This is a genomic window from Streptomyces plumbidurans (assembly GCF_019857225.1).
GTDB lineage: Bacteria > Actinomycetota > Actinomycetes > Streptomycetales > Streptomycetaceae > Streptomyces > Streptomyces plumbidurans.
This window is the reverse complement of record NZ_JAFJSY010000031.1, coordinates 55866-111379: the sequence shown is the minus strand read 5'-3', so window position 1 is coordinate 111379 and position 55514 is coordinate 55866. Positions and strand designations below refer to the sequence as shown.

Here is a 55514-nt window from a genome sequence, read left to right as displayed (position 1 = left end):
ATCGTCTGCGGCTGGCTCGCAATGGGCCGCACATGGTCCCGCTCGGGACCCGTACCGGCCCTGATCGCGCTCGCACTGGGCGCCATCGACACGCTCCTCGCGATCATCTGGCTCGCGGGAGCGGCAGCCCCGGGCAGCGGGATGTTCTGACCCGGGTGCGTGAGGGAAGGGCCTCCGGCCGGGCTGGCCGGGGGTCCGCTCTCGTGTGGGGGGTGTTCGACGGGGTGTGGCGTGCTGGAAGCACCATTTGGCCTGCGGGAGCGGCGACCCGGGCAACGGCATGTTCTGACCCGGGTGCGTGAGGGAAGGGCCTCCGGCCGGGACGACCGGGGGTCCGCCCTCATGTCGGGGGTGTTCGACGGGGTGTGGCGTGCTGCTTGCTCGCGCGGGCTCGCGCAGGGCCCGTTCCGCCTCTGGGCACCATCGACACGCCGCCGGGGGCCCGCTCTCATGTTTCGGCCCGCTCGGCGGGCGTCCCGCGCAGTTCGGCCACCTCGGCCCGGAGTGCTCGTACCTCCTCGGTGAGTGCCTCGATGGCCTCCGTCTGGCGGCGCTCCTCGACGTCGTCCTTCTCGAAGCGGGCGAGGAACCAGGCGGCGATGTTCGCGGTCACCACACCGAGCAGGGCGATCCCGGAGAGCATCAGCCCCACGGCGATCATCCGGCCGAGCCCGGTCGTCGGCGCGTGATCGCCGTAGCCGACGGTCGTCATCGTGGTGAACGACCACCACAGCGCGTCACCCAGCGTCCGGATGTTCCCCTCGGGCGCGTCCCGCTCCACCGACAGCACGGCCAGCGAGCCGAACATCAGCAGCCCGACGACTGCCCCGGCGACATACGTCGTCAGCCGGATCTGCTCGGCCATCCGCGCCCGCCGCCCCACCAGCAGCAGCGTCGCGACCAGCCGCAGCAGCCGCAGCGGCTGAAGGATCGGCACCACCACCGCGAGCAGGTCCAGCCAGTGCCTGCGCACGAACTCCTTGCGCCGCCCGGACAGCGCCAACCGGGCCAGATAGTCCGCGGCGAAGGCGCCCCACACCACCCACTCGACCACCGTGCACACCGCGGTCAGCGAGTGCCCCGCCGAACCGTCCACGATCGGCACGGCATACGCGACGGCGAACAGCAGGGCGAGCGCCAGCAGAGGCCGCTGGGTCAGGTGTTCCCAGCGTGCTTGCGCCGTTTGTTGCTCCATGCCCGCATCGTAAGGAAAACGTGAAGGGCGACGGACCCACGAGTCCGTCGCCCTTCGAGCGGTCAGCGCCTACGCGTCGCCCCCGGCGGCCCCGGGATCGGCCGCCGACACGTCGAGCAGCTGGTAGCGGTCGATCGCCTGCTTGAGCACCGAGCGGTCGACCTTGCCCTCCCGGGCCAGCTCGGTCAGCACCGCCACCACGATCGACTGCGCGTCGATGTGGAAGAAGCGCCGGGCCGCGCCACGGGTGTCGGCGAAGCCGAACCCGTCGGCGCCCAGCGACTGGTACGTCCCCGGCACCCACCGCGCGATCTGGTCCGGCACCGAGCGCATCCAGTCGGAGACGGCCACCACCGGGCCCTCGGCGCCGCTCAGCTTCCGCGTCACGTACGGCACCCGCTGCTCCTCCTCCGGGTGCAGCAGATTGTGCCGCTCGACCTCCACGGCCTCGCGCCGCAGCTCGTTCCAGGAGGTCGCCGACCAGACGTCCGCCTTGACGTTCCAGTCCTCGGCGAGGATCTTCTGCGCCTCGACCGCCCACGGCACGGCCACGCCCGAGGCGATGACCTGCGCCGGGATCGTGCCCGAGGTGCCCTCCCCGATCCGGTGCAGGCCCCTGACGATGCCCTCGACGTCCACGTTCGCCGGCTCGGCCGGGTGCCGGATGGGCTCGTTGTAGACGGTGAGGTAGAAGAAGACGTCCTCGCCGTGCGGGTGCTCCTCGGAGGCGCCGTACATCCGGCGCAGCCCGTCCTGGACGATGTACGCGATCTCGTACGAGTACGCCGGGTCGTAGGCGACGCAGGCCGGGTTGGTCGAGGCGAGCAGCTGGGACTGGCCGTCCGCGTGCTGCAGACCCTCACCGGTCAGGGTCGTACGGCCGGCGGTCGCACCCAGCACGAATCCGCGCGCGAGCTGGTCGGCCATCTGCCAGAACTGGTCGCCGGTGCGCTGGAATCCGAACATCGAGTAGAAGACGTAGACCGGGATCAGCGGCTCGCCGTGCGTGGCGTAGGCCGAGCCCGCCGCGATCAGCGAGGCCGTGCAGCCCGCCTCCGAGATGCCGTCGTGCAGCATCTGCCCGGTCGGCGACTCCTTGTAGGCGAGCAGGAGTTCACGGTCCACCGACTCGTACTGCTGGCCGAGCGGGTTGTAGATCTTCGCACTCGGGAAGAACGAGTCCATGCCGAAGGTGCGGTACTCGTCCGGCGCGATCAGCACGAACCGCTTGCCGAACTCCTTGTCCCGCATGAGGTCCTTGAGCAGCCGCACGAACGCCATGGTCGTGGCGATCGACTGCTGACCGGAACCCTTCTTCACGGTCGCGTACGCCTTGTCGTCCGGCAGGTCGAGCGGCTTGGAGCGCACCACGCGCGTGGGGACGTAACCGCCGCAGCCCTTGCGGCGGTCGTGCATGTACTGGATCTCCTCGGAGTCGCGCCCCGGGTGGTAGTACGGCGGCGCCCCGTCCTCCAGCTCCTTGTCGGTGATCGGCAGGTGCAGCCGGTCGCGGAAGCCCTTGAGGTCGTCGACCGTCAGCTTCTTCATCTGGTGCGTGGCGTTGCGGCCCTCGAAGTTCGGGCCCAGCGTCCAGCCCTTGATCGTCTTGGCCAGGATCACCGTCGGCTGGCCCTTGTGCTCCAGGGCCGCCTTGTACGCCGCGTAGATCTTGCGGTGGTCGTGACCGCCGCGGCCCAGCATCAGGATCTGGTGGTCGGTCATGCCCTCGACCATGGCGCGCAGCCGCTGGTCGTCACCGAAGAAGTGCTCGCGGATGTACGCGCCGGACTCGGTGGCGTACGTCTGGAACTGGCCGTCCGGCGTGGTGTTCATCCGGTTGACCAGCAGCCCGTCGCGGTCCTGGGCGAGCAGCGGGTCCCAGGAGCGGTCCCAGATCAGCTTGATGACGTTCCAGCCGGCACCGCGGAAGACCGACTCCAGCTCCTGGATGATCTTGCCGTTGCCGCGCACCGGCCCGTCCAGGCGCTGCAGGTTGCAGTTGACGACGAAGGTCAGGTTGTCCAAACCCTCGCGGGCGGCGATGGACAGCTGGCCGAGCGACTCGGGCTCGTCCATCTCGCCGTCGCCGAGGAAGGCCCACACATGCGATTTCGAGGTGTCGGCGATCCCGCGCGCGTGCATGTAGCGGTTCATCCGCGCCTGGTAGATCGCACCGATCGGGCCGAGGCCCATGGAGACCGTCGGGAACTCCCAGAAGTCCGGCATGGAGCGCGGGTGCGGGTAGCTGGACAGGCCGTTGGGGCTCTTGGACTTCTCCTGGCGGAAGCCGTCGAGCTGCTCGGCGCTGAGCCGGTCGAGCAGGTAGGCGCGTGCGTAGATACCGGGGGAGGCATGCCCCTGGAAGAAGACCTGGTCGCCGCCGTCGCCCTCGTCCTTGCCGCGGAAGAAGTGGTTGAAGCCCACGTCGTACAGCGACGCGGAGGAGGCGAAGGTGGCGATGTGCCCGCCGACACCGATGCCGGGGCGCTGGGCGCGCGAGACCATCACCGCCGCGTTCCAGCGGGTCGCGTTCAGGACCTTGCGCTCGATCTCCTCGTTGCCCGGGAAGAACGGCTCGTCCTTGGTCGCGATCGTGTTCACGTAGTCCGTGCTGCGCATCTCCGGCACGGCCACGCGCTTCTCGCGGGCCCGCTCGATGAGCCGCAGCATCAGATAACGGGCTCGCTCACGGCCGCGCTGATCGACGGCGGCATCCAGGGAGTCGAGCCACTCCTGGGTCTCCTCGGGGTCGAAGTCAGGAACCTGACTCGGAAGGCCGCCAATGATGATCGGGCTGCGATCTGATCCGGAAGCCACGCTGTTCCTTACCTGTCAGAGGGCTGCATTCAGCTGTATTTCGGTGTGCCTGCACCGTTCCCCATCGTGTACCTCGGTGAAGCAAACGTCATCTCTACTGTGAGGTAACCGGGTCCTGCTTCGGCCTCATCGGGTTCCCAAAGCCACAAAGGGGGCAGAAGGGTGTGGTGCACATCACGTACGGCACGATGGGCGTGCCTGGAGTTGCGGTGACACGGCCCGGATCGTCACCGTTTCGGCGGTCTGAACGGCCGGGTACTTGCGCGATCCGTCCCGCCCGTGTGGACTACGGCCAACGCTTCGCGCACGCGCGTGGCTGAAGTCCCCCGAGGGGGGACCCCCATTCCAAGACATGATCAGGAGGCAACCCGTGAGCGCGACCGCGGACCACGCGGAGACGAGCCCTGCCGTGAGGCTGGGGTTCCAGCCCGAGCAGGTGGTCCAGGAGATCGGCTACGACGACGACGTAGACCAGGAACTCCGCGAGTCCATCGAGGAAGTCATCGGCAGCGACCTCGTGGACGAGGACTACGACGACGTAGCCGATGCCGTGGTGCTCTGGTTCCGCGACGACGACGGCGACCTGACGGATGCGCTGGTGGACGCCACCACGTACATCGAAGAAGGTGGCTCCATCCTGCTCCTCACGCCGAAGACCGGCCGTGACGGCTACGTGGAGCCGAGCGACATCTCCGAAGCCGCGACGACGGCGGGACTGTCCGCCTCCAAGAGCGTCAGCGTGGGCAAGGACTGGAGCGGCAGCCGGCTCGTGACGCCGAAGGCGGCCAAGTCCAAGAGGTGACCTCGCCGGACGGGTCGGGACGTCGTGCCCGGCCCGTCCGCAGCTCCCCGGTGATCGCTGCGTAGGGTGGTCGTACCACCCCGACAGCCCCACCGAAAGGGACATACTGCGATGGCGATCCAGGTCGGCGACAAGGCCCCCGACTTCGAGCTCAAGGACAACCACGGCGCCACCGTGAAGCTCTCCGAGTTCCGTGGCGAGAAGAACGTGGTCCTGCTCTTCTACCCGTTCGCCTTCACCGGCGTGTGCACCGGCGAGCTGTGCGAGGTGCGCGACAACCTGCCGCAGTTCGCCGACCGCGACACCCAGGTGCTCGCCGTCTCCAACGACTCCATCCACACCCTGCGCGTCTTCGCCGACCAGGAGGGCCTGGAGTACCCGCTGCTGAGCGACTTCTGGCCGCACGGCGAGGTCTCGCGCGCCTACGGCGTCTTCGCCGAGGACAAGGGCTGCGCGGTGCGCGGCACCTTCGTCATCGACAAGGAGGGCGTGGTCCGCTGGACCGTCGTCAACGCCCTGCCCGACGCCCGCGACCTCAACGAGTACGTCAAGGCGCTCGACACCCTGTGATTCTTCGGTGCCAAGCCCTGCGTGGTGCGGGAACCCGTCACTAGGATCGACTCGTTGATCCGATGTCAAACGCACGCCGGGGCACCCCGCCCCTGGACACCAATGGAGGACTCGTGGGAGTCAGCCTCAGCAAGGGCGGCAACGTATCGCTGACCAAGGAGGCCCCGGGCCTGACCGCGGTCATCGTCGGTCTGGGGTGGGACGTCCGCACCACGACCGGCACCGACTTCGACCTGGACGCCAGCGCACTGCTGCTGAACTCCTCGGGCAAGGTCGCCAGCGACGCCAACTTCGTCTTCTTCAACAACCTCAAGAGCCCCGACGGCTCGGTCGAGCACACCGGTGACAACATCACCGGTGAGGGCGAGGGCGACGACGAGCAGATCAAGATCAACCTCGCGGCCGTCCCGGCCGACGTCGAGAAGATCGTGTTCCCGGTCTCGATCTACGACGCGGAGAACCGCCAGCAGTCGTTCGGCCAGGTCCGCAACGCGTTCATCCGCGTCGTGAACCAGGCGGGCGAGGCGGAGATCGCCCGCTACGACCTCTCCGAGGACGCCTCGACGGAGACCGCCATGGTCTTCGGCGAGCTGTACCGCAACGGCGCGGAGTGGAAGTTCCGCGCCATCGGCCAGGGCTACGCCTCGGGCCTGCGCGGCATCGCGCAGGACTTCGGTGTGAACGTCTGAGCCCGGACGCTCACGTCACAGGCTCGTACCGTCCGGCGCCGCACGGTTTGCGTGCGGCGCCGGACGCGCAGGACAACCAAACAAGCACCATCTCGGGGAGGACCAGCATCATGGGCGTCACGCTCGCCAAGGGGGGCAATGTCTCCCTCTCCAAGGCCGCACCCAACCTCACGCAGGTGATGGTCGGGCTCGGCTGGGACGCGCGCTCCACCACCGGAGCCCCCTTCGACCTCGACGCCAGCGCCCTGCTGTGCACCGGGGGACGGGTGATGGGTGACGAGTGGTTCGTCTTCTACAACCAGCTCAAGAGCCCGGACGGCTCGGTCGAGCACACCGGCGACAACCTCACCGGTGAGGGCGAGGGCGACGACGAGTCGATCCTGGTGGACCTCGTCAAGGTGCCCGCCCAGTGCGACAAGATCGTCTTCCCCGTCTCCATCCACATGGCCGACGAGCGCGGCCAGACCTTCGGCCAGGTCAGCAACGCCTTCATCCGCGTCGTCAACCAGGCCGACGGCCAGGAGCTCGCGCGCTACGACCTCAGCGAGGACGCCTCCACCGAGACGGCGATGATCTTCGGCGAGCTCTATCGCTACCAGGGCGAATGGAAGTTCCGAGCAGTAGGTCAGGGGTACGCGTCCGGACTGCGGGGCATCGCTCTAGACTTCGGAGTCAATGTTTCGTAAAGCCGAGTACGGCGCGGGGGAGACCCGTACCTACAGGATTGGGTAGCCAGTGCTTCTGAAAACCTTCGGCTGGTCGTTCGCGATTACCGCGGTCGGCCTGGTCGCGGCGGTCTTCTACGGGGGGTGGGAGGCCTTCGGCATCGTGGCGATCCTCGCCGTCCTGGAGATCTCCCTCTCGTTCGACAACGCGGTGGTCAACGCCGGGATCCTGAAGAAGATGAGTGCCTTCTGGCAGAAGATCTTCCTCACGGTCGGCGTCCTCATCGCCGTCTTCGGCATGCGACTGGTGTTCCCCGTCGTCATCGTCGCCGTCACCGCCAAGATGGGCCCCATCCAGGCCGTCGACCTCGCCCTGAACAACAAGGACCGCTACCAGCAACTGGTCACCGACGCCCACCCGGCGATCGCGGCCTTCGGTGGCATGTTCCTGCTGATGATCTTCCTCGACTTCATCTTCGAGGACCGGGACATCCAGTGGCTGCGCTGGATCGAGCGGCCCCTGGCCAAGCTCGGCAAGGTCGACATGCTGTCGGTCTGCATCGCCCTGATCGTCCTGCTGATCACCTCCTTCACCTTCGCCACCTCTGCCCACCAGCACGGCGGCGCCCACGCGGACAAGGCGCAGACGGTGCTGATCGCCGGCATCGCGGGCCTGATCACGTACATGGTGGTCGGCGGCCTGTCGGGCTACTTCGAGGACCGCCTCGAAGCCGAGGAGGAACGCGAGCACGAGGAGGAGGAAGAGGCCGAACGCACCGGCAAGAAGAAATCGCCCGTCATGCTGGCGGGCCAGGCGGCGTTCTTCATGTTCCTCTACCTCGAGGTCCTGGACGCGTCCTTCTCCTTCGACGGCGTGATCGGCGCGTTCGCCATCACCAACGACATCGTTCTGATGGCGCTGGGCCTGGGCATCGGCGCGATGTACGTCCGCTCGCTCACCGTCTACCTGGTCCGCCAGGGCACCCTGGACGACTACGTCTACCTGGAACACGGCGCGCACTACGCGATCGGCGCACTGGCCGTGATCCTCATGGTCACCATCCAGTACGAGATCAACGAGGTCATCACCGGCCTCGTGGGCGTCATCCTGATCGCCTGGTCCTTCTGGTCCTCCGTGCGCCGCAACCGCGCCATCGCGGAGGCCGGGGGAAGCGAGGGCTCCGACGAGAAGACCGAGGTCTCGTCCGGGGTGTGACGCACCCGCGGACACGGGAACGCTCTGAGCGGGGCGGCCGGGCCTCCGGCCGCCCCGCCGGTTGTGCGAGGGCAGGCCGGGTTCAGCGGAACCCGGATGATTCTGGGGGCGGAAATGGGCTTCTTGGACGGACTGTGGGGCGGGCGCGAGGCCGACTTCGACTCGGGCAACGCGGCCACGAACGCCATCGAGCTGACCAAACGGCACCACCAGGTCTCACTCACCAAGCAGGGCGCCGCCACGGGCCACCTGCGGGTCAACCTGAGCTGGCGGATGCGCACGTCCGACATCGGCGGCTCCTCGCGGGAGTCCCTGTTCCGCCACCCCTTCAAGGCGCTCAAGCCCGCCGAGATCATGGGGCACGGCCAGAGCATGGTCAACGTCGACCTCGACCTGGGCTGCCTCTACGAACTCATGGACGGCACCAAGGGCGTCGTGCAGCCGCTCGGCGGCTACTTCGGCGACGTGAACGCCGCGCCGTACGTCAAGCTCAGCGGTGACGACCGGTTCGGATCGGCGTCCGGCGAGACGATGTACGTCAACCTCGACCACCGCGAGGAGATAAAGCGGCTGCTGGTCTTCGTGTACATCTACGACCAGACGCCCGCCTTCGACCGTACGCACGCGATCGTCACGCTCTACCCGAGCAACGGCCCGCGCATCGAGATCCACCTCGACGAACGCCACCCGCAGGCCCGGTCCTGCGCCGTCGTGATGATCGAGAACGTCAAGGGCGAGCTGGTCGTGCGCCGCGAGGTGAAGTTCGTCTACGGCTTCCAGGCCGAGCTGGACCGGCTGTACGGCTGGGGGCTGCAGTGGGGCCGGGGATACAAGTCCAAGGTGGACCGCTGAGCGCGCGGGGTGCGCGTCAGCGGCCGATGAACTGCGGGCCCTGGGGCGGCATCCTGAAGTCCGGGTCCGGCACGGCCGTCACCGGCGGCGGGTAGCCGTAGCCGGACTGGGCGGCGGGCGCGGCCGCCGCGGGCTGCGGATAGCCGTAGGCGGGCTGGGTGGCGGGCGGCTGCTGGGGATAGCCGTACGCCGGCTGGACCGGGACCGCGGTGGGCTGCTCGGGCGGAAGCGGCTGGGAGAACTCCGGCGCGGACGCCGTGGCCGCCTGCGGGGCCGGCTCGGCGGGCATCTCCGACTCGTCCACCGAGATGCCGAACTCGGTGGCCAGACCCTTCAGACCGTTCGAGTAGCCCTCGCCCAGGGCGCGGAACTTCCACATCCCGTCCCGGCGGTAGAGCTCACCGCAGATCAGGGCGGTCTCCTGGCCCGTCTCGGGCTTGATGTCGAAGTGCAGCAGCGGCTCGTCGCCGCCCGCCGCGTCGTACAGCAGGATGCGCAGAGCCTGTACGCGGTCGAAGGTGACGTCGTCGGCCGAAGCGACCAGAAGAATCCGGCTGACATCGGCCTCGACTCCGGCAAGATCTGTCTGGATCGTGTCGGTGAGACCGTCGGTGACCCGCTTCTTGCCGAGCCACCGCGCCTTCCCTGACGGATGCCGGGGCTGGTTGTAGAAGACGAAGTCCTCGTCGGAGCGCACACGACCGTCGGGGCCGAGGAGCAGCGCCGAGGCGTCGACGTCCGGGACCCCCTGCCCGGGGGTCCAGCGCAGCACGGCACGTACCGTGGTGGCCTCCAGCGGGACGTTCGACCCCTTCAGCATCGCGTGCGTCATGCGGTCATCCTGCCCTCTCGGTCCTGGTCACGACAACGCGGGGTGGGAGAACCGCGGCCGTGCGGACGGTGTGCCCAATCGCCGTCGACATGGCCGAGTTACCAGAAATTCACGCCTGTCGGGAACCCCTGACATGGGTCCCTACGTACTATTACCGGCCACCTGTTTACCGAATCCACAGCCTTACCTTGCACCACGGGGGAGTTCCATGCGTCATTTCGGGCATCTTGCCCCTGAGGTGCGACGGCGCCTCTTCCATCAGGAGCCGTGCGAGTTCACCGCCGACTCCCCGGCCCGGCTGCTCGCCGCGGCCCTGGGCGCCACGCTCTACAGCCCCGCCACCCGCCCGCAGCTCGCCGACGACATCGTCAAGCAGTCCGAGCGCGGTGTGGTCTCCATGGTCCTGTGCCTGGAGGACTCCATCGACGACGCGGACGTCGCGGCGGGGGAGGAGAACCTCGTCCGCCAGTTCACCGCGCTCGACACGCGACGCGGGGCCGACCTCCCGCTGCTGTTCGTCCGCGTCCGTACGCCCGAGCAGATCCCCGACCTCGTCGAGCGGCTCGGCCCGTCCGTCCGGCTGCTCTCCGGATTCGTCCTGCCCAAGTTCACCGCGGAGCGCGGCATCCCCTTCCTGGAGGCCCTCGCAGGCGCCGAGGCCGCGAGCGGACAGCGGCTGTTCGCCATGCCGGTGCTGGAGTCGCCCGAGCTGCTCTACCGCGAGTCGCGGGTGGAGAGCCTGGAGGGCATCGCCCGCGTCGTCGACAAGTACCGCGACCGCGTGCTCGCGCTGCGCCTCGGCGTGACCGACTTCTGCTCCACCTACGGCCTGCGCCGCGCCCCCGACATGACGGCCTACGACGTCCACGTCGTCGCCTCCGTGATCTCCGACGTGGTGAACCTGCTGGGCCGCGTCGACGGCACCGGGTTCACCGTGACCGGACCGGTGTGGGAGTACTTCCGGGTGCCGGAGCGCATGTTCAAGCCGATGCTGCGCACCAGCCCCTTCCTCGAGGGGCAGGCCGTCGAACTGCGCGAGAAACTGATTGAGCACGCCATGGACGGGCTGCTGCGGGAGATCTCCCTGGACCAGGCCAACGGCCTGCTGGGCAAGACCTGCATCCACCCCTCCCACGTACTGCCCGTGCACGCGCTGTCCGTGGTCAGCCACGAAGAGTTCCGGGACGCCTCGGACATCCTGCGGCCGGAAAGCGGCGGCGGGGGTGTGCTCAGATCGGCGTACACGAACAAGATGAACGAGGTGAAGCCGCACCGCGCCTGGGCGGAGCGGACCATGCTGCGGGCCGAGGCCTTCGGCGTCGCACGCGAGGACGTCAGCTTCGTCGACCTGCTCGCCGCCGGCGTCACCGGCTGAGCCGCACTATCTAGGGACGCATCATCAACGCAGTGAACAACGGGGTCTGGTCCGGCAGCTGGGTCGCACAGCGGCTCGGCGTCGAACTCGTGGGCGACGACAAGCTGACCGACCTGCTCGGGCTGGCGCTCCGGCGCAACCCCAAGCGGGCGCACCTGCTGGTCTCCAACGTGCTCGGCAAGCACGTACCGCAGTCACCGGCCGTCGTCTACGGCTACGGCCTTGCGCTGGGCCGCCGGGTGCGGGACCTGCTCGGCGAGGAGGCCGCGGACGCGGTCGTGCTCGGGTACGCCGAGACGGCGACGGGCCTCGGCCACTCGGTCGCCGACGGGATCGGACTCGCGCCCTACCTGCACTCCACACGCCGCCCGGTCCCAGGAGTGACGCCTGCCGGCGGCTTCGAGGAGTCCCACTCCCACGCGACGTCCCACCTGCTGCTGCCGGAGGATGCTGCGCTGCTGGCCGGGGACGGGCCACTGGTGCTGGTCGACGACGAGTTCTCCACGGGCAACACGGTCCTGAACACCGTCCGCGACCTGCACGCTCGCTATCCGCGGCGGCGGTACGTCGTGGTCGCTCTGGTCGACATGCGGTCACCCGCCGACGCGGGGCGGCTCGCGGAGTTCGCCGCGGAGATCGGGGCGCGCGTCGACCTCGTGACCGCCGCCTCGGGGACGGTACGGCTGCCCGAAGGGGTGCTGGAAAAAGGGCGGGAGTTGGTGGCGCGGTACGAGGCGGAGAGGGCGCAGTTCCCCGCGCCCCTGGAGGACGCTGCCGGCACCCCCGGCTTTTCAGGGGCGCGGGGAACTGCGCGAGCAACCACAGACAACCCGCACCCGGCCGTAAAGCGCATAGACCTCCTGTGGCCCCGCAACCTCCCCGACGGCGGACGTCACGGCTTCACCCCGGCCCACAGAACCCTCCTGGAATCAGCCCTCCCCGCCATGGCAGCCCGCCTAGCGGAAGCGCTGCCCCCTGCTGCAAGCCGCGTGCTGACGCTCGGCTTCGAGGAGCTGATGTACACCCCCCTCAGACTCGCCCGCGAACTGGAGCAGGTGATCGACGCCGAGGTGCGCTACTCGACGACCACCCGCTCCCCGGTGCTCGCCGTCGACGACCCCGGCTACGCGATACGCAGCCGCATAACCTTCCCCGCCCACGACAACCCCGCGGACGGCCCCGGCGAGCGGTACGCGTACAACGTCGCCGGCGCCGGCTTCGACGCTGTGATAGCCGTGGTCGACTCGACCGCCGACACCCCTGAACTGCACGCGCCCGACGGCCTGTTGGCCAAGCTGGCGGAGCACACCCCGCACGTCGTCCTCGCGGTCGTGCCCTCGTACGTCCCCGAAAGGCCCGCCATGCTGCCCGACCCCCTCCGCGGCCCCGCCTTCTCCTCGTACCCGCCCGAGGACGTCGGCTGGCTGCTCCAGGACCTCTCGGACGTCACGCTGGAGGCGCCGACGGAGGAGCGCGAGGAGGCCATTCAGAGCGGGGGCGCGCACTACGCCGAGTCGCTGCCCGTCGAGTACCAGCCGAGCGAGCACTACCAGGAGCTGTACCACGCGGCCCTGGAGACGACCGCCACCCGGATCGCGCGGGCCGTCGGCGCCGTCACCGAGATCGTCCTCGCCGAGCGCTCGCCCCGGCCCGTCCTGGTGTCGCTGGCCCGCGCGGGCACCCCCATCGGCGTGCTGATGCGCCGCTGGGCGCAGTTCCGGCACGGCCTGGACCTGCCGCACTACGCCGTCTCCATCGTGCGCGGCCGCGGCATCGACGCCAACGCCCTGCGCTGGCTGGCCGCCCACCACGACCCGGCCGACGTCGTCTTCGTCGACGGCTGGACCGGCAAGGGCGCCATCACCCGCGAACTGGCCGCCGCCATCGAGGAGTTCGAGGCATCCGACGGCATCACCGGCTTCGACCCGGAGATCGCGGTGCTGGCGGACCCGGGCTCCTGCGTGCGGACGTACGGCACCCGGGAGGACTTCCTCATCCCCTCCGCCTGCCTCAACTCCACGGTCTCGGGCCTGATATCGCGCACCGTGCTGCGCGCGGACCTGGTCGGCCCGTACGACTTCCACGGCGCCAAGTTCTACCGCGAACTCGCCGGCGCCGACGTCTCGGTGGACTTCCTCGACGCCGTCGCCGCCCGTTTCCCGGACGTCGCCGAGGCCGTGGACGCGCAGGCCAAGGAACTGCTGTCCGGCGACCGCGAGCCGACATGGGAAGGGTGGGCGGCCGTCGAGCGCATCAGCGAGGAGTACGGCATCCACGACGTGAACCTCGTCAAGCCCGGCGTCGGCGAGACCACCCGGGTGCTGCTGCGCCGGGTGCCCTGGAAGATCCTGGCGCGAGCCGGGGCGGGTGCCGACCTGGACCATGTCCGCCTGCTGGCCGGGCAGCGCGGCGTGCCCGTCGAGGAGGTCGGCGAACTGCCGTACACCTGCGTGGGGTTGATCCACCCGCACTACACCCGCGGCGCGACCGGCGCCGACGGCCGGGCGGTGAACGTCTGATGCCGGTGCTGGTGGCGAGCGATCTCGACCGTACGCTCATCTACTCCGCGGCCGCCCTCGCGCTGACCATGCCCGACGCCCGGGCGCCGCGGCTGCTCTGTGTCGAGGTGCACGAGAGCAGACCGCTGTCGTTCATGACCGAGACGGCGGCCGGGCTGCTGACCGAACTCGGCGACGCGGCCGTGTTCGTACCGACGACGACCCGGACCCGCAGGCAGTACCAGCGCATCAACCTGCCGGGCCCGCCCCCGAAGTACGCGATCTGCGCCAACGGCGGCCACCTGATGGTGGACGGCGACTCCGACCCGGACTGGCACACGCAGGTGACGGCCCGCCTCGCCGAGCAGTGCGCGCCGCTGGACGAGGTGCGGGAGCATCTGCTCGCGACGGCGGACCCGGCGTGGGTGCGCAAGCACCGCGTCGCCGAGGACCTCTTCGCCTATCTCGTCGTCGAACGCGAACTGCTCCCCGAGGACTGGGTGAAGGAACTCGCGGTGTGGGCGGAGAACCGCGGCTGGACGGTCTCGCTCCAGGGCCGCAAGATCTACGCCGTCCCCAAGCCGCTCACCAAGAGCGCCGCGATGCGAGAGGTCGCCCGCCGCACCGGCGCCGACCTGACCCTGGCCGCAGGCGACTCCCTCCTGGACGCCGACCTGCTGCTCGCCGCCGACAAGGGCTGGCGCCCCGGCCACGGCGAGCTGGCGGACGACAACTGGACCGCCCCAGCCATCACGGCCCTACCCGAACGAGGAGTCCTGGCAGGAGAACAAATCCTCCGAGAACTCCTGAAGGAGACCTCAGCGTCTTGGGGGCGCGGGGAACTGCGCGACCAGCCACTACCCACCCGCACCCGACAACGCACCCAGCCCTAGCCGCAGCACCCCCCACCACAACAACCGCCCCCGCCCCCACTCCCTCCCTGCGGAGCCGCAGAGGCAGACGTCGTCCCCCCAACAGCAACCGTTGACAGCAGCTTCACCGTGTCCGCATGCCCCGCAGGGCACTCGGCCGGATCGGAGGACTGAGCCATGGGCCGGCTGACTTCAAACGTGTCGCCGCAACTCCGGCAGCGGTACTCATATCGAGGCATGCGCTCAGATTAACGGGACCCCCGGCGCGGCGACCGGCACCGGCGGCACAGGGCGGTCTACACAAAGGCCGATGAACACCGTCGCCGTAAGGAGAGCCCTCAGTGAGACGCACCGCCCTGGCCGCCCTGTCCCTCTCCACCGCACTGCTCCCCTTGTCCGCCGCGAACGCCACCGCAGATGCCCCCGCCAAGGGAACCCCCACCCCCGAAGCGACCGCGACCACCGTCGACGCCTTCGCCCGCGCCGCGGACACCCTGTTCACCGACCGCACGACAGCCCTGGTCGAAAAGCCGTCCCCGTCCGGTCGTACGGCATCGAGGACGACCGGCGCGGTGCGGCTGGCGGCCGCCGCGGCCAAGTCCGAGGCCACCGCCCTGACGACCCTGCACGCCACCCGCTCCCGCCTGGCGGACGCCGGCGAGGCCTACACCGGCTCCGACACCGAGGTCACCGTCGACAGCGTCCAGGTCCGGGGACGTACCGCCACGGCCCAGGTCACCGAGAACTCCACACTGACGTATGCGAGGATCCGCGGCGACGAGCCCGCCACCACCGCCTTCGTGGCCCACCACGAACTCACCTTCGCCGCCGCCCCGGACGGCACCTGGCAGCTCACCGGCGAACGCCTCACCGACCAGGGCCCCCGCCCGCTCAACGAACCCGTCCGGACGACCGCCCCGGCCGCCCCGGACGCGGCCCGCCCGAGCGACGTCATCGACGCGCCCAGGGCGGCCATCACCTATCCGGCTCCCGCGCGCGCCAAGAACCTGGGCGCGGGGGCGAAGTACAAGTACGCGGCGATGGCGGCGTACGCCGAGAAGTACTGGAAGTACTACAACTCCGCCTACCGCCAGTACGGCGGCGACGGCGGGGACTGCACCAACTTCCTCAGCCAGGCTCTCTACGCCGGCGGCTGGAAGCAGGTGACCAGGTCGGGCTCGGACTACGGGACGTGGTACTCCAAGGCGTCCGGCGAGTCCCTCACCTGGATCGGCGTGAACGAGTGGTCCTGGTTCACCCAGACCGCCCGGCGCACGACGCCGCTGGCCAACGCCTACCAGATGGACATCGGCGACGTACTGCAACTGGACTTCGACGCCAACGGGTCCAAGGAGCACTCGATGCTGACCACCTACCGCAGCGCGAGCGGCGTCCCCTATCTGACCTACCACAGCGCGGACACCTACCGGCGGTCGCTGACGAGCCTGATCGCCGCCAATCCGGACGCGGCCTACTACGCCTACCGCAGCTGACCCCGCCCGCGGGGGCGCAGGCTCAGTGCCCGCCCCCGCGCTCCTCCCGGATCTGCGCGACCACCCGCGCCACCGTCTGCCGAACCGCGTCGGTCTCCGTCAGGAAGTGCCAGTAGTCCGGATGACGGCCCTCCAGCGCGCCGACCGCCCGCTCCAGCCGGGCCACCGACTCGTCCAGCGGTCGCGCGTGCCGCGGGTCGGGTGTGGTCCGGCCCGTCATGGCCAGCCGCTGCCCGTCCCGGATCGCGAAGCGCGTGCGGTCGATCTCCTGCTGCGGATCCTTCTGCACGGCGTTCAACCGCTGCAGCCGGTCACGGGCCGCCGACACGGACTCGTCGGTGGTGTTCAGCAGCGCCCGGACCGTCGTCAGCAGCGAGGTCGCGTCCGGCCAGCGCTGCTCGTCCCGCGCGACCTGGGCCTCCTTCAGCTTCTGCTCGGCCTGCCGTACGTTCTCCCCGGCCTGGTCCGGCACATGCTGCAGGTCCTGCCAGCACGCGGCCACGAACCGCCGCCGCAGCTCGCTCAGCACCGGCTCCACCTGCCCGGCGCGCGTGGTCAGCGCCTGCGCGCGGGTGCGCAGCGAGACGAGCCGGTGGTCGATCTCGGCGGCCTTCTCCGGCAGCCGCTCCGCCTCCGCACGGACCGCCGCGGCCTCCCGCGCCACGCGCTCGGCCCGCTCCACGGTCTGCGGCACCCCGTGCCGGCCCGCGCCCTCGTTGAGCTTCGTCAGCTCGGGGGCGAGGACGGCGAGACGAGCGGCGAGATCGTCCGCCCTGAGCCCCGTCTCCCGTACGGCGTCCAGGGCGTTCGACGCGGCGAGCAGCCCCTGCCGGGCCCGCTCGACGGCCGGAGCCAGCCGGGCCAGCTGGGTCTCCGCCTTGCCCAGGAGCGGCGCGAGTCCCTCGCCGAAACGATCCAGCTCCCGCTTGACGTCGGTCAGTTCGTCCTTGGCCCTGGCGAGTTCGGTGCGCGCCTGGGCAGCGACCGAGGACTCCAGGTCGTCGCGGTCGAGATCATGGGCGTCGACTGCGTCGATGTAGTGATGGCTGGCCTCGTCGATACGACGGCCCAACGCCTCGAAGTCGGACACCGCGCGCCGGGCGGCCGGGGTGTCGTCGACCGCCATGATCGTCTCGATCGAGATCCGCAGATCGCGCTGCGCGGTGTCCAGCTCGTAGAACGCGGCCGCCGCGGCGTCCTTCGCCGCCTGCGCCTGCGCCCGCTGGTTCTCGGACCGGCCGCCGAACCAGCGCCGGGTGCCGCCGCCGGCGAACGCGACGGCCAGCGCCGGCGCGGCGAGCAGCGGCAGGGCGAGCAGGGCGAGGGTGTCCCCGATCGCCCGGCGGTGTGCGTACGGCACCGACGGCCGGTACGGCTGCGAAGGTGTCGCCGTCACATCCCTCTCCCGTGCTGTCATCCGTCCTGGCCGGTGCCTCGTTTCATTCTCCCACCGGTTAGGGACGAACACACGGGCCGGTCAGTTCGCCGTCTTGACGGTGACTTTGCCGTCGCCGGACCGGGCGGACACCACATGCTTGCTGGAGTCGTCACGAGGCACGGACACATCCACCGAACCGTCGCCGGTCTTCGTGGTCACGCGGTACGTGGCCTTCGGCAGCGCGATGGTGACGGAGCCGTCGTCGCTGCTGGAGTCCACCAGGTCGGGCACGGCGCCGAGTTGGAGGCGCACGGAGCCGTCGCCGGTGTCGGCACGGACCTGCCGGGAGGAGACCTCGGCGCGCACGGAGCCGTCACCGGTGTGCAGGGTGAGCGGCCCGTTGGAGTCGGTGACATGCACGGACCCGTCGCCGGTACGGATGTTCAGCGCGTCCTCGAACCCCCGCGCCTGCACGCTCCCGTCCCCGTCCTCGACCTTCACGGTGACCCCGCGCGGCACCTCGACCCGGTGCTTGGCCGAGCAGTTCGCGATCACGCCGGAGCACTTCACGTGCAGGGTGAGCCGGTCGTCCTTCATGGACCAGGAGATCTTGGGGTCCTTGCCCAGCGCGACGGTCCCCTGGAACCAGCGGGTGACCTCCACCTTCCCCCGCGCGTTCCCGTCCGCGGCGACGACCTCCAGCGCCGAGTCGTTCGAGTCGACGGTGAGGGTATGCCCCTGCAGCGCGAACGACCGGTGATCGGGATCCTTGTCGTCCCCCGCGGACGCCCCGCACGCGGTGGCCGCCCCGACAAGAACCACCACGACCCCGGCAGCAAGAGCGGTACGGGCGGTGACGGTACGGACCATGGTGATCTCCCCCTGGGATGCGGATGTGTCGGCACGTCGCGACGTGCCGACGGTGAAGGCCTCTTGGAAGTGCCGAGGCTCTTCGAAGGTACGGAGCGGACGGCCGTGGCGGGATCCGGGCCGCTCCCGGATTCGGGGTGGGGTAAACCCCCGACCGGACCCTGATACGTGTTTGCGGGACACCGTCCCTGGCAAGGTAGGCTGTCGGCTTGTTCCCGGGTGCGTAGCTCAGCGGTAGAGCGCCTGCCTTACAAGCAGGATGTCGGCGGTTCGAAACCGTCCGCGCCCACGTCATGAAGAGGACCCCGGCCGATCGCGGCCGGGGTCCTCGCAATTGTTCAGGGGCGCGTGCGGTCAGTACGCGTTGCCGAGGACCTCGCCGGCTGCTGCGCGGAAGTCCTTCACGGTCTGGTAGAGAGCACGTTCTCGCTCGGCGGCGAGAGCAGTGTCCGCCGCCTTGCGGGAGGAGTCCCGTGCATGGGCGTCTTTCACCATCCGACGCATCACGCTGGAGAGGTCACCGGATGCGCGCCCCACACGGTCGACTGCTTCCGCCATGGAATGCGGACCTTCAAGGATGACGACTTCCGCAGCACGGTGGACCTCTCGGGCCAGCTCGACGAAACGGCGGACTTTCTCGTCCACATCCCGCAGATCAAGAGACTCCGGCTCGACCGCGTCCAACACCGCGTCCATGGCGACGTCCCGGTCGTGAAGAGCGCCGAGGTAGGTCGCGTAGGCGTCCCTGCGGTGCTGCCTGCGCCACTGGTCGGACTGCGAGCGGGCCGTCGCATGCCCGTTCACCCAGGCCGCGCCGACGGTGGCGAGGGAGCCCACGGCGGCGCCGAGCAGTGCAGCGAGTCCGGCATCCATGATCCCATTCTGTCCCCGCCCGATGCGGTGCCAGGCCGTGTCCGGCAATGCCAAGGGCCGTATCGGCGGCATCTATGAGGGCGGTGTGGGACGCCGGTCTAGGACGCGCCGTCGCCGGCAGCCTCGCTGCGGTGCGGCTCCAGGCGAGCGACTGCTTGCTCGCTCCATGCCCGGATGACTGATGCCTGCTCGGGGGTCAGTGAGTCGAGGAAGTGGCGGTGGATGTTGCCGCCGTGCACGCGGATGGCACTCTGGGCGGCGCGGCGTCCCTCGGCGGTCAGCCCGACCCCCGCGCGGCGACCGTCGGCTCCGTACTGGGTGCGCTTGACGAAGCCGCGTTTTTCCATGCGCGTCAGCTGATGTGAGACGCGGCTCTTGTCCCAGTCGAGCGATTCGGAGAGCTCGCCGACACGCATCTCGCGGCCGGCGGCCTGCCACAGCGTCACCAGCAGGCTGAACTCGGCCTTCGAGATGTCGCAGTCATGCTGTAGACCACGCTCCAGCTCTCTGGTGAGCAGGCGCTGCGCGCGCATCCAGGTATCCCAGAACTCCCACTCCTCGGGTTCCAGCGATCGAGTCTCCGTCATGGCGCCGAGGATACCGCGACCAGCAGAGTTGTCACTTCAACTCCTGCCGCCTTAGAGTTGATACGTCAACTCTCCCGGAAGGAAGCCATGTCACTTCGCATCGCACTCATCCTCGGAAGCACCCGCCCCGGACGCCGCGGCGACCAGATCGCCGCCTGGGTGCTGCAGGCCGCCCGTGCCCACGGTGGCGCCGACTACGAACTCATCGACCTCGCCGACCACGACCTCGGCAACCTCGACGAGCCCGGCAACCCGAACTTCCAGCAGTACCAGCACGATCACACCCGCGCCTGGGGCGCACTCATCGACAGCTTCGACGGCTACGTCTTCCTCGTCCCCGAGTACAACCACTCCTACCCCGGCGCCCTGAAGAACGCCCTGGACTACGTCTACCGGGAGTGGAACGACAAGGCCGCCGGGATCATCAGCTACGGGGGCTGGGTCGCCGGGGCCCGGGCCGCCGAGGCGCTGCGACTCGTCCTCGCCGAACTCCAGGTGGCCACGGTCCGAGCCCAGCCCACCATCTCGACACACCCCTCGTTCCACACCGGCACCTTCCTCCCCCAGGAGGGCCTCGACACCGCCGTGGACAACATGCTCGACCAGGTGATCGCCTGGTCCGGCGCCCTGCGCGGGGTGCGCCAGGCCAAGACACAGACACCCACGGCCGCATGAGGCCACCGGCAGGTGATCAACGGCGTGTCATGGCGGATGCGAACAGGCGCCGGGCCGCTCCCGCGGCGGTCTGACCACCCCCGGTGCTGGAATCTGTGCGAGTGCCTCGGGTGGACGCCCAGCGGCCGCGGCAAAGGCCGGCACGGTCATCGCGGACAAGGCGCACTCATCGCCAGAGGGTCAATCGCCGGCGCCAGGCATGGCCTAGGAAGGGGCCTGTGCGTGCTTCAGGCGTGTGCGGGCCTCGACGCGGTCGGTGGCTGTTACCTCTGCCCAGAAGCGGTGGGTGGTGATGAAGACGGCGAGTTCGTGTTCGCGGCGGCGGAGCTTTTCCACCTCGGCCTGTTCGTCTTCCGTCCAGCCCGGGGAGGCGGGGCGTTCCACCTTGCGCCAGCCGTTGTCGTCGCTGAAGCCGTCCAGCGGTTCCACCGACCAGGGGAGCCGCTTGAGCAGGGCCGACAGCTCGGCCCGGACCTGATGCAGCTCCTCCTGACCGGCCAGGAGGTCACTCGGAAAGTCATAGGTCGCTGCCACGCGGCAATGCTACGCCTGTTCGAATTTGGGATGCGAGTAACTTCCCGGGGTTCACCCGTCCGGTTCGGCGGCCGCCCCGCGAAGGACCCTCGCAGGCGCACCGCAGTTGGGCGAGACTGGTCTCATGTGCCGGAGCATCAAGACACTTCGCCCGCCCGCGTTGCCCGAAGAGGCGACGGAGGACGAGATCAGGGCCGCGGCCCTGCAGTACGTGCGGAAGGTGTCCGGCTTTCGGGCTCCCGCCGCGCACAACCGGGAGGTGTTCGACCAGGCCGTCGCCGCGGTCGCCCAGGCCACCGCTCAGCTGCTGGACGGTCTGGAGATACGGGGCCAGAAGGTGCGCGCCTGACTGCAGGTCTCGGGCGTCAGGCCTTGGCCGGGCGGCGCATGACGTAGGCCGCTCCCGCGCCCGCTCCGAAGAGGGCGAGTACGGACACCGCCGTGGCGAGCCAGGTCGTGCCCAGCCACTGGCCGCCGTAGTAGCCGAGCGCCACGCTGTAGGTCGCCCAGGCCAGCCCCGCCAGGGCGGACCAGGGGAGGAACTCGCGGGCGCGGCGGTGGGCGGCGCCCGCGCCGAGGGAAACCACGGAGCGGCCGGCCGGGGCGAACCGGGCGATGATGACCAGGGCCCCGCCGCCGCGGGCGAGCGCCGCGCCGAGACGTTCCTGCGCGCTGGTCAGCCGGCGCGAGCGGGCGATGGCGCGGTCCAGGCGTTCGCCGCCGCGCCAGGCCAGCCGGTAGGCGACCAGGTCGCCGAGGACGGAGGCGGTGGCTGCGCAGAGGGTCAGTTCGAGGATGTCGGGCACGGCGTGCGGCACCCGCCCGGTCGCCGAGCCGGCGGCCGCCGCCGTGGCCGCCGTGATCACCAGTACGCCGCTCGGCAGGACCGGTAGGAACACGTCCAGCAGCACCGACAGCGCCACCATCGCGTAGATCCATGGGCTGCCGGTCAGCGACCCAAGACTCTCCTGCACCGCATACTCCCCGTGACTCCCCCGTCGACCCAGCCGTGCCGCGACGTCGCGAGGGAGCGGCAGGGGCGGCCATGACAGCCATACAGCGTACGCCCGGCGTGTGGCAGGAGTTTCAGGGGGTGCGCGTGTGATCGGCACAGTTCGTTCACCCGCCGCGCGTCCGGCCTCAGGTGCGGCTGAGGGTGGACTCCGTCACCGTCTCCAGCTCGTTGTCCGGCCGGGCCTGCTCCAGCCGCAGCCGCGCCGAACGGCCGCGCAGCGTCAGCGTCATGAGCTGGTTGCCGAACCAGGGGCCGCCCGTCCTGCGCCATGTCACCGGCGGCTTGGCGCACCGTCCGTGCCGCGCGAGGCGCCGGCCGAGGCCCCGGGCCACCGCGCTCCAGCCGAAGCGGAAGCCGAAGCGCATGTACGGGGGCACGGAGTTGTGGACGGGGGAGCAGGTCAGCTGCAGCACGCGGGCGTCCGGGGCGCCGTCCGGCCAGGCCGGCTCGGCCACGTACGCGTGGTGGACGTCTCCCGACATGACCAGCACGGTGGCCGGCGCCCCGGGTCCCGAACCGGCCGTCGCGATCAGGTCGGCCAGTGCCGTGAAGGAGGTGGGGAAGGCCGCCCAGTGCTCCAGGTCGGCCCGCCTCCGCAGCTTCTCCCCGAACCGTGCCCAGCGCGCCCCGCGCTCCCCGCGGCACAGGGCCGCGTCCCACGCCTCGGCGTCGTGCACCAGGTGCGGCAGCAGCCACGGCAGGGAGGTGCCGAGCAGCAGGTGGTCGTAGGAGCCGGGCGCGTCCAGCACCTGCTCGCGCAGCCAGTCGGCCTCCCCGGGGTCGAGCATGGAGCGGTTCTGTTCGTCGAGGACGCGGGCGGCGCGCGAGTCCACCATCAGCAGGCGTACGCGGCCGAAGTCGCGCCGGTAGCTCCAGCGCACGGCGGCGGCGTCGGCGTCCGCGGTCGAGGCGAAGGCGCGCAGTTCGTCGGTGGCGTCGGGGGCCTCGCGCACCGCCGCGTACAGCGGGTCCTCGGCGAGTTCGGACGGTGAGAGATTGCCGAGGTGCTGGTAGACCCAGTACGACATCAGGCCGCTGAGCAGCCGCTCGCGCCACCAGGAGGTGGCCCGCATGTCCTCCAGCCAGGCGGCGGAGGTGTTCCAGTCGTCGATGACGTCGTGGTCGTCGAAGATCATGCAGCTCGGCACGGTGGACAGCAGCCAGCGGATCTCGGGGTCGAGCCAGGATTCGTAGTAGAGGCGGGTGTACTCCTCGTAGTCCGCCACCCCGCTGCCCGGCGCTTCGTTCAGGTCGCGGCGGGCGGCCAGCCAGTGGCGGGTCGCCTCCGAGGTCTCGTCGGCGTACACCTGGTCGCCCAACAGCAGCAGCACGTCCGGCCGTTCGCCGTCCGGTTCGGCCGCGACGCGTGCGGCGAGGGTGTCCAGGGCGTCGGGGCCGACGGGGTCGTGCGCGTCGGCGGCCGGGGCGGCCCAGCGGCAGGAGCCGAAGGTGACGCGCAGGTCGTCCTCCTCCAGCGAGGTCCTGATGACCGAGGGCGGGAAGGGGGATTCGGGCAGGGGCCACACCTGGGCGCCGTCGAGGTACACCTCGTACGGCGTGCTCGTCCCCGGGGGCAGTCCGGTGACCGCGACCAGCGCGTAGTGGTGGCCCGCCACCTGGAAGGTGCGGGACTCGCCGCGGCTCCCGTCGGCGCAGCGCACCTCGGCGGTGCACGGGCGGCTCGCCTCGACCCATACGGTCGCGGACGAGCCGTCGGCGTACCTCAGCAGCGGTCCCAGGCGCAGTTCGGCCACGTGATCACTCTCCTCCGTCGACCCGTACGGTACGGAACGACGGGGGAGAGCGGGGAGGTCCCGTGCGTAACGATCAGCAGGAGATCAGCAGGAGGCCAGGTAGTTCGTCAGTGCCGACTTCTCGGCGGAGTCGACCGAGAGGTTGTAGTAGTGCTTGACCTGGACCCAGGCGCGGACGTAGGTGCAGACGTACGCGGTCCGGGACGGGACCCAGGTGGCGGGGTCCTGGTCGCCCTTGGACTGGTTGACGTTGTCGGTGACGGCGAGCAGCTGCGGGCGGGTGACGTCGTTGGCCAGGGCCTCGCGCTGGGCGGTCGTCCACTTGCTCGCGCCGGAGTCCCAGGCCTCGGCGAGCGGGACCAGGTGGTCGATGTCGACGTCGGAGGCGGCGCTCCAGGTCGCACCGTCGTAGGGGGAGTACCAGCTGCCGCTGGTGGCGGTGCACGAGGAGTTGGTGGTCACGTTCGTGCCGTCGCGCTTGAGGATGTACTCGCGGGTGTTGCAGGTGCCCTCGATGGTGTCCCAGGTGGGGAAGAGGTCGCGGTCGTAGCCGGTGCGGTTCTCGGTGGCCACGGTGAGGGAGGCGAGGTAGCTGCGGGCGGTGGCGGCGCTCACCGGGGTGGGGAGGGCGGCGGAGGCGGTCGGACCGTTGAAAAGTCCGGCCGAGGCCACGACGGCGGTGAGCGCGGCGACTATGCTGAGGCGTCGACGCGCGTAGAGCTTCGACATGCGAACTCCCTTGAGGGTGTGGGGGCTTGTCGGGCGGGCGAGGGAATGCTCGCGTCGCCGCGTTGCGGGAGAGTGTGCGTTCGGTGAGAAGTTAATGGCGCGTACATGACACGACAAGGTTTATGGCCGAACTTCCTTCCCGTACGATGGACGGCGCAGAAGGGGAGTAGCTCTTCGCCGGACCGTCGACACACTGCTCAGCTCGTCTGAGCCGGCGCCCGGAGGCAGGCCCGGATCACGGGGCCGGCCAGCGAGACCTTCGGCAGAGCAGTGCACATCCGTGTGTGCTGCCGTGCCGAGGTGTCGTGTCGCAGTAACACTCTCGGTGGGGCAGCCCCGACCGATTGAGGGATCTTGATCAGCATCACCGTCACGGCGCTCGTGTTCGGCGTCGTCTTCCTGGCCGAGCTGCCGGACAAGACCGCGCTCGCCGGGCTCGTCCTCGGCACCCGCTACCGCGCCTCGTACGTCTTCGCCGGTGTCGCCGCGGCCTTCGCGCTCCATGTCGTGCTGGCCGTCGCTGCGGGCAGCGTGCTCACCCTGCTGCCGCAGCGGATCGTGCACGCGGTGACGGGTGTGCTCTTCCTCGGCGGTGCCGCGGTGCTGCTGATGAAGAAGGACGAGGACGACGAGGAGATCCGCAAGCCCGAGAACCAGACGTTCTGGAAGGTGGCGAGCACCGGGTTCATGCTCATCCTGGTCGCCGAGTTCGGGGATCTGACGCAGATCATGACGGCGAACCTCGCGGCCCGCTACGACGACCCGCTCTCCGTCGGCCTCGGCGCGGTGCTGGCCCTGTGGGCGGTGGCCGGGCTCGGCATCGTCGGCGGAAAGGCGCTGATGAAGCGGGTGCCGCTGGCGCTGATCACCAAGGTCGCGGCGCTGCTGATGATCGCGCTCGGCGTGTGGAGCCTGTACGAGGCCGTGGCCGGCTGAGCTGAACGGCGCGTGAACTGTTCCCGGAGTCGGTGGCGGATCCCGGCCCGGTTTTGTACCGTGGAGAAACAAAGTGGCTCCCGCCCGTTTTCCCTGACCGGCGGGCGGGGCCGTTTTGTCCTACGGCGCCCACCCGTGGCCCGTAGAGGCCCTGGTACGGCGCCCACCCGCGGCCCGTGTCCGCCCCACTTCTCGCGCTTGGAGCTGCCGATGACGGTCACCACCGTGCCCACCGTCCTCACCGCCCGCGCCCTCCTGCTCGACATGGACGGCACCCTCGTGAACTCCGACGCGGTCGTGGAGCGCGTCTGGCGGCGCTGGGCCGAGCGGCACGGCCTCGACGCGGGCGAGGTCATGAATGTGGTGCACGGGCGGCAGGGCTACGCGTCCATGGCGCTGCTGCTGCCCGACCGCCCCGTGGAGCACAACCTGGCCGACAACGCGCGCATGCTCGCCGAGGAGACCGCCGACACCGAAGGCGTCGTGGCGATCCCCGGCGCCCCCGAGTTCCTCGCCTCCCTGCGCGGCCTGCCGCACGCCCTGGTGACCTCGGCCGACGAGGCCCTCGCCACGGCCCGGATGACGGCGGCCGGTCTGGAGCTGCCCGATGTGCGCGTGACCGCCGAGTCGGTAGGCGCCAGCAAGCCCGACCCCGAGGGCTTCCTCAAGGGCGCCGCCGAACTGGGCGTCGAGCCGGCCGACTGCATCGTCTTCGAGGACTCGGCGGCCGGTATCCAGGCGGGGCGCTCCGCTGGGATGCGGGTTGTGGGGGTTGGGGGGCGGGCGGATCTGCATGAGCCCGATGTGGTGGTGGGGGATTTGACTCGGGTGCGGGTTGATTGTGTTGGCGGGGTTGTTCGGGTTTCCGTGAGGTAGGGGTTGCTGTGGTGCTGGGGGCTGCCGCCCCCAGACCCCCGCTTCGGCCCTGAAGGGGCCTCGTCCTCAAACGCCGGACGGGCTGAAAAGCTACGGCTCCCGTGTCTCCGACTCCAGCCTCTCTCTGGTCTCCGTCCCGTACACCCCGCGTTCGTCACCGTTGATTCCGCGCGCCCACTGGTAGCGGCTGACCGCGTCCTCGACCCAACTGTCGTAGTAGCCGTGGGGCTTGCGGGTGTAGAGGCCGAGTTGGGTGAGGCGGAGTTCGAGTTCCGTCACCTCCGGGCCCTGGGAGTTGAGGCGCAGGACGGGGGGTCGGGTGGTGCTTCCGTTGGAGGTGGCCGGGCTGTGGGTCGCGGTGGCCGTCGGGGAGGGGTGGGTGGCCGTCGCGGACGGGGGCGGGGTGGGGCTCCCCGAGGTGGTGGTGGAGGGGGAGGCCGGGGGCGAGGAGGTCGCGCCGGCGGAGCGGGTCGGCGAAGGTGGTGCGGACGGCCGGCGCGACTGCGCGTTCTCGGGTGAGGGCGCGGACTCCGCGCTCGTCGACGCGTCGTCGGGCACGCTCGCCCGTACGTCGTCGGGGAGGGCGCCGTCGCGCGAGGGCTTGTCGTAGGAGAACAGGCCGCTCGCCAGCCCGGCCGCCGTCATCACGGCGACGACGGCGCCGCCCGCGCCGAGCAGTACGGTGCGGCGTCGGCCGCGGGGCCGGCGTGGCGCTTCGTCCTCGTCGCCGTACGTGCCGGTGGGGTCCGCGCCCTCGAACAGGCTCAGGTCCGCGGTGTCCGGGGGCGTGGGGGGTATCGCCCGCAAGGGCATCGTCGCTTCGGCCGGGGGCACCGGAGGGGGCGCGGCGTGAGCGGTCCCGTCGTGCTCCAGTTCGACATACGGGCGTATGCGCAGCGGGTCGAAGTCCTCCGCCGCCGCCTGTTCGGCCGTACGGGCCTCGCGCAGTGCGTCGGCGGCCCGCCGGGTGCAGCCGCACGACGGGGTGTTGTCGGTGTCTCTGGGCGCTCCGCACTCCGGGCACTGGTGACCTGTCGGGTCTGTCACGTGTTCGTCCCTCCCTTCACGCTTCCCTCGCGAACTCCAGAGGTTATCCAGATCATGGCCGGGTCGTTGCCGGGGCCCCCGGAATTTCGGCTTCCAACAGGACTCAACAGGCCATAACTGGTCACACCGATCACCATGGACGTGTAACGAGAGCGTCGGGAGGTCTGGATGGCCGGGGATGCGCACGGTATGACGGGAAATGTGCGAGGCGCACAGCCACCCGAAGAACCCCGGCAGCGGGGCAGCTCAGCTCAGCAGCACGTGTCCGGGAACGTGCTCGTCTCGATCGGCGCGCTGCTCCTCGGGCTGCTGCTCGCCGCCCTCGACCAGACGATCGTGGCCACCGCGCTGCCCACCATCGTCAGCGACCTCGGCGGTCTGGAGCACCTGTCGTGGGTGGTCACCGCCTATCTGCTGGCCTCGACCGCCGCGACCCCGCTGTGGGGCAAGCTCGGTGACCAGTACGGGCGCAAGAGGCTGTTCCAGACCGCGATCGTGCTCTTCCTGATCGGCTCGGCGCTGTGCGGAGTGGCGCAGAGCATGCCGCAGTTGATCGCCTTCAGGGCCGTACAGGGCCTGGGCGGCGGCGGGTTGATCGTGCTGTCGATGGCGATCGTCGGGGACGTCGTTTCGCCGCGTGAACGCGGCCGCTACCAGGGCCTGTTCGGGGCCGTGTTCGGCGCGACGAGCGTGCTCGGCCCGCTGTTGGGCGGTCTGTTCACCGAACACCTCAGCTGGCGCTGGGTGTTCTACATCAACCTGCCGGTGGGCGCCATCGCCCTCGCCGTGATCGCGACCGCGCTGCACATCCCCCGCAAGTCCACCCGGCACGTCATCGACTACCTCGGCACCCTCCTCATCGCCTCGGTCGCCACCTGTCTGATCCTGGTGGCCTCGCTCGGCGGTACGACCTGGGACTGGGGCTCGGCGCAGATCATCGGGCTGATCGTCCTCGGTGTGGTGCTGGTCGTAGCGTTCGTGGCCGTGGAGCGGAAGGCGGCCGAACCGGTGCTGCCGCTCAAGCTGTTCCGCATCCGCACCTTCACGCTCTCCGCCGTCATCAGCTTCATCATCGGCTTCGCGATGTTCGGCGCGATGACCTATCTGCCGACCTTCCTCCAGGTCGTCCAGGGCGTGACGCCGACCATGTCCGGTGTGCACATGCTGCCGATGGTGTTCGGCATGTTGCTGTCGTCCACCGGCTCCGGGCAGATCGTCAGCCGCACCGGCCGCTGGAAGGTCTTCCCGATCGCGGGCACCGCGATCACCGCCATCGGGCTGCTCCTGCTGTACCGGCTCGACGAGAACAGCTCCACCGCCGTGATGAGCGTGGACTTCTTCGTCTTCGGCCTCGGACTGGGCCTCGTCATGCAGGTGCTGGTGCTCATCGTGCAGAACGCGGTCTCCTACGAGGACCTGGGCGTCGCCACCTCGGGCGCGACCTTCTTCCGCTCGATCGGCGCCTCGTTCGGCGTCGCCGTCTTCGGCACGGTCTTCGCGAGCCGGCTCACCGACCGGCTGTCGGACGCCTTCAGCGGCCGCCGCCTCCCGCCGGGCGTGACCGCGGAATCCCTGAAGTCCGACCCGCGCGGCATCGGCTCGCTGCCTCCCGCCCTGCGCCCGGCCGCCCTGCACGCGTACGCCTCGTCCATCACCGACGTCTTCCTCTACGCCGCCCCCGTCGCCCTGCTCGGCTTCGTGCTCGCCTGGTTCCTCAAGGAGGACAAGCTGCGCGGCTCGGTCACCGCGCCCGACGTCACGGAGACCCTCGCCAGCAACCCGGTCGAGCGCTCCTCCTACGACGAGGTGTGCCGCGCGCTGTCCGTGCTCGGCACCCGGGAGGGCCGGCGCGAGATCTACCAGAAGATCACCGCGCGGGCGGGCTACGACCTGCTGCCCGCGGCCAGCTGGCTGCTGCTGCGGATCAAGAAACAGGGCTGGGCCGAGCCCGCCGTGCTCGCCGAGCGCAGCTCGCTGCCGCTGAAGGTCGTCATCGAGGCCGCCCGGCAGGTCGAGGAGCGGCGGCTGGCCGCCCGTGAGGGGCTGGACCTGGTGCTGACCGCGCAGGGCCGCGAGGTCGCCGAGCGCCTGTCTCGGGCCCGTGAGGAGTCGCTGGCGGAGCTGCTCGGCGACTGGTGGGGCCCGGACCGTCCCACCGACCTCGCCCAGCTGATCCACGAGCTCAACGACGAGCTGTGCGGTTCGGACCGGGAGCAGCCCCACAACGGTGCGGTGCAGCGGGCCCAGTGAGGTCCTTGCTAAACCAGTGCTCGGCGTAGGGGTCGTCGTTGTGCCGCTCGCCCTCCTCGTAGCCGAGCCGCGCGTACAGGGCGCGGGCCTCGACGAGGTCGCTGCGGGTGTCGAGGACGATCCGCCGGGCACCGAGGGCCCGTGCGGCGTCCTCGGCGGCGCGCACGAGGAGCGGGGCTCCGCCCCGGCCGCGCATCTCCTCGTACACGAACACCCGGGTCAGCTCGGCGGTCGCCGCGTCCAGCAGCCGTACGCCCGCGCAGCCGGCCGGCTCGCCCTCGTACCGGGCGACGAGCAACCGCCCGGTGGGCGGGGCGAGTTCGGAGCCGGAGCGGGCGGCGATCTCGCGCTCCAGCTCGTCGGGGTCGGTGCGCCGCCGCTCGTGCAGCAGATACCAGCGGTCGCTGACCTCGGTGTAGTACGCCCGCCACAGCGCGGCGGCGACGAGGGAGTGGTACGGCTCGGGCGCGACGGTCCAGGTCATGGCGGACATTGTCGTAAGGCGCCACCCACCGTCCGCAACCGGTTATGCGGGCCGGAGCCACCAGACGCCGTTTGAGGGGGGTCCTGCGGGCAACCCGAACGACGAACCGGCCCGCTGGGGCCGGCCCAGCAGACCGGAAGGCACCCATGTCCACAGGCTTGATCATCGCCCTGATCGTGATCGTGGCGGCCGTCGTGGTCGTCGCGGCCGTCCTGGCCCTGCGCAACCGGGGCCCGCGCGGCGGCGGCCGGGACCTGAAGCGGCGCTTCGGTCCCGAGTACGACCGCACCGTGGCCCGCCACGACGGCGACACCAAGGCCGCCGAGCGCGAACTCACCGGGCGCGTGGAGCGGCACGGTGCGCTGCGTGTGCGGCCGCTGGAGGCGGACCGGCGCGAGCAGTACACCGCCCGCTGGACCGCCGCGCAGGAGCGGTTCGTCGACGCACCGCACGAGGCGGTCGCCGAGGCGGACCGGCTGCTGGCCGAACTGGCCGCCGAGCGCGGCTTCCCGGACGGTGGCCAGTACGAGGAGCAGCTCGCCGCGCTCTCCGTCCACCACGCGCACCATGTGCACGGCTACCGGCACATCCACCGCGTGGCGCGCGCGAGCGCGGGCGGGCAGGACGGCGCCGGGACCGACACGGAGGAGATGCGCGAGGCCATGGTCGAGGCCCGCGCGCTCTTCGAGGACCTGACGGCCCACGACGGCCACGACGGCACGGCGCACCGCACCGACGGGACCGACCCCGCCGACCGGGCGCAGGCACACAGCACGGACCGTACCGAGAAGAGTCACGGCGAAGGCCGCAGCGCCCTGCCGTGGGCCTTCGACCGACGCCAGGCGAAGGGGAGTTGAGCGACATGACGGACGCAACGACCGGCGCGGGCGAGGCCGCGGGCCGCGGGACCCCGCCGGGTCACGACCGGCTGGTGGCACCGACACCGCACGAGGGCACCGGCCACGACGCCGCCGAGACCGCGGGGCGCGAGACCGAGGGACGCGGGATCGCGGGGCGTGAGACCGCGGGGCGTGAGACCGCGCCGGGTCACGACCGGCTGGTGGCGCCGACGCCGTCCGAGGCGGCCGACCCCGGGGCCCCGGCCCCGGGTACCGCCCCCAGGAGCACGGAGGAGCTCATCGACCCCACGGGACGTCCGGGCCACACCGGCACCGGCGAGCACAAGAGCCCCACCGACCACAGCACCGACCACAGCACCGGTCACGGCACCGGCGGCCTGCTGCCCCACGACGAGTGCGACAAGCTCGAACTGCGGCTCCGCAACGCCGTCTCGGGGTTCGTCGACGGACCCAGGGCGGCCGTCGAGGAGGCCGACCACGTGGTGGAGGAGATCGCCGCCCGTTTCACCGAGGCACTGACCCACCGCCGCCGCAGCCTGCGCACGTCCTGGCAGGCCGGACAGGGCGCGCACGACGGGAAGGGCACCGGGGCGGCCGAGGCCACGCAGGCCGACACCGAGCAACTCCGGCTGGCCCTGCGGGACTACCGGGAACTGGCGCAGCGCCTGCTGCACGGGTGAAGCGCCTGCTACGCGGGTGAACCGTCCGCGGCCGTCCGGCGCCTGTGCCACTCCCGGACGACCTCCTCGACGTCGTACGGCTTCTTGCCGAGCGGAGGTCCGGGCGGCGGCTTGAACATCATCTCGCGGATCTTGACGTTGATCTCGTCGATGATCTTCCGCACGATCCGCTCCGAGGGCGCCTCGTAGGCTGCTGCGAGTGCGTCCTCGGCCTCTTTGCGCAGCGCGAGGGTCGGAGGCAGGACCGAGAGGCCCTCGCGGGCCATCTTGCCCTTGATCCACCACAGTTCGTCGTACGAGGTGTCGGCGGGCAACGGCTTGCCCGCGCCGGCGATCTCGGCGAACTCTCCGCGTCTTTCGGCGTCCCGAATCTGTTTGTCGACCCAGCTCTCGAACGAGACGCCGGGTGGCTTTCGCTCGGTCATGAGTTCATTGTGCCGGACGCGGTGTGGTCGGGCGATTTAGTATGCGGCCGCTGTGTAGGGACACTTCACGAGGAGCAGCGCGTGCTCGAACTGACCATGGCCACCGTCTCCGGCGAAGAAGGAGCCACGGCCGGCATGCTGTTGGCCGACGCGCCGAGCGAGCCCGGCGCCGTGCTGCGCGTGGGCCGGGACAAGGCGGTCTGCCGTCTGGCGACGCCCGACGACTGGCTGTTCGTCTCGCGGGTCCACCTCGAGTTCCAGTGCGGTCCGGAGGGCGCCTGGCAGGTGACCTGGCTGCGCGGCTCGCAGGCCGACCCCTCCTCCGAAGTCCGGCTCGTCGTCGGGGAGTACGCGCAGCCGCTCGTCTACGGCGGGACGGTGGCGCTGCCCCGGGGCGGCAACGGCGAGATCGTCGTCCAGGACCGCACGGCCCCGCGCAGCGTCAACATCGGCTTCTACCACGAGTTCTAGAGTTTTTGGGGGCGCCAACGGCTCGCGCGCGCTCTAGAGGACGCGCGCGAGCGCGAAGCCGTCGTGGCCCTTGCTGCCCACCGTCTGCAGCGCGGTGCCCGTCAACCTCGGGTGGCGGGCGATCAGTTCGAGGGCGGTGCGGGTGCCCACGACGTCCGGGTCGGCGCTGTCCGGGTCGGTGACCCGGCCCTGCCGTACGACGTTGTCGACGACGATCAGGCTGCCCGAGCGCGTGAGCCTGAGCGCCCACTCCACGTACTGCGGGTTGTTGCTCTTGTCCGCGTCGATGAAGACCAGATCGAAGGGGGCGGGGTTCTCGTCGGCCAGCTTGGGCAGCGACTCCAGCGCGGGCCCCACCCGCACCTGGGCGATCCGCTCCAGGCCCGCGCGGGCGATGTTGCGGGTGGCGACCTCGGCGTGCCGGGCGTTGTACTCCAGCGAGATCAGGCGGCCGTCCTCGGGCAGCGCGCGGGCCATCCAGATGGTGCTGTAGCCGCCGAGGGTGCCGATCTCCAGGATGCTGCGGGCGCCCTGGATCTGGGCGAGCAGTTGCAGGAACTTGCCCTGGGGCGCGGTGACCGCGATCTCCGGGAGTCCGGCGGCCTCGCTGTCACGGACGGCCGCGTCGAGGGCCTCGTCGTTCGGCGAGAGCTGGGTGGTGAAGTAGTCGTCCACGTCGTCCCAGAGCTGCGACTTGCTCATTCACCTGCGCCTTTCGTACGGCTGGTACGGCTCGTTCGGCCCGGTCCGGGTCGTTACGGACTCTAACTAGTCCGCCTAACGAACTCCAGTATGCGCCGGTTGCGGGCTTCGGGAGCGCCGTACGGCGAACGCGACCGCGGCCGCCACGAGCACCGCGAGCGTGCCCACGACCGTCAGCAGCCAGGCCGGGATGCCTGCCACCGTGCGCAGGTGGTCCTCGTAGATGACCTGCTGGTACGGGGCGTCGGAGGAGGCGCGGCGCAGTTCGTGGTCGCCGGAGATCGACGAGGGGTGAGGGAACTCCTGGCCGATGGCGGTGAGATACGGCGCGCCCTTGGCGAGCTCGGCCAGCGGGCCCCAGGTCGTGTCGACGCGTCCGGCGTAGGTGACGCGGGGGCGGTCGCCGCCGATGGCCGAGCGGGTCTGCATGCGGTGCGCGGCGAGGACGTAGAGGCCGAGCGACTGCGGGGTACGGGCGAGGCGCGACAGGCGCATCGGATAGACCGGGCGGGTGGACGCGAAGGTGAGGTGGAGCGGGTCGAGGGTGCCGCTGAGCGGGGCGCCCGCGGTGTCGGGGGCCAGCCGGACGGCGACGTACTCCCAGTGCCGGTTGACGTAGGGCTGCAGGGCGTCCTGAAGCCGCGGCGGCATGACGAAGCCGTTCGCGTCCAGCCAGTGGTCCAGGGCGGCCGGGTCGGTGGCCGTCAGCCGGGCCACGTCGAACGGGCCGAGCTTCTGCCGTCCGACGACGCCCACGCCCTGCGGTGCGGCGGCGCCCGGGGCCGGGGCGGCGGCGCTGTCACCGTCCCCGAGCGGCCAGTCGCCGTCGTCGGGCCAGAAGTGATAGCGGTCGCGGTGAACCGGCGCTGTGGCGGTCCTCAGCTGGGTGAACAGCTCGGGGTCCCCGAGCTTCACGGTCGCCCGGTGCGGCACCGGCATGATCCACGCGGCCCTGTCGGCGTCCCCGTCGACGGTCAGGCTCATCACGATCTGCTCCTGCCGCCCGTCCCACCGCACCACGGACTCCTCGCGCCCCACCCCCACACTCTCGTGCGCCCCCGGAATCATGGCCCCGCACCCACACGCATAGGCGGGCGCGACCAACGACCCCAACTGAATCCCCAACAGAGCCACCACAACCACGAGCACCCGCCCGCGCACCCATTCCCGCAGAAAGCGGCCCATTCCCCGAAGCCTCCAAGGTCCAGTCGACGGGGCTTGGGACGCTGGGGGGTGGGGGGTGGTTCCGGGGCGGGGGCGTGGGGGTGCGTGGCGGCGGCGTTGCGGTGGGAGCGGGCGGGCGCTGCCGCCCCGCAGAAGGGCTGCCGCTACGCGGGGGTGTCCGCGCTACGAGGGTTTCCGTTCCGCGGAGGGCCCGACCACGCCACGGTGGGTTCCGCTCCGCGGGGGCCACCATGCCACGGAGAGGCACCGTGCCGCAGAGGGCTGCCGCGACAGAGAGGGCTACCGCGACAGAGAGGGCTACCGTGCCACGAAGGGGTTACCGCGCCTGAGTGGACCACCGCGCCGCGGAGGGGCACCGGGGCGGGGAGGGTTTCCGCGCCGGGAGGGCTGCCGATCAGCGGAGGGGCCGCCGCGCCATGGGACGGTCACCGTGCCGCAGACGGCTGCCGCGCCTGACTGAACAACCGCGCCAGCCAGGGCCTCCGCGCCGGGAGGGGCTACCGATCCACCTGAGGGGCCGCCGCGCCACGGCAAGGGCACTGCGCCGGAATGGTCATCGCCCCAGCGAGGGCCTCCGCGTCGTGGCTGCCATCAGCGGAGGGGGCGCCGCGCCGGGGGGCGGTCACCGTGCCACGGACGGCCACGCCTCCGCGCGAGGCCACCGTTCCGCAGACGGCCACCCCTCCGCGCACGGCTGCCGCTCCGCGGAGAGTTACGCCTCCACGGACGGCGCCGACCCCGGCAAGGGCCGGCCGGCCGACTCCTTCATGTACCAGACCGCGATCCCGCCGATCACGGCCGCCGCCATCATGTAGTAGGCGGGCATCATCATGTTGCCGGTCGCGCCGATCAGGGCCGTGACCACCAGGGGGGTGGTGCCGCCGAAGAGGGAGACCGAGACGTTGAAGCCGATGGACAGGGAGCCGTAGCGGACGCGGGTGGGGAAGAGGGCCGGGAGGGCGGAGGGCATGGCGGCGGTGAAGCAGACCAGGAGGAGGCCCAGGGCGGCCATGCCGAGGGCGACCGCGGCCAGGCTGCCCTGGCGGATCAGGAGGATGGCCGGGACCGAGAGGAGCAGGAAGCCCGCGCAGCCCGCAGCGATGACCGGACGGCGGCCGACCCGGTCGGTCAGGGCGCCGGCGAAGGGCTGGACGATCATCATCAGCGCCATCACGCCGAGGACGACCAGCAGGCCGTGCGTCTCGTCGTAGTGCAGCTCGCTGGTGAGATAGCTCGGCATGTACGACAGCAGCATGTAGTCGGTGACGTTGAAGACCAGGACCAGGCCGACGCAGAGCAGCAGCGCCTTCCACTGGCCGGTGATCATCTCGCGCAGCGGCACCTTCGGCCGGGCGGTCTCCGCCTTCTCCAGCTCGGCTGCGAACGCCGGAGTCTCCTCCAGGCGCATCCGCAGATAAAGCCCGATGATGCCCATCGGGCCCGCGATCAGGAACGGGATCCGCCAGCCCCACGACACCAGGTCGTCACTGGACAGCAGCGCCGTCATCAGCGTGACCAGGCCCGCACCGCCGATGTACCCCGCCAGCGTGCCGAACTCCAGCCAGCTGCCGAGGAAACCGCGCCGCTTGTCGGGTGCGTACTCGGCGATGAAGGTCGAGGCGCCCGCGTACTCGCCGCCGGTCGAGAAGCCCTGCACGAGCCGGGCCAGGAGCAGCAGCAGCGGAGCGCCCACGCCGATCGTGCCGTACGACGGAATCAGGCCGATCGCGAACGTGCCCGCCGCCATCATGATCATGGTCACCGCGAGCACCTTCTGGCGCCCGATCCGGTCGCCGAGCGGGCCGAAGACCATGCCGCCGAGCGGCCGTACCAGGAAGGCCGCCGCGAAGGCGCCGAACGTGGACAGCAGCTGCGCGGTGGGGTTGCCGGACGGGAAGAAGACCTTGCCCAGGGTCACCGCGATGTAGCTGTAGACGCCGAAGTCGAACCACTCCATCGCGTTGCCCAGCGCGGCGGCCTTGACGGCGCGGCGGACCAGGGCGGAGTCGGTGGTGGTGGCATCGGGGGCGATGCGTACGGGAGGAACGGTGACGGTGGCTGAAGCCAAGACCTCGCTCACCTACCTTTCGACGGGGACAGGGGCACGGCCCGCCCGGCGGCGGTGACGGGGGCCGAAAAGCGACCATAGGGGTCCTTCGCCCCCTTACGGACCGCACTCATGTCGTTGCACAGTGCACGTAAACGGCGCGTGTACAGCGCCGTCCGCCCGGCCGGGAACCGTTCCCGCCGACTTTCGCTGTGAGTCATCTCGCGCCCCGCGGAGGCAACCGACCCCCCTGCGGACTATCGTCTTTGCGACAAAAGGAGAACGGACGACAGGTGAAGCGGGGGTAGCCTGCGTCTCTCTCGGGGGGCACCGGGAACAGCGGGGCGGGAGGCCTACGGGGCGTGGCGAACGTGGAGCATGGCGGGCGACCGGCGAAAGCCTTCGGAGCGACGGCTGTCGGCGGGGCCAGGGGCCGCCTGAGAGCGGCGCGCCTGGGCCTGTGGCTGGTCGCGGCGGTCCTCGTCGTGCGCCAGGTGGCCGTCGTCCTGAGCACGCCCAGAGGCGATCGGCTCACCGACCTGGAGACCTGGGTCGGCCCGAACGGCGTCCTGCACGTGAAGGGCTCGCTGTACGACTCCACGCAGTTCACCGGCACACCCTTCGGCGGACTCGTCCTCAAACCCCTCACCCGCGCCGCCGAGCAGGCTCTTGGCTGGGGCTGGACCTTCGGCACCCTGCTGCTGGTCGTCGCGCTCGGACTGGTCGCGGCCCGCGCCCTGCCGCAGCCGGTGAGCAGGCGGACCTCGCTGCTGGCCGCGCCGGTCGCGGTCAGCCTGCTGATGCTGTCGCTGCCGGTCCGCAACGCGTTCTGGCTCGGCCAGATCAGCATCCTGCCGGTCCTGCTGGTGCTGGTCGGCTGCTTCCTCGCGCGCGGGGAGCGCACCAGCGGCCTGCTGATCGGGCTCGCCGCCGCCTTCCAGCCGACCGTGCTGCTCTTCGCGCCGCTGCTGTGGTTCACCGGCCGCCGCCGTGCCGCCGTCTCCACCGGCATCACGTTCGTCGCCCTGACCGCGCTCGCCTGGGCCGCGATGCCGCACGACTCGTACACCTACTGGGTGCACCACATGGCGGGCACCGGACTCGGCGGCCCGGCCGACGACCTCGCCAACGAGTCCCTGCACGGCGCCCTGCTGCGCCTCGGCCTGACCGGCCCGCTGGAGATCGCCCTCTTCTTCACGCTCGGCGTCGCGGTCGCCGTCCTCGGTGTGCGCCGCGCCGTGCGCCTGGCACGCGACGGACAGCTGCTCCTCGCGGTCGCCATCACCGGCTGCGCGGCCATCGCCGTCTCCCCGGTCACCTGGCAGCACCAGCTGCTGTGGGTGCTGCTCGCGGTCGTCGGACGGGTCGGCAAGCGCGCCTCCGACCGGTACGTCTGGCCGGTGGCCGTCGTCCTGGTGATGACGCTGCCCGCGAAGATGATCCTGCCGAACATGTCGGCGGTGTACACCCTGCGGGACAACGTCGTACTGCTCGCCGCCCTCGCCGCGGCGACGGTCGTGCCGTTCCTCTCGCGCACCTCGCCGTACTACCGGTCACCGGTCCCGACCGAGTACGCCGAACCCGTACCGGCCCGGCTGCGGCACGTACCGCTGCTGCCGGTCCTGCGCCGCGTCCTCACGCGCCCCAACCTGCTGCTCGAACTGCTGCTGATCCGCGTCACCTACGCCGCCTACCAGAAGGTCAGGCTCGCGGCGACGGGCGGCTCCAACTCGGCCGGGCGGGCGCGCGCCGAGCACCACGGCCACCAGGTCCTCGACATCGAGCGGTTCCTGCACATCGACATCGAGCACTGGGTCAACCACGCGGTGGTCAAGGTCGACTGGCTGAGCTCCTTCTTCGACTTCTATTACGAATCGTTCCACTTCGTCGTCCCGCTGAGCGTGCTCGCCGTCCTGTACTGGCGCCGCCCGGTCGACTACCGCTGGGCCCGCTCGGCCCTGGGCTTCGCCACGCTGCTGGCCCTGGTCGGCTTCTGGCTCTACCCGCTGGCCCCGCCCCGGCTGCTGCCCGGCCTCGGCATCATCGACACCGTCCACGGCGTCCAGGACTTCTCCAAGCCCAACTACGGCACGCTGACGGCCCTGACCAACCAGTACGCGGCGATGCCGTCGCTGCACTTCGGCTGGGCGCTGTGGTGCGGAGTGGTGATCGCGGTGATCGCGCCGAGGTGGTGGATGAAGGCGCTCGGCCTGCTGCACCCGTTCTTCACGGTCTCGGCGATCGTGGCCACCGGCAACCACTGGGTGCTGGACGCGGTCGGCGGCGCGACCGTCGTGGGCGCGGGCTTCGGCCTCGCCTACCTGTTCCAGGGGCCGCGGGCGAGACTCGCCACGGCGACGGCGACGCGCGAGGAGACGGCACTGGCGAAGGAACCGACGCCCAGTTGACGGCGCGGGCGCCACGCTTGTGATGAATGAAAGCTCGTGCTCGCGGTGAACGCGGGCCGGCGGCTCCGGGAGGCCGCCGGCCCGCGTTCGTCAATTCGCCTGTTGGTCAATTCGCCTGCTGGTCAACCCGTCTGATTCGTCAACCCGCCCGCACGTGAAGGTGTTTGACGCCGTTGATCCAGGCGGAGCGCAGGCGGTCGGGGTCACCGGTCAGGGTGAGGCCGGGCAGGGCGTCGGCGATGGCGTTGAAGATCAGGTCGATCTCCTGGACGGCCAGCGACTTGCCGAGGCAGTAGTGTGGGCCTCCGCCGCCGAAGCCGAGGTGGGGGTTGGGGTCGCGGAGGATGTCGAAGGTGTCGGGGTCGGCGAAGACCTCGGGGTCGTGGTTGGCGGCGGCGTAGAAGATGCCGACGCGGTCGCCCTTCCTGATCTGCTTGCCGCCGAGTTCGAGGTCCTGGGTGGCGGTGCGCTGGAAGGCGTTCACGGGGGTCGCCCAGCGCACGATCTCCTCGGCCGCGGTCTGCGGCCGCTCCCTCTTGTACAGCTCCCACTGGTCGGGGTGGGTGAGGAAGGCGTGCATGCCGTGGGTGATGGCGTTGCGGGTCGTCTCGTTGCCCGCGACCGACAGCATCAGCACGAAGAAGCCGAACTCGTCGGAGTTCAGGTTCCCTTCGTCCTCCGCCGCCACCAGCGTCGTCACGATGTCCTTGGCCGGGCACTGCTTGCGGTCGGCGGCCATGTTCATGGCGTAGGCGATGAGTTCGGTGGCCGACTCGGCGCCGACCTCCTCGGTGATGGCGTACTCGGGGTCGTCGTACGAGATCATCTTGTTGGACCAGTCGAAGATCTTGGCCCGGTCGTCCTGCGGGATGCCGATGAGCTCGGCGATGGCCTGCAGGGGCAGTTCGCAGGCGACCTCGGTGACGAAGTCGAAGGTGCCGTCCTGGGCGCGCGCGTTGCTCGCGATGGCGCGGGCGCGGTCGCGCAGCCGGTCCTCCAGCGCCCGGATGGCGCGCGGGGTGAAGACGCGCTGCACGATCTGGCGGACGCGGGTGTGCTCCGGCGGATCCATGTTGAGCAGGATCAGCCGCTGCATGTCGATGGCGTCGCGTTCGATGTGCTCGTTGAAGCGGATGATCGCCGTGTTCTGCCAGGACGAGAACAACTCCGGGTGCGTGGAGACGTACTTGACGTCCGCGTGCCGGGTGACGGCCCAGTACCCCTCGTCCTGGAAGCCGGCGACATTGCCCGACTGCGGGATCCAGCGGACCGGTTCGGCCCGCCGCAACTCGGCGAACTCCGGCAGGGGCACACGGTGGTGCAGCAGGTCGGGGTCGGTGAAGTCGAACCCGTCGGGGAGAGCTGGACAGGGCATGGGCGACTCCCAGCTGTTCTGACGGCCCATCAGGTTTGCCGTGAAGGTAGTAACGGGTTCTACAAGAGGCAATAGGTACGGCAAGCCGAATTGCGTGCACGACCCTTGCGGTTGTGACGGTGGGGTCAGCAGACTGCATGCAGAACTAGAACACGTACTAGTTCAGCGTGGCGGGGTCGGCCGGGACGCCCCCGCGCCGCGCGGGTACCGGAGGAGAGGATCCCCCACCATGGCCGCGGAACCCGTGATCGTCGAGGCCGTACGCACCCCCATCGGCAAGCGTGGTGGAGCGCTCGCCAATCTGCATCCCGCCTATCTCCTGGGCGAGACCTACCGTGAACTCCTCGGGCGCACCGGCATCCCCGCCGACGCGGTCGAACAGATCGTCGGCGGTACGGTGACCCACGCCGGCGAGCAGTCCATGAACCCCGCGCGCACGGCCTGGCTCACCATGGGGCTGCCGTACGAGACGGCGGCGACGACGGTCGACTGCCAGTGCGGGTCCTCGCAGCAGGCCTCGCACATGACGGCCAACATGATCGCGGCGGGCGTCATCGACGTCGGCATCAGCTGCGGGGTCGAGGCGATGTCGCGGGTGCCGCTCGGGTCGGGTTCCAAACACGGGCCCGGCAAGCCGTTCCCGGACGAGTGGAACGTCGACCTGCCCAACCAGTTCGAGGCGGCGGAGCGGATCGCCCGCCATCGCGGGCTGACCCGGGAGAACGTCGACTCCCTCGGCCTGATCTCGCAGGAGCGGGCCGCCGTGGCCTGGGCCGAGGAGCGGTTCAAGAAGGAGACGTTCGCCGTCCAAGTGCCCACCACCGAGGACGAGCAGCGCGCCGGACAGGGCATGTGGCGCCTCGTCGACCGCGACGAGGGGCTGCGCGACACGTCGATGGAGGCGCTGGCGGGCCTGAAGCCGGTGATGCCCACGGCCGTCCACACGGCGGGCAACTCCTCGCAGATCAGCGACGGCGCCTCCGCCATCATGTGGGCGTCGAAGAGGATGGCCCGGGCACTGAAGCTACGGCCGCGCGCCCGCATCGTGGCGCAGGCGCTCGTCGGCGCCGACCCGCACTACCACCTCGACGGCCCGATCGACGCGACGCGCGCGGTGCTGGGCAAGGCCGGGATGTCGTTGAAGGACATCGACCTCGTGGAGATCAACGAGGCGTTCGCGTCAGTGGTGTTGAGCTGGGCGCAGGTTTTCGAGCAGGACCTGGAGAAGGTGAACGTCAACGGGGGCGGCATCGCCCTCGGGCACCCGGTGGGCGCGACGGGGGCGCGGCTCATCACGACCGCCCTGCACGAACTGGAGCGCACGGACAAGGAGTTCGCGCTGGTGACGATGTGCGCCGGCGGCGGGTTGGCCACCGGGACGATCATTCAGCGGTTGTAGTCCACTCCAGAAACTCCACGAAGGCCTCCGGCTGGAAGGAGAGTCGGGGGCCGGTGGGGGTTTTGCTGTCTCGTACGGCCACAGTTGCCGCTGGCAGTTGGGCGATCTCCAGGCAGTTGCCGCCCTGATCGCTGCTGTAGCTGGACTTACGCCACTGAGTCGCCTGGTTCTCCATAGCGTTCCTCCATCACGCGCCGGATCAGCTCCGCCGAGTCCTTGATGGACAGCGCGGCGGCTTGGAGATGATCGTAACGGAGCGAGCAGCTCTTGACGGTCTCCGGATTCGCGGTGGGATGTGCGCTCCCGTATCCCTCGGTGTAGACGATGCTCGGCTCGCTCGCGAAGCGATAGAGGTCGAACGAGCCTGTCAGTCCGGCGTGCGCTCCGGCTGCGAACGGCAGGATCTGCACGTTGATCCGAGGATTGTGCTCGTGACTCGACAGGTGGGCGAGTTGGCCGCGCATGGTCTCCCGGCTGCCGACCTCCTGATGCAGGGCCGCCTCGCTGAGGATCGCCCAGAACACCGGCGGCTCCTCCTTCTCGAAGATGCTCTGCCGGGCCAGCCGTACGGCGGTGCGGTCGTCGAGGTTGTCCTGGTCCAGCACGCCGAGCACGGCACGGGCGTAGTCGAGGGTCTGGAGGAGTCCGTGGATCATGTGGATCTCGAACGAGCAGATCTCCACCGCCCGCGACTGCAGCTCCGCCACCTGCCGGAACCAGCCCGGCAGTTGACTGCGCATCACAAGCTCAAGCAGCCGCGACAACGCCCCGTCCGTGCCCAGCGCAGCGTCCACTCGTTCGCTGAACTCGACCGACGGTACTCTGCGTGCCGTTTCGATCAATCCGACCAGCGAGCCTGTGTAGTTGACGATGTCGCCGAGCTGTTTCTGGGTCAGCCCGGCCGCTTCGCGGTGGCGGCGCAGTTCGTAGCCGTAGTAGTCGAGGGGCGAGGCGCCCGGGTCGAGGGCGTTGACGTGGACCAAGGCCTACTCCAGGACGTGTTGTGATCGGTTGATGGCTCAGCGTAGTCATGGCGTGTGGGGCTCGTCCTGTGAACCCTGACTTCTTCGCGTTCTCGGGGTAGTCCTGGGGCATGGACGAGATCGAAGTGCGGGAGATGCGGCCGGAGGACGAGGCGGGCGTGGTGCGGTTGTTCACGGCCTGTGAGGACTACTTCGTCGCGGCGACCGGGGCTCCGGCGCTCCCGGCGGACGTGCAGAGTCTGTACTACGCGCTGCCCGAGGGTGCGGAGCCCGACCAGAAGCGGCTGTTGGTGCTGTGCCGGGGAGAGGACGACGTCGTAGGGCTGGTCGATGTCGTGGACCGGTGGCCGGATGTCGGTACCTGCTCGGTGGGGGTGTTTCTCGTCGCGCCCGAGGTGCGGCGGCAGGGGGTCGGTGCCGGGGTCGCGCGGCGGCTGATCGAGGAGGCGGCCGGGCGGGGGATGCGGACCGTGGTCGCCACCTGTCCCGGGGACTGGGAGCCGGGGCTGGGGTTTCTGCGGAGCCTGGGGTTCGAGATCGGCCGGCCCGAGGAGCAGGTGGGCGAGACCGTGGGCAACCGGACCCGGCACCCCGGCGAGAAGGGCCTGTGCACGGCTCGGCTGACGACGGCGGGGCGATGAGTTCCGTACGCCACTGAGGTCTGCCCTGTGAGAGGGAGGTGGTCGCGGTGGATGCGACGGCACGGCAGGCGGCGTTGATCGTGCGGGGCATTGTCGAGGCCGCGCAGTACATGGTGCTGGCCACGGCCGACGCGGAAGGGCGGCCGTGGAGTTCGCCGGTCTACTTCGCGCACGTGCAGTGCCGGGAGTTCGTGTGGGCCTCCTCGCCGGAGGCGCGGCACTCACGCAACATCGCGGTACGGCCGGAAGTCGGGATCTGCGTCTTCGACTCGTCGGCGCCCATCGGCACCGGCCAGGGTGTCTACATGTCCGCCGTCGCTGAGGAAGTGGAGGCCCAGGATGCCGCCGAGCGCGCGCTGGAGGTGTTCTCGCGCCGCTCGCTGCAGCACGGCGGGCGTGTGTGGACCCTCGACGACGTGCGGGGCGACACCAGAATACGGCTCTACCGCGCGGTGGCCGAAGACCACTCGATCCTGGCCAAGGACGGCCGCCCGGACCACCGCATCCCGGCCGACCCGAGTTGACGCCGACCCGCTACTCACGCTCTGCTACTCGCGCCCTGAAGCCACCAGTGCCAGCACCCCGGCGGCGCACGCTGCGACCAGCAGGGGAATGCCCAGCCCGTGGCGGATCACCAGCCACGCGCCCAGCCAGGCGCCCGCCGCCATCGCGACCACCGAGGCCGAGCGGCGGGGGGAGTGGTGGCCCGTGCCGCCGCCGGCGCGGGAGTCGGCGGCGAGGCCGGTCAGGGTCATCGTCAGGACCGTGGTCGTCAGGTCGGCGACGCCGAGCCTGCGGACGGTGGCGTTGCGCAGGCCCATCGCGAAGGCGGTGAGGGCGATCACGGCGTAGTCGGAGACGGCGGTGTGCGGGGAGGCGAAGGCGACGGCGGCGGACACGCCCACCAGGACGGCCTCGGCGGCGAGGACGAGCCGGGCCCAGGTCCGGCGCGAGCCCTCACCCCGCCACCGCCCCACCCGGCCACCCGCCACCGCACCCAGCAGGAAGCAGGCCAGCGACGTGGCCGTGTGCGGCACCGAGAAGCCCGGGGCGCCGGCCGCGGCGAAGCCCAGCACCACCACGTTGCCGGTCATGTTGGCGGTGAAGACGTGCCCGAGCCCCAGATAACTCACCGCGTCGATCAGCCCGCTGACGACCGTCAGCCCCAACAGGACCGGTACCAGCCGCAGTCCGCGGCGCTCCCGGCCGGAGTCGGCCGCCGGTGTGCCGGTGCTGTCGGTGCTCTGTTCGGCCATGGCCTCTCCGGTGAGCGGTAGGGACGCGGTGTACCCAAGTCCACCACGGAGGCGGGGGACGCTCGGATGTCGGCGCGCGGGGCGCATGCGTAGCGTCTGCGGCATGAGTGATGAGACGCGCAAATCGCAGGAAATACACACCAGTTGGCGCACGCGGCGAGGGCTTGCCGGAGCGGCGGCGCTGCTGCTCGCGGGGCTCGCGGCCGCGCCGGTCGCCGCGGCGGCCGAGCGTCCGCACGGGGGCGACCGTCGCGGCAGCCTCATCTCCGTCACCCCGGTCGCCGACCGGGACGCCGCGCAGGTCAGGTCGTTCGTGGCCGGACAGGGCGTCGCCACCGACCCGGTGCGGTACGGCGTACGGGCGTACCGGCTGACGTACCGGACGGTCGACCCGCAGGGCAGTCCCACGACCGCGACCGGACTGCTCACCCTCCCCAAGGGCGGCGCCCACCGGCTCGACCTGGTCTCCGACACGCACGGCACGATGGTCAAGCGTGACTACGCGCCGTCGGCGAGCGAGGACACCGCGCGGGTGCCGTCGTATCTGAACGCCTCGGCCGGGCGGGCGGTCGCCGCGCCCGACTATCTGGGCCTCGGCGAGGGGCCGGGCCCGCACCCGTACATGGACACCCGCTCGTCGGTCACCGCCTCCCTCGACATGCTGCGCGCCGCCCGCACGGCCGCGGCCCGGCTCGGCCGCCCGGTCACCGGCGACGTCTACGCGACCGGGTTCTCCCAGGGCGGCCAGGTCGCGATGGCGCTCGGAAAGGCGCTGGAATCGGGCGCCGACCAGCACTTCCGCCTCAAGGCGCTGGCGCCGATCAGCGGACCGTACGACCTCCAGGGCCAGGAGGTGCCCGCCCTCTTCGACGGCCGTGTCAACGACATCAGCGGCGTCATGTACATCTCGTACTGGCTGGTCGCGCAGAACAGGCTCCATCACTTCTACGACGACCCGGCCGAGGTCTTCCGCGCCCCGTACGCGAGCCGGGTGGAGAGCCTTTTCGACGGCAGCCACGAGGAGGACGAGGTGGTCGAGGGCCTCGCGCCGAACGTGCGGCAACTGCTCACGCCCGGCTTCTACGAGCGCCTCGAGCACCCGACGGGGCCGCTGCTGGCCGCGATGCGTGCGGCCGACCACACCTGCGACTGGAAGCCGGACGTCCCGGTCCGGCTGTACGCGGGCGACGACGACACCGACGTACCCATCGGCAACGCCCGCACATGCGAACGCACCCTCGCCGGGTTCGGGGCGAGGGTGCGGATCGTGGACCAGGGGGCCGTGGACCACTTCGGTTCGTTCGCGGCGTCGGCGCCGCAGGTGGTGCGGTTCTTCGACCGGGTCGGCTGATCAGTACCAGCCGTGCGCCTGCCAGAAGGACCAGGCGCCGGTCGGGCTGCCGTAGCGGGAGTTCATGTAGTCCAGGCCCCACTTGATCTGGGTCTTGGCGTCGGTCTTCCAGTCGGAACCCGCGGTGGCCATCTTCGAGCCGGGCAGGGCCTGGACCAGGCCGTAGGCGCCGGAGGAGGAGTTGGTCGCGGTGACGTTCCAGCCGCTCTCGTGCTCGACGATCCTGCTGAAGGCGTTGTACTGCGAAGCGCTCGGGATCATCTTGTGCGCGATCGCCTGGGCACTCGCGGCCGAGTCGGCGGTCGCGGCGTGGGCGGGAGCCGCGGTCAGCACCATGCCGGCGGTGGCGGCGGCCACGGCGGCGGAGGCGAGGGCCTTCTTCGGGTTCGTGAGGTGGTGGGCGATGCGGGAGACAGTCACGAGGAACCTTTTCGTCGGGGACGGTGGCGTCGCTCGCAAGCCGGGGGCGTACGTCGGCGCCGAGACCCTGGGGGTACGTCGGCGCCGTGCGACGTCGTCCAGAGAAACAGGCTCGGGAGGCGTCCGCAATGCCCCCTTTTACTAGTTGTGGTCGCATCTGGGAGTGGTGGGGGGTGTGTGATCTGGGTCTCAAGGGGCAGGTCAGTCCCCTTTTTGGCGTGGGCATGGCGTCCGAAATGTACTACTAGGGTGTTTAGTGAGTGACCTGGGTCATGTGGGGTGCTTCACCGTTCAACGGGGGTCGAATGTGACCGCGGTCTCGAACGCCGCCCGCCGTGTGGCTCTGCGTAGCGCCTTGAGCACGGCCGGGCCGAGCGTGAGCGTCAGCGCCACCGTGACGACGGCCCGGCCCAGGTCCCAGCCGAGCGAGGTGGCCGTGCAGTACGCGAGGAAGCGGGCCAGGTTGGCGGGGACGGCCGCGTGCGCGTCGAAGGCGATGTCCGAGGCGAGCGCACCCATGAAGGGCCAGCCGGCCAGGTTCATGATCGTGCCGTAGGCGAACGCGGCCAGGAAGCCGTAGAGAGCGAGCAGGGCGAGTTCGGCGCGGCCGCGCAGTCGGTCCGGGCCCGGCAGCAGGCCCGCGCCCATCGTGAACCAGCCCATCGCCAGCATCTGGAACGGCATCCACGGGCCGACCCCGCCCGTCAGCAGCGCCGACGCGAACATGGTGAGCGAGCCGAGCGTGAAGCCGAAGCCCGGCCCGAGGACCCGGCCGCTGAGCACCATCAGGAAGAACATCGGCTCGATGCCGGCGGTGCCTGCGCCGATCGGACGCAGGGCGGCCCCGGTCGCCGCGAGCACGCCGAGCATGGCGACCGCCTTCGGGCCGAGCCCGGACTCGGAGATCGTCGCGGCCACGACGGCTACGAGCAGCACCAGCAGCCCGGCGAAGAGCCAGGGGGCGTCCTGGGCGTGGGCGTTCAGCGCGGACGCGGGCGGCGCGAGGAAGGGCCAGCCGAAGGCGACGACGCCGACCGCGCTCACGAGGGCGAGAGCGGCCGTGGAGCGGGGGCCGAGGCGGATGGCCCTGGCCTGTGCGGTCTTCGTCGTCCGGGTCTGCGCGTCCGTCCGGGGCGTCCCGGGCGTCGTGGTCTGCGGGGTCATGCCAGCGCCTCCCGTACCTGCGCGACCGTCAGCCACTCCTGCGGTGCGAGGATCTTCGTCACCTGCGGGGCGAAGGACGGGGACGACACGACGACCTCCGCCGTCGGACCGTCCGCGATCACCTCACCCTCCGCGAGCAGCACCACGCGGTGCGCCAGCTCGGCGGCGAGCTCCACGTCGTGCGTGGCCAGGACGATCGCGTGGCCCTCGGCGGCGAGGCCGCGCAGCAGGGTGACCAGGCGGGCCTTGGCGCCGTAGTCCAGGCCCCGGGTCGGTTCGTCCAGGAGCAGCAGGGGCGGGCGTGCGGTGAGGACCACGGCGAGCGCGAGGGTCAGGCGCTGGCCCTCGGAGAGGTCGCGCGGGTGGGTGTCGTCTTGGATGCCGGGGAGCAGCTCCGAGACCAGGGCACGGCACGTACCGGGGTCCGCCTGCGCGTCGCGGTCGGCCGCCGCGCACTCGGCCGCGACCGTGTCGGCGTAGAGGAGGTCACGGGGTTCCTGCGGGACCAGGCCCACGCGGCGTACGAGGTCGGGGGGTGCCGTGCGGTGCGGGGGCACGCCGGTGGTGAGGACCGAGCCGGTCGTCGGCGGGACCAGGCCTACGAGGGTGTTGAGGAGGGTGGACTTGCCTGCGCCGTTGCGGCCCATGAGGGCGATGGTTTCGCCGGGGGTGATGGTCAGGGTTACGTGGCGTAGGGCTTCGACGTGGCCTCGGCGGACTGAGAGGGAGCGGGTCTCCGCGACGGCGGATGGGGTTGCGGAGGGGGTGGTGGGCTTGCGGAGGGGGCGTCGCCAGCGGCGGGTGGGGGCTGAGGTGGGGGCCTTTGCGCTTACCGGCGCTTGCCGGGTGCCGCCTGCGCCCACCCGTGCCGCCCTGGCGGCACGATTGCCCGCAGGCTGCGGCTGCGGATGCGGATGCGCCAGTTGGTCGCGCAGTGCGCCCGCCCGGCGCCGTGCGTCACGGACCGTCAGCGGCAGCGGGGTCCAGTCGGCCAGGCGGCCCAGACCCACCACCGGTGGATACACCGGGGATACGGCCATCATCTCGGCCGGGTTGCCGAGCAGCGGCGTCGCTCCCGGGGAAGGCATCAGGGCGACCTGGTCGGCGTACTGGATGACGCGTTCCAGGCGGTGTTCGGCCATGAGGACCGTTGTGCCGAGGTCGTGGACGAGGCGCTGCAGGACGGCCAGGACCTCTTCCGCGGCGGCGGGGTCGAGGGCCGAGGTGGGTTCGTCGAGGACGAGGACCTGGGGGTGCGGGGTGAGGACCGAGCCGATGGCGACGCGTTGCTGCTGGCCGCCGGAGAGGGTGGCGATGGGGCGGTCGCGCAGGGAAGCCAGGCCGAGGAGGTCCAGGGTCTCCTCGACGCGGCGCCGCATCACCTCGGGAGCGAGGCCCAACGACTCCATTCCGTAGGCGAGTTCGTCCTCGACGGTGTCCGTCACGAAGTGCGAGAGCGGGTCCTGCCCCACCGTGCCGACGACGTCGGCGAGTTCGCGCGGCTTGTGGGTGCGGGTGTCGCGGCCCGCGACCGTGACCCGGCCGCGCAGGGTGCCGCCCGTGAAGTGCGGAACCAGACCGCTGACCGTGCCGAGCAGCGTGGACTTGCCGACGCCCGACGGGCCCACCAGCAGCACGAGTTCACCCTCGGGGACCTCGAAGTCGACGCCCCGGACGGTGGGTTCGGTCGCGCCGTCGTACGTCACGGAGACATCCTCGAAGCGGATCACGACGGCTCCTTTGGGGCGACGAAGGACGGCAGCAGGCCGATCAGTACGGCTGCCGCGGGCCACAGCGGGAGGGCGGGGGCGACGAGCGGAACGACGCCGGGGTGCAAGGCCTTGGGGTCGGACGTGGACGCGAGCGTGAGGAGTGCCGCGACCGCCGCGCCGGAGCCCGCGACCAGCCAGGCCCGGACGTCCCAGCGGTCCGGGCGGTAGCGCGTACGCAGGCTGCGGCGGCCACCGAGCCGCAGCCCGGCAAGCGCCGCCGCGACCCCGGCGAGCAGCAGGGGCAGCCCGTAGGTGCCGCCTGCGGCGGTGAGCAGTCCGTACGTTCCTGCGCAGACGCCGAGCAGCCCGCCGAGGGTGAGCGCGGCGGTGGTGCGGCGTACGGCGGGCGGGACCTCGGCGGTGCGGCCGTAGCCGCGGGCGTCCATCGCGGCGGCCAGGGCGACGGAACGCTCCAACGCACCCTCCAGCACCGGCAGTCCGACCTGCAGCAGACCGCGTACGCCGCGATCCGGACGGCCGCGCAGGCGGCGGGCGGCGCGCAGGCGCTGGACGTCGGCGATCAGGTTCGGGGCGAAGGTGAGGGCGACCACGATCGCGACACCGGCCTCGTACAGCGCGCCCGGCAGGGACTTCAGGAGACGGGACGGGTTGGCGAGGGCGTTGGCGGCGCCGACGCAGATGAGGAGCGTGGCGAGCTTCAGGCCGTCGTAGAGGGCGAAGACCAGTGATTCGGCGGTGACCCGGCCGCCCAGGCGGATGCCCTGCGCCCAGTGCGGCAGGGGCACTTCGGGGAGCGTGACGATGACGTGGGTGCCGGGGATCGGGGAACCGAGGGCCACCGCGAAGAAGAGCCGGATGACCAGGACGGCGAGGGCGAGCTTGAGGAACGCCGAGTACGAGCGGGACCAGGGGGCGCGGGGGCGGCAGGTGGCGACGACGTACCCGGACGTCGCTATGAGCAGGGCGAGGAGCAGGGGGTTGGTGGTGCGGGTGGCGGCGGTGCCGAGACCCAGCGCCCACAGCCACCAGGCGCCGGGGTGCAGCCCGGAGCGGTCAGTCATGCCTGCGTCGCCGTGCCTGCCACACCGCTGCCGCGCCCAGCAGCGCGATCGCGCCCGCGCCCGCGAACAGCCCGACGGTCGGACCGCTGTCGTTCTTGTCCGCGCTGTCGGGAGCGGCCGTGGCGCCGGGGGCGGTCGTGTCCTTCGTGTCGTTCTTGCCGCCGCTGACCTGCTCCCCGCAACCCGTGCGCGGATACCCGGCGATCGCGCACAGCAGGGCGTTGGTGTCGTAGCGCAGCGGCTTCGCCACCGAGGCCAGGGCGTCGGCGGTCGTCGCGTCGGCGGACACCCGCGCGCAGGCCGTACGGCCGGCCGGCGGACGCTCGCCGGACGGGGCGTCCGCCGCCGTACCGAAGTCGATGACGAGAGCGACCCGCTTCTTGCCGTCCTGCGCAGGTGTCCGCGCGCAGATCGCCGCGAACGACGTCGTCCCGCGCGGCTTCGTCGCGTCGGCCGAGTCCTCGCTCACCGAGAAGCGGAAGCCCTGGACGTCCCCGTCGGAGGGCCGGGCGGTGGCCGGGCCCTGGGTGGCGTAGGTCCAGTGGCCGCCGTCGAAGTCCCAGAAGGACCAGTAGCGGTAGCCGGTGGCGTGCGCCTGGGCGGTGGCGGTGAGCGCGAGGAACAGCGTGACCAGAAGCACTGCGGCACGGCGGAGCACGGCTGTCACCTCTTGTTGCGGACGCTGAGCAGGAAGCCGACGCCGACACCGGCGACCAGGCACACGCCTACGATCCACCAGACGCCGAAGGGGGAGCCGCCCTTGTCGTCCTTCTTGTCCGCCTTGGTCGAGTCGACGGGCGTGGTGGAGGCGGAGACGGACGCGGGCTTCGGGCCGGTCGCGTTGAGCTGCGCCACCAGGTCCTGGCCGCCGAAGTGGTGGACATCGGCGCCGGCCGCCTCGGCGGCGAGGATCAGTTCGGCGTACGCGGCCGGTCCGCTCGCCTTGGCCCAGGGCCCGGAGTTGGCCTCCAGCCAGTCCAGGGCACCGGCCGCCCTGTCGCCCTGTCCGGCGGTCGCGAGGGCGAGGACCGCGTCGGCCGTGTTGCCGTAGTCGGGCTGGGGCTTGGCGCCGGGCATGGCCGAGGTCAGGTGCTTGTCCTTGGCGAGGGCGGTGGTGAGGTAGGCGGCGCCGTTGGCCGCGGCCTGCTCGGCGTCGGGGGCGTCCTTGCACGTCGCGGCGGCGTGGGCCGGCTTGGTTGCCGCCCCGGTCAGCCCCTTGCCGAGGGCTCCCACCACGGCCGCCGCGGTCGCGTCCGCGTTGGCGGCGAGCTTGCCCTTCTTGTCCGGCTGGAAGGCGAAGGCGCCTGCCTGCTTGCCGTCGCAGGGGAGGGCGAGCTTGAGGAGGGCGTCGTAGGGGGACTTGCCGTCCTTGGTGGCCTGCGCGGGCTTCTCGCCCACGGCCGCGAGCGCGCCGATGACGACGGACGTCGAGTTGGCGTCGCTCGCCCCGCCCGGCGCGTAGCCCCAGCCGCCGTCCTTGTTCTGCACGGACTTCAGCCAGGTGACCGCCTTGCCGGTGGCGGTGTCGTGACCGCCGAGCGCGGCGAGGGACTGGACGGCGGCGGCCGTGCTGTTGGTGTCGACCATGGTCTTGGCGTCGCAGGCTTTGCCGGTGTCGGCGCGGAACGGCGCGAACGCCCCGTTCGCGCACTGCTGCCCCGCCAGCCAGTCGACGGCCTTCGCCGCGGGCCGCACGCCCGTCTCGTGCTGCGCGAGCAGGGCCAGCGACTGGCGCCAGACGCCGTCGTACTTCGGGTCCGTGGTGCCGTACAGACCGGCGGGCAGTGCCGACGGGGACGGCGAGGAGGACGCGGCGACGGCGGGTGCGGCCGCGCCGATCACTGCGGCGGCGGCCAGGGCCGCGGCGCTGCGGCGTACGACGTTCATGATCGGCGGGTGCCTCTCCCTGCGGGAGCGGGCAGCACGGGACACCCCGGGCGGCTCGGCTCCGTATGCCTCGACGGTGCCGTGCGCCGGCCGGTTGCCGACACACGTGAGCCGGTCACGACCGTACGGGGCAGTCCGGCTGACCGCCCTCTCACGGACGGTTGTCACGGTTGCGGGTCAGCGCCGGAATTGCACCGGCTTCCCCCCGAACGGGTGTGATGACGACCTGGCCACTGTACCGGGCCGCGGCGCAGGCCCTGCGGGCCGCCTGTGACCGGCCCGCAGTCCCGGGCGGACCGAACCCGGAGGAGCGAGGGCGGCAGGGCGGCATCACGGGTAGCTTCGGGCCCATGACGACCAGGGGGAGACTGCTCGCTTCGGGGCGGGCCAACGACGTGTACGCGATCGACGGCGCGTGGGTGGTGCGGCGCAACCGCGAGGGGTGGGGGGACGCGGTCGCCGAGGGCGCCGTGATGGAGCACGTGCGGGCGCACGGCTATCCCGTACCGCGGGTCCGGCTCGCCGAGTCGACGCGTACGGAGCTCGTGATGGAGCGGCTGGCCGGGCCGACGATGGTGGAGGCGTACGGCGCCGGGCTGATCGGTGCGGCCGAGGGCGGCGCGATGCTCGCCCGGCTGCTGCGGCAGTTGCACGGCATCCCCGGTCGCCGCTCGGCCTCGGCCGATCACCGCATCCTGCACCTGGACCTCCACCCGGAGAACGTGATGCTCACGCCCGACGGACCGCGCGTGATCGACTGGAGCAACACCGAGGAGGGCGACCCCGCCCTGGACTGGGGCATGACCGCCGTCATCCTGGCCCAGGTCGCCGTCGGCGACGGACCGATCGCCGGTCCCGCCCGCGAACTGCTCGACGTACTGCTGGCCGACCCCTCCCAACTCACCGAGCACGGGCTGACCGAGGCCCGGAGGCGGCGCGCGGCCGATGTGATGATGAGCCGCGAGGAGGTCGAACTCCTCGGGGCCGCCGAGCAGTTGGTCAGGTCGTACTGGCGGTGATCCACGGCATCTGCGCCCGTGCGAGCCGGGGCGGCGGCGGTCACCCCAGCACGGCCACCGCGTCCACCTCCACCAGCACCCCTTCGCGTACCGGTCGCACCACCACCGTCGTACGGGCCGGCAGCGGCGAGCAGTCGGCGAAGAAGTCGCGGTAGACGCGGTTGAAGTCGGCGAAGTGGGCGCGGTCGGCCAGATAGCAGGTGCAGCGGACGACGGAGTGCCGGTCGCCGCCCGCGGCCGCCACCACGGCCTCGACATTGGTGAGGACCCGCAGCGCCTGGGCGGCGAAGTCGGCCGGCATGTCACCGGTCGCGGGGTCCAGGGGGCCCTGGCCGGAGGTGAGGAGGAGAGGGCCGGTGCGCACGCCCTGGGAGAGCGGGGGCTCGGTGCCGTCGGGGAAGGGGATGAAGGGGGCGCGGTCGGTACGGACGGCCTCGTGGGCGCCGCGGCCCTGGCGCGGGGTGGGGCCGCCGAAGGGCAGGCGCAGGATGCGGGAGGCGAGCAGCCACTGTCCGTCGACGCGGCGGAAGGTGTCCTCGTAGTGGCCGACCTGGACGGGTGGAGCGGCCGGCACCATGCCGCCGGACCAGCCTTCGACGCGGTACGTCGTGAAGTACGAGGTGGCCTCGGCGGTGTCCTTGGATGTCACCGTGACGCGGATGTTGGACATGACCCGGCGCGAGAGCTTGTCCGCCGGGCGGGCACCGAAGTACGCGCGGAGCGCCGCGCGCCCCTCGGACCGTCGTCCGTCCCCCGGAGCCGGCCATTCCCAGACGCCGTCCTCGGTGAACAGCTCCGCCACGGAGGCGGGTTCACCCAGATCGAGGCGGTGCACGAAGTCGAGGATCAGTCGTTCACAGGCGCGTTCGGCGAGAAGGGTGTCCATGGACGTCCATTAAAGATCCTCGGACGGCTGTGGAAGATCCTCCGCCGACGCGTGCTGAACGGCCACGTACGTCACCGGATCACTCCCCGCCACCGCCTCCGCCCGCCCCAGCTTCACCAGCCGCCGCAGATGCGCCTCCGCCTCCGAGACCGCGATGTTCCTTGACGCGTACGGGATTTGGACCCAGGGGCGGTTCCACTCCATGCGTTCGGCGAGCTGCCAGGGGGTGAGCGGTTCGGCGAGCAGGGTGAGCAGGCCCGTCAGGCGCGTCTCGTGGTGGTCGAGCAACTCCCGTACGCGGGCGGCCGCGTCGGGGAAGGTGTACTGGTGGGCGGGGAGCACCTCGGCGGGGGCGAGTCGGCCGACGCGTTCGAGGGAGTCGAGGTAGTCGCCGAGGGGGTCGGTGACCGTCGCGTCGTCGGGGTCCTCGTACAGGCCGATGTGCGGGGTGATCTCGGGCAGCAGATGGTCGCCGGAGAACAGGCGCCCGTTGCCCGCGAGTTGACTCGGGTGCTGCTCCTCCAGGTGGAGGCAGACATGGCCGGGCGTGTGGCCCGGGGTCCAGATCGCGCGCAGGCGGCGGCCGGGGAGGTCGAGGAGTTCGCCGGGGACGATCTCGCGGTCGGGCAGGGCGGGGGAGAGGCCGGGCAGGCCGGTGCGCGGGCGGGGGGTGCGCAGCGGCGCGATGTGCTCCTCGGGGGCGCCGGCGGCGGTGAGTTTGGCGGTCATGTACGCGTACCAGCGGCCGGGCCGGGTGTCGCGGGTGCGCCGGACGATCGCCGTGTCCGCCGCGTGCATCGCGATCCAGGCGCCGGAGGTCTCGCGCACCCTGCCGGACAGGCCGTGGTGGTCGGGGTGGTGATGGGTGATCACCACGCCGTGGATCTCGTCGGCGTTCGTACCGCAGGCGGCCAGGCCCTCCGTGAGCACGGACCAGGAGTCGGGGTCGTCCCATCCGGTGTCGATCAGGACCGGGCCGCGGTCGGTGTCGACGACGTACACGAGGGTGTGCCCGAGCGGGTTGTCCGGGATGGGGACCCGGACGGACCGTACGCCTCCGCCGTGGTCGGTGACCTGTGCCATGGGTTCCCCTGTCCGCCGCCTTGCCGTCACTATAACTAGAACCAGTTCCAATGGGAGCCCAAGTCACCCATCGCGGGCCTGTGGACTCCTCCGAGTGGAACTGGTATCAGTTCCCGTATCTGATGAACCGTCAGGGAAGACTCGCCGGGGAGGCAGTCGGTCATGACAGAACTCGTGGAACACGGACAGCTGTTCATCGGCGGGGAGTTGACCGATCCCCTCGGCACGGACGTGATCGAGGTGATCTCGCCGCACACCGAAGAGGTCTTCGGGCGGGTGCCGCACGCCTCGAAGGCCGATGTCGACCGGGCCGTCGAGACCGCCCGCCGGGCCTTCGACGACGGGCCCTGGGCGCGGGCGTCGCTCGACGAACGGATCGAGGTCGTCACCCGGATCAAGGACGCGATCGCGGTACGGCACGAGGAGATCGCGCGGACGATCTCCTCCGAGAACGGTTCGCCGTACTCCTGGAGCGTCCTCGCGCAGGCGCTCGGCGCGATGATGGTCTGGGACGCGGCGATCACGGTCGCCCGCGGCTTCACCTACGAGGAGACCCGCGACGGCGCGCTCGGCAAGATCATGGTGCGCCGGGAG

56 protein-coding genes, 1 tRNA gene and 1 pseudogene (2 of these 58 cut by a window edge) are annotated in these 55514 nt (G+C 70.9%); 27 read left to right on the top strand and 31 right to left on the bottom strand.

Annotated features, from left to right (window positions below; genetic code table 11):
* On the top strand, positions 1–150 hold the final stretch of the coding sequence (locus tag JYK17_RS21205; protein ID WP_222810999.1) for a small hydrophobic protein. The gene continues 159 nt to the left of window position 1, outside the view; only the last 150 of its 309 coding nucleotides appear in the window; its start codon lies beyond the left edge, outside the window; it ends in the stop codon at positions 148–150.
* Positions 151–448: 298 nt separating this feature from the next.
* Here the strand turns inward: JYK17_RS21205 and JYK17_RS21200 are convergent, their stop codons facing one another.
* Both JYK17_RS21200 and aceE read right to left on the bottom strand, forming a co-directional pair.
* Entirely contained in the window at positions 449–1195 is a 747-nt protein-coding gene (locus JYK17_RS21200; RefSeq protein ID WP_128803155.1) for a potassium channel family protein, read from the bottom strand.
* 69 nt (positions 1196–1264) lie between these two features.
* Positions 1265–4012, bottom strand: coding sequence for a pyruvate dehydrogenase (acetyl-transferring), homodimeric type (gene aceE, locus JYK17_RS21195; RefSeq protein ID WP_222810998.1), 2748 nt, complete (start codon positions 4010–4012; stop codon positions 1265–1267).
* Between the two features lie 370 nt (positions 4013–4382).
* Between aceE and JYK17_RS21190 the strand changes: the two genes are divergently transcribed.
* The 6 genes from JYK17_RS21190 to JYK17_RS21165 all read left to right on the top strand — a co-directional run bounded on the left by JYK17_RS21190 (position 4383) and on the right by JYK17_RS21165 (position 8806).
* Positions 4383–4814, top strand: a complete 432-nt coding sequence (locus JYK17_RS21190; protein WP_181362360.1) for a DUF3052 domain-containing protein — start codon at positions 4383–4385, stop codon at positions 4812–4814.
* A gap of 111 nt (positions 4815–4925) precedes the next feature.
* Entirely contained in the window at positions 4926–5384 is a 459-nt protein-coding gene (locus JYK17_RS21185) for a peroxiredoxin (RefSeq protein ID WP_222810997.1), read from the top strand.
* A 113-nt stretch (positions 5385–5497) separates the two neighbouring features.
* A complete protein-coding gene (locus tag JYK17_RS21180; protein WP_108007852.1) occupies positions 5498–6073 on the top strand; it encodes a calcium homeostasis/redox stress adaptation protein in 576 nt (191 codons plus the stop codon).
* Positions 6074–6183: 110 nt separating this feature from the next.
* Positions 6184–6759 carry a TerD family protein gene (locus JYK17_RS21175; RefSeq protein WP_016435504.1) on the top strand — a complete coding sequence of 192 codons (576 nt, stop codon included), beginning with the start codon at positions 6184–6186 and terminating at the stop codon, positions 6757–6759.
* Positions 6760–6808: 49 nt separating this feature from the next.
* Positions 6809–7954 (top strand): DUF475 domain-containing protein, encoded by a 1146-nt coding sequence (locus JYK17_RS21170; protein ID WP_108007853.1) that lies wholly within the window; start codon positions 6809–6811, stop codon positions 7952–7954.
* A 114-nt stretch (positions 7955–8068) separates the two neighbouring features.
* Positions 8069–8806 carry a TerD family protein gene (locus JYK17_RS21165; protein ID WP_108007854.1) on the top strand — a complete coding sequence of 246 codons (738 nt, stop codon included), beginning with the start codon at positions 8069–8071 and terminating at the stop codon, positions 8804–8806.
* Between the two features lie 16 nt (positions 8807–8822).
* On the opposite strand, the gene JYK17_RS21160 is transcribed toward JYK17_RS21165, so the two are convergent.
* Positions 8823–9638, bottom strand: a complete 816-nt coding sequence (locus tag JYK17_RS21160; protein ID WP_108007855.1) for a TerD family protein — start codon at positions 9636–9638, stop codon at positions 8823–8825.
* Positions 9639–9846: 208 nt separating this feature from the next.
* On the opposite strand from JYK17_RS21160, the gene JYK17_RS21155 reads away from it, so the two are divergent.
* Genes JYK17_RS21155 through JYK17_RS21145 form a run of 3 tightly spaced genes read left to right on the top strand, consistent with a single transcriptional unit; the run spans position 9847 to position 14404 of the window.
* Positions 9847–11013: an HpcH/HpaI aldolase/citrate lyase family protein gene (locus tag JYK17_RS21155; protein ID WP_108007856.1), complete on the top strand. Its 1167-nt coding sequence runs from the start codon at positions 9847–9849 to the stop codon at positions 11011–11013.
* A 20-nt stretch (positions 11014–11033) separates the two neighbouring features.
* Positions 11034–13532 (top strand): phosphoribosyltransferase, encoded by a 2499-nt coding sequence (locus JYK17_RS21150; protein WP_222811008.1) that lies wholly within the window; start codon positions 11034–11036, stop codon positions 13530–13532.
* Entirely contained in the window at positions 13532–14404 is an 873-nt protein-coding gene (locus JYK17_RS21145) for an HAD family hydrolase (protein ID WP_128803159.1), read from the top strand. Before JYK17_RS21150 ends, JYK17_RS21145 begins: the two co-directional genes overlap by 1 nt.
* On the opposite strand, the gene JYK17_RS21140 is transcribed toward JYK17_RS21145, so the two are convergent.
* The gene (locus JYK17_RS21140; RefSeq protein ID WP_108007859.1) at positions 14401–14622 is read right to left on the bottom strand and encodes an FmdB family zinc ribbon protein; all 222 of its coding nucleotides are present in this window, start codon (positions 14620–14622) and stop codon (positions 14401–14403) included. The genes JYK17_RS21145 and JYK17_RS21140 overlap by 4 nt on opposite strands.
* A gap of 102 nt (positions 14623–14724) precedes the next feature.
* Between JYK17_RS21140 and JYK17_RS21135 the strand changes: the two genes are divergently transcribed.
* The gene (locus JYK17_RS21135) at positions 14725–15876 is read left to right on the top strand and encodes an amidase domain-containing protein (RefSeq protein WP_222810996.1); all 1152 of its coding nucleotides are present in this window, start codon (positions 14725–14727) and stop codon (positions 15874–15876) included.
* A gap of 22 nt (positions 15877–15898) precedes the next feature.
* Here the strand turns inward: JYK17_RS21135 and JYK17_RS21130 are convergent, their stop codons facing one another.
* Together JYK17_RS21130 and JYK17_RS21125 are read right to left on the bottom strand one after the other, a co-directional pair.
* Positions 15899–17272, bottom strand: coding sequence for a hypothetical protein (locus JYK17_RS21130; protein WP_108007861.1), 1374 nt, complete (start codon positions 17270–17272; stop codon positions 15899–15901).
* A gap of 81 nt (positions 17273–17353) precedes the next feature.
* Entirely contained in the window at positions 17354–18124 is a 771-nt protein-coding gene (locus tag JYK17_RS21125; protein WP_222810995.1) for a DUF4097 family beta strand repeat-containing protein, read from the bottom strand.
* A 217-nt stretch (positions 18125–18341) separates the two neighbouring features.
* Here JYK17_RS21125 and JYK17_RS21120 point away from each other — a divergent pair.
* Positions 18342–18413, top strand: a tRNA-Val gene (locus JYK17_RS21120).
* 65 nt (positions 18414–18478) lie between these two features.
* Here JYK17_RS21120 and JYK17_RS21115 read toward each other — a convergent pair.
* Together JYK17_RS21115 and JYK17_RS21110 are read right to left on the bottom strand one after the other, a co-directional pair.
* A complete protein-coding gene (locus JYK17_RS21115; protein ID WP_222810994.1) occupies positions 18479–18997 on the bottom strand; it encodes a proline dehydrogenase in 519 nt (172 codons plus the stop codon).
* Between the two features lie 98 nt (positions 18998–19095).
* Positions 19096–19584 carry a MarR family winged helix-turn-helix transcriptional regulator gene (locus JYK17_RS21110; RefSeq protein ID WP_222810993.1) on the bottom strand — a complete coding sequence of 163 codons (489 nt, stop codon included), beginning with the start codon at positions 19582–19584 and terminating at the stop codon, positions 19096–19098.
* Positions 19585–19671: 87 nt separating this feature from the next.
* On the opposite strand from JYK17_RS21110, the gene JYK17_RS21105 reads away from it, so the two are divergent.
* A complete protein-coding gene (locus JYK17_RS21105; RefSeq protein WP_222810992.1) occupies positions 19672–20259 on the top strand; it encodes an NADPH-dependent FMN reductase in 588 nt (195 codons plus the stop codon).
* 204 nt (positions 20260–20463) lie between these two features.
* Here JYK17_RS21105 and JYK17_RS21100 read toward each other — a convergent pair whose 3' ends face one another.
* Positions 20464–20793, bottom strand: a complete 330-nt coding sequence (locus JYK17_RS21100) for a DUF8825 domain-containing protein (RefSeq protein WP_108007866.1) — start codon at positions 20791–20793, stop codon at positions 20464–20466.
* A gap of 124 nt (positions 20794–20917) precedes the next feature.
* Between JYK17_RS21100 and JYK17_RS21095 the strand changes: the two genes are divergently transcribed.
* The gene (locus JYK17_RS21095; RefSeq protein ID WP_108008070.1) at positions 20918–21142 is read left to right on the top strand and encodes a DUF2277 domain-containing protein; all 225 of its coding nucleotides are present in this window, start codon (positions 20918–20920) and stop codon (positions 21140–21142) included.
* A gap of 16 nt (positions 21143–21158) precedes the next feature.
* Here the strand turns inward: JYK17_RS21095 and JYK17_RS21090 are convergent, their stop codons facing one another.
* The 3 genes from JYK17_RS21090 to JYK17_RS21080 form a co-directional block, all read right to left on the bottom strand.
* On the bottom strand, positions 21159–21767 hold the full coding sequence (locus tag JYK17_RS21090; protein WP_164932266.1) for a DedA family protein: 609 nt from the start codon (positions 21765–21767) through the stop codon (positions 21159–21161).
* A 166-nt stretch (positions 21768–21933) separates the two neighbouring features.
* Positions 21934–23562 (bottom strand): alkaline phosphatase D family protein, encoded by a 1629-nt coding sequence (locus JYK17_RS21085; protein ID WP_108007868.1) that lies wholly within the window; start codon positions 23560–23562, stop codon positions 21934–21936.
* 84 nt (positions 23563–23646) lie between these two features.
* Positions 23647–24291: an HNH endonuclease family protein gene (locus tag JYK17_RS21080; RefSeq protein WP_108007869.1), complete on the bottom strand. Its 645-nt coding sequence runs from the start codon at positions 24289–24291 to the stop codon at positions 23647–23649.
* A 354-nt stretch (positions 24292–24645) separates the two neighbouring features.
* On the opposite strand from JYK17_RS21080, the gene JYK17_RS21075 reads away from it, so the two are divergent.
* Positions 24646–25227 (top strand): TMEM165/GDT1 family protein, encoded by a 582-nt coding sequence (locus JYK17_RS21075; RefSeq protein WP_108007870.1) that lies wholly within the window; start codon positions 24646–24648, stop codon positions 25225–25227.
* Positions 25228–25437: 210 nt separating this feature from the next.
* On the top strand, positions 25438–26103 hold the full coding sequence (locus JYK17_RS21070; RefSeq protein WP_222810991.1) for an HAD family hydrolase: 666 nt from the start codon (positions 25438–25440) through the stop codon (positions 26101–26103).
* A 90-nt stretch (positions 26104–26193) separates the two neighbouring features.
* Here JYK17_RS21070 and JYK17_RS21065 read toward each other — a convergent pair whose 3' ends face one another.
* Positions 26194–27150, bottom strand: a complete 957-nt coding sequence (locus JYK17_RS21065) for a peptidoglycan-binding domain-containing protein (RefSeq protein ID WP_222810990.1) — start codon at positions 27148–27150, stop codon at positions 26194–26196.
* Positions 27151–27318: 168 nt separating this feature from the next.
* Between JYK17_RS21065 and JYK17_RS21060 the strand changes: the two genes are divergently transcribed.
* The gene (locus JYK17_RS21060) at positions 27319–29400 is read left to right on the top strand and encodes an MDR family MFS transporter (RefSeq protein ID WP_222810989.1); all 2082 of its coding nucleotides are present in this window, start codon (positions 27319–27321) and stop codon (positions 29398–29400) included.
* On the opposite strand, the gene JYK17_RS21055 is transcribed toward JYK17_RS21060, so the two are convergent.
* Complete coding sequence (locus JYK17_RS21055) at positions 29333–29884, bottom strand: GNAT family N-acetyltransferase (RefSeq protein WP_222810988.1); 552 nt, start codon at positions 29882–29884, stop codon at positions 29333–29335. The genes JYK17_RS21060 and JYK17_RS21055 overlap by 68 nt on opposite strands.
* A 146-nt stretch (positions 29885–30030) precedes the next feature.
* Between JYK17_RS21055 and JYK17_RS21050 the strand changes: the two genes are divergently transcribed.
* On the top strand, positions 30031–30741 hold the full coding sequence (locus JYK17_RS21050) for a hypothetical protein (protein ID WP_108007874.1): 711 nt from the start codon (positions 30031–30033) through the stop codon (positions 30739–30741).
* A gap of 5 nt (positions 30742–30746) precedes the next feature.
* Entirely contained in the window at positions 30747–31424 is a 678-nt protein-coding gene (locus tag JYK17_RS40630) for a hypothetical protein (protein ID WP_234547717.1), read from the top strand.
* Positions 31425–31432: 8 nt separating this feature from the next.
* Here JYK17_RS40630 and JYK17_RS21040 read toward each other — a convergent pair whose 3' ends face one another.
* Positions 31433–31849 (bottom strand): DnaJ family domain-containing protein, encoded by a 417-nt coding sequence (locus JYK17_RS21040; protein WP_108007875.1) that lies wholly within the window; start codon positions 31847–31849, stop codon positions 31433–31435.
* An 81-nt stretch (positions 31850–31930) separates the two neighbouring features.
* Here JYK17_RS21040 and JYK17_RS21035 point away from each other — a divergent pair, with 81 nt between their 5' ends.
* A complete protein-coding gene (locus tag JYK17_RS21035; RefSeq protein ID WP_108007876.1) occupies positions 31931–32320 on the top strand; it encodes an FHA domain-containing protein in 390 nt (129 codons plus the stop codon).
* A 33-nt stretch (positions 32321–32353) separates the two neighbouring features.
* On the opposite strand, the gene JYK17_RS21030 is transcribed toward JYK17_RS21035, so the two are convergent.
* The 3 genes from JYK17_RS21030 to proP all read right to left on the bottom strand — a co-directional run bounded on the left by JYK17_RS21030 (position 32354) and on the right by proP (position 36275).
* Positions 32354–33022, bottom strand: coding sequence for an O-methyltransferase (locus JYK17_RS21030; RefSeq protein ID WP_108007877.1), 669 nt, complete (start codon positions 33020–33022; stop codon positions 32354–32356).
* A 75-nt stretch (positions 33023–33097) separates the two neighbouring features.
* Positions 33098–34207: a DUF2330 domain-containing protein gene (locus tag JYK17_RS21025; RefSeq protein ID WP_222810987.1), complete on the bottom strand. Its 1110-nt coding sequence runs from the start codon at positions 34205–34207 to the stop codon at positions 33098–33100.
* 712 nt (positions 34208–34919) lie between these two features.
* On the bottom strand, positions 34920–36275 hold the full coding sequence (gene proP, locus JYK17_RS21020; protein WP_108007879.1) for a glycine betaine/L-proline transporter ProP: 1356 nt from the start codon (positions 36273–36275) through the stop codon (positions 34920–34922).
* Positions 36276–36616: 341 nt separating this feature from the next.
* Here proP and JYK17_RS21015 point away from each other — a divergent pair, with 341 nt between their 5' ends.
* A complete protein-coding gene (locus tag JYK17_RS21015; protein WP_108007880.1) occupies positions 36617–38662 on the top strand; it encodes a bifunctional glycosyltransferase 87/phosphatase PAP2 family protein in 2046 nt (681 codons plus the stop codon).
* 139 nt (positions 38663–38801) lie between these two features.
* Here JYK17_RS21015 and JYK17_RS21010 read toward each other — a convergent pair whose 3' ends face one another.
* Positions 38802–40037 carry a cytochrome P450 gene (locus JYK17_RS21010; protein ID WP_222810986.1) on the bottom strand — a complete coding sequence of 412 codons (1236 nt, stop codon included), beginning with the start codon at positions 40035–40037 and terminating at the stop codon, positions 38802–38804.
* Positions 40038–40266: 229 nt separating this feature from the next.
* Between JYK17_RS21010 and JYK17_RS21005 the strand changes: the two genes are divergently transcribed.
* Complete coding sequence (locus JYK17_RS21005; RefSeq protein ID WP_128803170.1) at positions 40267–41436, top strand: steroid 3-ketoacyl-CoA thiolase; 1170 nt, start codon at positions 40267–40269, stop codon at positions 41434–41436.
* Here JYK17_RS21005 and JYK17_RS21000 read toward each other — a convergent pair.
* The gene (locus JYK17_RS21000) at positions 41420–41611 is read right to left on the bottom strand and encodes a DUF397 domain-containing protein (RefSeq protein ID WP_222810985.1); all 192 of its coding nucleotides are present in this window, start codon (positions 41609–41611) and stop codon (positions 41420–41422) included. The genes JYK17_RS21005 and JYK17_RS21000 overlap by 17 nt on opposite strands.
* The gene (locus tag JYK17_RS20995; RefSeq protein ID WP_108007884.1) at positions 41583–42419 is read right to left on the bottom strand and encodes a helix-turn-helix domain-containing protein; all 837 of its coding nucleotides are present in this window, start codon (positions 42417–42419) and stop codon (positions 41583–41585) included. The genes JYK17_RS21000 and JYK17_RS20995 overlap by 29 nt, the downstream gene beginning before the upstream one ends.
* Positions 42420–42529: 110 nt before the next feature.
* Between JYK17_RS20995 and JYK17_RS20990 the strand changes: the two genes are divergently transcribed.
* Together JYK17_RS20990 and JYK17_RS20985 are read left to right on the top strand one after the other, a co-directional pair.
* Positions 42530–43060 (top strand): GNAT family N-acetyltransferase, encoded by a 531-nt coding sequence (locus tag JYK17_RS20990; protein WP_128803171.1) that lies wholly within the window; start codon positions 42530–42532, stop codon positions 43058–43060.
* 47 nt (positions 43061–43107) lie between these two features.
* A complete protein-coding gene (locus tag JYK17_RS20985) occupies positions 43108–43584 on the top strand; it encodes a pyridoxamine 5'-phosphate oxidase family protein (protein ID WP_222810984.1) in 477 nt (158 codons plus the stop codon).
* A 24-nt stretch (positions 43585–43608) separates the two neighbouring features.
* Here JYK17_RS20985 and JYK17_RS20980 read toward each other — a convergent pair whose 3' ends face one another.
* Positions 43609–44316, bottom strand: a complete 708-nt coding sequence (locus JYK17_RS20980; protein WP_222810983.1) for a YoaK family protein — start codon at positions 44314–44316, stop codon at positions 43609–43611.
* A 103-nt stretch (positions 44317–44419) separates the two neighbouring features.
* Here JYK17_RS20980 and JYK17_RS20975 point away from each other — a divergent pair, with 103 nt between their 5' ends.
* Positions 44420–45667, top strand: coding sequence for an alpha/beta hydrolase (locus JYK17_RS20975; protein WP_222810982.1), 1248 nt, complete (start codon positions 44420–44422; stop codon positions 45665–45667).
* Here the strand turns inward: JYK17_RS20975 and JYK17_RS20970 are convergent, their stop codons facing one another.
* The 6 genes from JYK17_RS20970 to JYK17_RS20945 form a co-directional block, all read right to left on the bottom strand.
* Complete coding sequence (locus JYK17_RS20970; protein ID WP_108007893.1) at positions 45668–46087, bottom strand: aggregation-promoting factor C-terminal-like domain-containing protein; 420 nt, start codon at positions 46085–46087, stop codon at positions 45668–45670.
* Between the two features lie 291 nt (positions 46088–46378).
* The gene (locus tag JYK17_RS20965; protein ID WP_108007894.1) at positions 46379–47251 is read right to left on the bottom strand and encodes an ECF transporter S component; all 873 of its coding nucleotides are present in this window, start codon (positions 47249–47251) and stop codon (positions 46379–46381) included.
* Positions 47248–48981 (bottom strand): ABC transporter ATP-binding protein, encoded by a 1734-nt coding sequence (locus tag JYK17_RS20960; RefSeq protein WP_128803178.1) that lies wholly within the window; start codon positions 48979–48981, stop codon positions 47248–47250. Before JYK17_RS20960 ends, JYK17_RS20965 begins: the two co-directional genes overlap by 4 nt.
* Complete coding sequence (locus tag JYK17_RS20955; protein ID WP_128803179.1) at positions 48978–50045, bottom strand: energy-coupling factor transporter transmembrane component T; 1068 nt, start codon at positions 50043–50045, stop codon at positions 48978–48980. Before JYK17_RS20955 ends, JYK17_RS20960 begins: the two co-directional genes overlap by 4 nt.
* Positions 50038–50703: an SCO2322 family protein gene (locus tag JYK17_RS20950; RefSeq protein WP_128803180.1), complete on the bottom strand. Its 666-nt coding sequence runs from the start codon at positions 50701–50703 to the stop codon at positions 50038–50040. Before JYK17_RS20950 ends, JYK17_RS20955 begins: the two co-directional genes overlap by 8 nt.
* Positions 50704–50708: 5 nt before the next feature.
* A complete protein-coding gene (locus tag JYK17_RS20945) occupies positions 50709–51932 on the bottom strand; it encodes an SCO2321 family membrane protein (RefSeq protein ID WP_222810981.1) in 1224 nt (407 codons plus the stop codon).
* Positions 51933–52282: 350 nt separating this feature from the next.
* Between JYK17_RS20945 and JYK17_RS20940 the strand changes: the two genes are divergently transcribed.
* Positions 52283–52951, top strand: coding sequence for a phosphotransferase (locus tag JYK17_RS20940; RefSeq protein ID WP_108008072.1), 669 nt, complete (start codon positions 52283–52285; stop codon positions 52949–52951).
* Between the two features lie 40 nt (positions 52952–52991).
* On the opposite strand, the gene JYK17_RS20935 is transcribed toward JYK17_RS20940, so the two are convergent.
* The 3 genes and pseudogenes from JYK17_RS20935 to JYK17_RS20930 all read right to left on the bottom strand — a co-directional run bounded on the left by JYK17_RS20935 (position 52992) and on the right by JYK17_RS20930 (position 54920).
* Positions 52992–53357, bottom strand: coding sequence for a RidA family protein (locus JYK17_RS20935; RefSeq protein ID WP_108008073.1), 366 nt, complete (start codon positions 53355–53357; stop codon positions 52992–52994).
* A gap of 42 nt (positions 53358–53399) precedes the next feature.
* Positions 53400–53837: pseudogene (locus tag JYK17_RS40625) on the bottom strand (nuclear transport factor 2 family protein); the annotation flags it as partial.
* Between the two features lie 9 nt (positions 53838–53846).
* The gene (locus JYK17_RS20930) at positions 53847–54920 is read right to left on the bottom strand and encodes a Strvi_7410 family MBL fold metallo-hydrolase (protein WP_222810980.1); all 1074 of its coding nucleotides are present in this window, start codon (positions 54918–54920) and stop codon (positions 53847–53849) included.
* Positions 54921–55082: 162 nt separating this feature from the next.
* Here JYK17_RS20930 and JYK17_RS20925 point away from each other — a divergent pair, with 162 nt between their 5' ends.
* On the top strand, positions 55083–55514 hold the start of the coding sequence (locus JYK17_RS20925) for an aldehyde dehydrogenase (protein WP_108007900.1). Its footprint extends 1026 nt past the window's final position; 432 of the gene's 1458 nt are visible here — the first part of the coding sequence; it begins with the start codon at positions 55083–55085; the stop codon falls past the right edge of the window.

Excerpts from the sequence above, each read along its gene's own strand:
- JYK17_RS21125 (WP_222810995.1), bottom strand. The coding sequence starts at position 18,124 with ATGGTCCGTACCGTCACCGCCCGTACCGCTCTTGCTGCCGGGGTCGTG.
- JYK17_RS21080 (WP_108007869.1), bottom strand. The coding sequence starts at position 24,291 with ATGTCGAAGCTCTACGCGCGTCGACGCCTCAGCATAGTCGCCGCGCTC.
- JYK17_RS20940 (WP_108008072.1), top strand. The coding sequence starts at position 52,283 with ATGACGACCAGGGGGAGACTGCTCGCTTCGGGGCGGGCCAACGACGTG.
- JYK17_RS21000 (WP_222810985.1), bottom strand. The coding sequence starts at position 41,611 with ATGGAGAACCAGGCGACTCAGTGGCGTAAGTCCAGCTACAGCAGCGAT.
- JYK17_RS21030 (WP_108007877.1), bottom strand. The coding sequence starts at position 33,022 with ATGAGCAAGTCGCAGCTCTGGGACGACGTGGACGACTACTTCACCACC.
- JYK17_RS21110 (WP_222810993.1), bottom strand. The coding sequence starts at position 19,584 with ATGACGGAGACTCGATCGCTGGAACCCGAGGAGTGGGAGTTCTGGGAT.
- JYK17_RS21140 (WP_108007859.1), bottom strand. The coding sequence starts at position 14,622 with ATGCCTCGATATGAGTACCGCTGCCGGAGTTGCGGCGACACGTTTGAA.
- JYK17_RS20930 (WP_222810980.1), bottom strand. The coding sequence starts at position 54,920 with ATGGCACAGGTCACCGACCACGGCGGAGGCGTACGGTCCGTCCGGGTC.
- JYK17_RS21115 (WP_222810994.1), bottom strand. The coding sequence starts at position 18,997 with ATGGATGCCGGACTCGCTGCACTGCTCGGCGCCGCCGTGGGCTCCCTC.
- JYK17_RS21105 (WP_222810992.1), top strand. The coding sequence starts at position 19,672 with ATGTCACTTCGCATCGCACTCATCCTCGGAAGCACCCGCCCCGGACGC.
- JYK17_RS40630 (WP_234547717.1), top strand. The coding sequence starts at position 30,747 with ATGACGGACGCAACGACCGGCGCGGGCGAGGCCGCGGGCCGCGGGACC.
- JYK17_RS21040 (WP_108007875.1), bottom strand. The coding sequence starts at position 31,849 with ATGACCGAGCGAAAGCCACCCGGCGTCTCGTTCGAGAGCTGGGTCGAC.
- JYK17_RS21175 (WP_016435504.1), top strand. The coding sequence starts at position 6,184 with ATGGGCGTCACGCTCGCCAAGGGGGGCAATGTCTCCCTCTCCAAGGCC.
- JYK17_RS21095 (WP_108008070.1), top strand. The coding sequence starts at position 20,918 with ATGTGCCGGAGCATCAAGACACTTCGCCCGCCCGCGTTGCCCGAAGAG.
- JYK17_RS21160 (WP_108007855.1), bottom strand. The coding sequence starts at position 9,638 with ATGACGCACGCGATGCTGAAGGGGTCGAACGTCCCGCTGGAGGCCACC.
- JYK17_RS20980 (WP_222810983.1), bottom strand. The coding sequence starts at position 44,316 with ATGGCCGAACAGAGCACCGACAGCACCGGCACACCGGCGGCCGACTCC.
- JYK17_RS21145 (WP_128803159.1), top strand. The coding sequence starts at position 13,532 with ATGCCGGTGCTGGTGGCGAGCGATCTCGACCGTACGCTCATCTACTCC.
- JYK17_RS21060 (WP_222810989.1), top strand. The coding sequence starts at position 27,319 with ATGGCCGGGGATGCGCACGGTATGACGGGAAATGTGCGAGGCGCACAG.
- JYK17_RS20945 (WP_222810981.1), bottom strand. The coding sequence starts at position 51,932 with ATGAACGTCGTACGCCGCAGCGCCGCGGCCCTGGCCGCCGCCGCAGTG.
- JYK17_RS21055 (WP_222810988.1), bottom strand. The coding sequence starts at position 29,884 with ATGACCTGGACCGTCGCGCCCGAGCCGTACCACTCCCTCGTCGCCGCC.
- JYK17_RS20955 (WP_128803179.1), bottom strand. The coding sequence starts at position 50,045 with ATGACTGACCGCTCCGGGCTGCACCCCGGCGCCTGGTGGCTGTGGGCG.
- JYK17_RS21185 (WP_222810997.1), top strand. The coding sequence starts at position 4,926 with ATGGCGATCCAGGTCGGCGACAAGGCCCCCGACTTCGAGCTCAAGGAC.
- JYK17_RS21025 (WP_222810987.1), bottom strand. The coding sequence starts at position 34,207 with ATGGGCCGCTTTCTGCGGGAATGGGTGCGCGGGCGGGTGCTCGTGGTT.
- JYK17_RS20965 (WP_108007894.1), bottom strand. The coding sequence starts at position 47,251 with ATGACCCCGCAGACCACGACGCCCGGGACGCCCCGGACGGACGCGCAG.
- JYK17_RS21070 (WP_222810991.1), top strand. The coding sequence starts at position 25,438 with ATGACGGTCACCACCGTGCCCACCGTCCTCACCGCCCGCGCCCTCCTG.
- JYK17_RS21165 (WP_108007854.1), top strand. The coding sequence starts at position 8,069 with ATGGGCTTCTTGGACGGACTGTGGGGCGGGCGCGAGGCCGACTTCGAC.
- JYK17_RS21155 (WP_108007856.1), top strand. The coding sequence starts at position 9,847 with ATGCGTCATTTCGGGCATCTTGCCCCTGAGGTGCGACGGCGCCTCTTC.
- JYK17_RS21200 (WP_128803155.1), bottom strand. The coding sequence starts at position 1,195 with ATGGAGCAACAAACGGCGCAAGCACGCTGGGAACACCTGACCCAGCGG.
- JYK17_RS21010 (WP_222810986.1), bottom strand. The coding sequence starts at position 40,037 with ATGCCCTGTCCAGCTCTCCCCGACGGGTTCGACTTCACCGACCCCGAC.
- JYK17_RS20975 (WP_222810982.1), top strand. The coding sequence starts at position 44,420 with ATGAGTGATGAGACGCGCAAATCGCAGGAAATACACACCAGTTGGCGC.
- JYK17_RS21050 (WP_108007874.1), top strand. The coding sequence starts at position 30,031 with ATGTCCACAGGCTTGATCATCGCCCTGATCGTGATCGTGGCGGCCGTC.
- JYK17_RS20990 (WP_128803171.1), top strand. The coding sequence starts at position 42,530 with ATGGACGAGATCGAAGTGCGGGAGATGCGGCCGGAGGACGAGGCGGGC.
- JYK17_RS21005 (WP_128803170.1), top strand. The coding sequence starts at position 40,267 with ATGGCCGCGGAACCCGTGATCGTCGAGGCCGTACGCACCCCCATCGGC.